At 44.3% G+C, this 57,671-nt stretch carries 49 protein-coding genes (2 of these 49 running past the window's edge); 40 read left to right on the forward strand and 9 right to left on the reverse strand.

The genetic code is table 11. From position 1 onward, the window contains the following. Nucleotides 1-2,785: the 3' portion of a hypothetical protein gene (locus U5K35_RS10210; protein WP_322571354.1), read on the forward strand. Its footprint begins 593 nt before the window's first position; 2,785 of the gene's 3,378 nt are visible here — the last part of the coding sequence; its start codon lies beyond the left edge, outside the window; the stop codon is at nucleotides 2,783-2,785. Nucleotides 2,786-2,995: 210 nt separating this feature from the next. On the opposite strand, the gene U5K35_RS10215 is transcribed toward U5K35_RS10210, so the two are convergent. Continuing rightward, a complete protein-coding gene (locus U5K35_RS10215; RefSeq protein WP_322571355.1) occupies nucleotides 2,996-3,388 on the reverse strand; it encodes a hypothetical protein in 393 nt (130 codons plus the stop codon). A 1,338-nt stretch (nucleotides 3,389-4,726) separates the two neighbouring features. Between U5K35_RS10215 and U5K35_RS10220 the strand changes: the two genes are divergently transcribed. Genes U5K35_RS10220 through U5K35_RS10235 form a run of 4 tightly spaced genes read left to right on the forward strand, consistent with a single transcriptional unit; the run spans nucleotide 4,727 to nucleotide 11,673 of the window. Beyond that, entirely contained in the window at nucleotides 4,727-9,535 is a 4,809-nt protein-coding gene (locus U5K35_RS10220; RefSeq protein ID WP_322571356.1) for a hypothetical protein, read from the forward strand. A gap of 30 nt (nucleotides 9,536-9,565) precedes the next feature. Further along, nucleotides 9,566-10,480 (forward strand): hypothetical protein, encoded by a 915-nt coding sequence (locus tag U5K35_RS10225; RefSeq protein ID WP_322571357.1) that lies wholly within the window; start codon nucleotides 9,566-9,568, stop codon nucleotides 10,478-10,480. After that, on the forward strand, nucleotides 10,452-11,099 hold the full coding sequence (locus U5K35_RS10230) for a hypothetical protein (RefSeq protein WP_322571358.1): 648 nt from the start codon (nucleotides 10,452-10,454) through the stop codon (nucleotides 11,097-11,099). The genes U5K35_RS10225 and U5K35_RS10230 overlap by 29 nt, the downstream gene beginning before the upstream one ends. After that, nucleotides 11,071-11,673 (forward strand): fibronectin type III domain-containing protein, encoded by a 603-nt coding sequence (locus tag U5K35_RS10235; RefSeq protein ID WP_322571359.1) that lies wholly within the window; start codon nucleotides 11,071-11,073, stop codon nucleotides 11,671-11,673. Before U5K35_RS10230 ends, U5K35_RS10235 begins: the two co-directional genes overlap by 29 nt. A gap of 789 nt (nucleotides 11,674-12,462) precedes the next feature. Here the strand turns inward: U5K35_RS10235 and U5K35_RS10240 are convergent. Further along, nucleotides 12,463-13,209: a hypothetical protein gene (locus U5K35_RS10240; RefSeq protein ID WP_322571360.1), complete on the reverse strand. Its 747-nt coding sequence runs from the start codon at nucleotides 13,207-13,209 to the stop codon at nucleotides 12,463-12,465. Beyond that, the gene (locus U5K35_RS10245; RefSeq protein ID WP_322571361.1) at nucleotides 13,206-13,841 is read right to left on the reverse strand and encodes a SatD family protein; all 636 of its coding nucleotides are present in this window, start codon (nucleotides 13,839-13,841) and stop codon (nucleotides 13,206-13,208) included. The genes U5K35_RS10240 and U5K35_RS10245 overlap by 4 nt, the downstream gene beginning before the upstream one ends. Nucleotides 13,842-14,156: 315 nt before the next feature. On the opposite strand from U5K35_RS10245, the gene U5K35_RS10250 reads away from it, so the two are divergent. The 8 genes from U5K35_RS10250 (at nucleotide 14,157) to U5K35_RS10285 (ending at nucleotide 22,955) form a co-directional block, all read left to right on the forward strand. Beyond that, nucleotides 14,157-15,434, forward strand: a complete 1,278-nt coding sequence (locus tag U5K35_RS10250; protein WP_322571362.1) for a mechanosensitive ion channel family protein — start codon at nucleotides 14,157-14,159, stop codon at nucleotides 15,432-15,434. 177 nt (nucleotides 15,435-15,611) lie between these two features. Further along, the gene (locus U5K35_RS10255) at nucleotides 15,612-16,424 is read left to right on the forward strand and encodes an arsenite methyltransferase (RefSeq protein ID WP_416221627.1); all 813 of its coding nucleotides are present in this window, start codon (nucleotides 15,612-15,614) and stop codon (nucleotides 16,422-16,424) included. A 264-nt stretch (nucleotides 16,425-16,688) separates the two neighbouring features. After that, on the forward strand, nucleotides 16,689-17,015 hold the full coding sequence (locus U5K35_RS10260) for a metalloregulator ArsR/SmtB family transcription factor (protein WP_322571364.1): 327 nt from the start codon (nucleotides 16,689-16,691) through the stop codon (nucleotides 17,013-17,015). Between the two features lie 790 nt (nucleotides 17,016-17,805). Further along, nucleotides 17,806-18,414, forward strand: coding sequence for a protein-tyrosine-phosphatase (locus tag U5K35_RS10265; RefSeq protein ID WP_322571365.1), 609 nt, complete (start codon nucleotides 17,806-17,808; stop codon nucleotides 18,412-18,414). A 586-nt stretch (nucleotides 18,415-19,000) separates the two neighbouring features. Beyond that, nucleotides 19,001-19,630 carry a metallophosphoesterase family protein gene (locus U5K35_RS10270; RefSeq protein ID WP_322571366.1) on the forward strand — a complete coding sequence of 210 codons (630 nt, stop codon included), beginning with the start codon at nucleotides 19,001-19,003 and terminating at the stop codon, nucleotides 19,628-19,630. A 475-nt stretch (nucleotides 19,631-20,105) separates the two neighbouring features. After that, a complete protein-coding gene (locus U5K35_RS10275) occupies nucleotides 20,106-20,555 on the forward strand; it encodes a DinB family protein (RefSeq protein ID WP_322571367.1) in 450 nt (149 codons plus the stop codon). A 127-nt stretch (nucleotides 20,556-20,682) separates the two neighbouring features. Next, on the forward strand, nucleotides 20,683-21,423 hold the full coding sequence (locus U5K35_RS10280; protein WP_322571368.1) for a sulfite exporter TauE/SafE family protein: 741 nt from the start codon (nucleotides 20,683-20,685) through the stop codon (nucleotides 21,421-21,423). Between the two features lie 368 nt (nucleotides 21,424-21,791). Next, entirely contained in the window at nucleotides 21,792-22,955 is a 1,164-nt protein-coding gene (locus tag U5K35_RS10285) for a molybdopterin molybdotransferase MoeA (RefSeq protein WP_322571369.1), read from the forward strand. A 1-nt stretch (nucleotide 22,956) separates the two neighbouring features. Here U5K35_RS10285 and mobA read toward each other — a convergent pair whose 3' ends face one another. Further along, complete coding sequence (mobA, locus tag U5K35_RS10290; RefSeq protein ID WP_322571370.1) at nucleotides 22,957-23,526, reverse strand: molybdenum cofactor guanylyltransferase; 570 nt, start codon at nucleotides 23,524-23,526, stop codon at nucleotides 22,957-22,959. Nucleotides 23,527-24,341: 815 nt separating this feature from the next. Between mobA and U5K35_RS10295 the strand changes: the two genes are divergently transcribed. The 18 genes from U5K35_RS10295 (at nucleotide 24,342) to phoU (ending at nucleotide 47,704) form a co-directional block, all read left to right on the forward strand. After that, the gene (locus U5K35_RS10295) at nucleotides 24,342-25,064 is read left to right on the forward strand and encodes a Crp/Fnr family transcriptional regulator (protein ID WP_322571371.1); all 723 of its coding nucleotides are present in this window, start codon (nucleotides 24,342-24,344) and stop codon (nucleotides 25,062-25,064) included. A gap of 579 nt (nucleotides 25,065-25,643) precedes the next feature. Then, entirely contained in the window at nucleotides 25,644-26,756 is a 1,113-nt protein-coding gene (locus tag U5K35_RS10300) for a hypothetical protein (RefSeq protein ID WP_322571372.1), read from the forward strand. Between the two features lie 133 nt (nucleotides 26,757-26,889). Further along, a complete protein-coding gene (locus U5K35_RS10305; RefSeq protein WP_416221628.1) occupies nucleotides 26,890-27,765 on the forward strand; it encodes a 4Fe-4S dicluster domain-containing protein in 876 nt (291 codons plus the stop codon). 30 nt (nucleotides 27,766-27,795) lie between these two features. Then, nucleotides 27,796-28,992, forward strand: a complete 1,197-nt coding sequence (gene nrfD, locus U5K35_RS10310; protein WP_322571374.1) for an NrfD/PsrC family molybdoenzyme membrane anchor subunit — start codon at nucleotides 27,796-27,798, stop codon at nucleotides 28,990-28,992. Between the two features lie 27 nt (nucleotides 28,993-29,019). Then, nucleotides 29,020-31,428 carry a molybdopterin-dependent oxidoreductase gene (locus tag U5K35_RS10315; protein ID WP_322571375.1) on the forward strand — a complete coding sequence of 803 codons (2,409 nt, stop codon included), beginning with the start codon at nucleotides 29,020-29,022 and terminating at the stop codon, nucleotides 31,426-31,428. Beyond that, the gene (locus tag U5K35_RS10320; RefSeq protein WP_322571376.1) at nucleotides 31,391-32,191 is read left to right on the forward strand and encodes a molybdopterin dinucleotide binding domain-containing protein; all 801 of its coding nucleotides are present in this window, start codon (nucleotides 31,391-31,393) and stop codon (nucleotides 32,189-32,191) included. The genes U5K35_RS10315 and U5K35_RS10320 overlap by 38 nt, the downstream gene beginning before the upstream one ends. A 37-nt stretch (nucleotides 32,192-32,228) precedes the next feature. Then, the gene (locus U5K35_RS10325; protein ID WP_322571377.1) at nucleotides 32,229-33,113 is read left to right on the forward strand and encodes a 4Fe-4S dicluster domain-containing protein; all 885 of its coding nucleotides are present in this window, start codon (nucleotides 32,229-32,231) and stop codon (nucleotides 33,111-33,113) included. 85 nt (nucleotides 33,114-33,198) lie between these two features. Further along, the gene (gene nrfD, locus U5K35_RS10330; protein ID WP_322571378.1) at nucleotides 33,199-34,281 is read left to right on the forward strand and encodes an NrfD/PsrC family molybdoenzyme membrane anchor subunit; all 1,083 of its coding nucleotides are present in this window, start codon (nucleotides 33,199-33,201) and stop codon (nucleotides 34,279-34,281) included. Then, nucleotides 34,278-37,496, forward strand: coding sequence for a molybdopterin-dependent oxidoreductase (locus U5K35_RS10335; protein WP_322571379.1), 3,219 nt, complete (start codon nucleotides 34,278-34,280; stop codon nucleotides 37,494-37,496). The genes nrfD (U5K35_RS10330) and U5K35_RS10335 overlap by 4 nt, the downstream gene beginning before the upstream one ends. 108 nt (nucleotides 37,497-37,604) lie before the next feature. Beyond that, nucleotides 37,605-37,943: a carboxymuconolactone decarboxylase family protein gene (locus U5K35_RS10340; protein WP_322571380.1), complete on the forward strand. Its 339-nt coding sequence runs from the start codon at nucleotides 37,605-37,607 to the stop codon at nucleotides 37,941-37,943. 651 nt (nucleotides 37,944-38,594) lie between these two features. Beyond that, nucleotides 38,595-38,831 (forward strand): thioredoxin family protein, encoded by a 237-nt coding sequence (locus U5K35_RS10345; protein ID WP_322571381.1) that lies wholly within the window; start codon nucleotides 38,595-38,597, stop codon nucleotides 38,829-38,831. 19 nt (nucleotides 38,832-38,850) lie between these two features. Beyond that, nucleotides 38,851-39,243: a rhodanese-like domain-containing protein gene (locus tag U5K35_RS10350; RefSeq protein ID WP_322571382.1), complete on the forward strand. Its 393-nt coding sequence runs from the start codon at nucleotides 38,851-38,853 to the stop codon at nucleotides 39,241-39,243. 24 nt (nucleotides 39,244-39,267) lie between these two features. Beyond that, complete coding sequence (locus tag U5K35_RS10355) at nucleotides 39,268-40,248, forward strand: permease (protein ID WP_322571383.1); 981 nt, start codon at nucleotides 39,268-39,270, stop codon at nucleotides 40,246-40,248. 2,793 nt (nucleotides 40,249-43,041) lie between these two features. Further along, nucleotides 43,042-44,163 carry a phosphate ABC transporter substrate-binding protein PstS gene (pstS, locus tag U5K35_RS10360; protein ID WP_322571384.1) on the forward strand — a complete coding sequence of 374 codons (1,122 nt, stop codon included), beginning with the start codon at nucleotides 43,042-43,044 and terminating at the stop codon, nucleotides 44,161-44,163. Between the two features lie 84 nt (nucleotides 44,164-44,247). Beyond that, nucleotides 44,248-45,237, forward strand: a complete 990-nt coding sequence (pstC, locus tag U5K35_RS10365; RefSeq protein ID WP_322571385.1) for a phosphate ABC transporter permease subunit PstC — start codon at nucleotides 44,248-44,250, stop codon at nucleotides 45,235-45,237. Continuing rightward, nucleotides 45,234-46,103: a phosphate ABC transporter permease PstA gene (gene pstA / locus U5K35_RS10370; RefSeq protein ID WP_322571386.1), complete on the forward strand. Its 870-nt coding sequence runs from the start codon at nucleotides 45,234-45,236 to the stop codon at nucleotides 46,101-46,103. Before pstC ends, pstA begins: the two co-directional genes overlap by 4 nt. A gap of 89 nt (nucleotides 46,104-46,192) precedes the next feature. Continuing rightward, nucleotides 46,193-46,951: a phosphate ABC transporter ATP-binding protein PstB gene (pstB, locus tag U5K35_RS10375; RefSeq protein WP_416221610.1), complete on the forward strand. Its 759-nt coding sequence runs from the start codon at nucleotides 46,193-46,195 to the stop codon at nucleotides 46,949-46,951. 102 nt (nucleotides 46,952-47,053) lie between these two features. Continuing rightward, nucleotides 47,054-47,704, forward strand: a complete 651-nt coding sequence (gene phoU / locus U5K35_RS10380; RefSeq protein WP_322571388.1) for a phosphate signaling complex protein PhoU — start codon at nucleotides 47,054-47,056, stop codon at nucleotides 47,702-47,704. Between the two features lie 59 nt (nucleotides 47,705-47,763). Here phoU and U5K35_RS10385 read toward each other — a convergent pair whose 3' ends face one another. The 3 genes from U5K35_RS10385 to U5K35_RS10395 are packed head-to-tail and all read right to left on the reverse strand — an operon-like array spanning nucleotide 47,764 to nucleotide 49,462. Beyond that, complete coding sequence (locus U5K35_RS10385; protein ID WP_322571389.1) at nucleotides 47,764-48,228, reverse strand: molybdenum cofactor biosynthesis protein MoaE; 465 nt, start codon at nucleotides 48,226-48,228, stop codon at nucleotides 47,764-47,766. Between the two features lie 6 nt (nucleotides 48,229-48,234). Next, on the reverse strand, nucleotides 48,235-49,209 hold the full coding sequence (gene moaA / locus U5K35_RS10390; protein WP_322571390.1) for a GTP 3',8-cyclase MoaA: 975 nt from the start codon (nucleotides 49,207-49,209) through the stop codon (nucleotides 48,235-48,237). Nucleotides 49,210-49,216: 7 nt separating this feature from the next. After that, the gene (locus U5K35_RS10395) at nucleotides 49,217-49,462 is read right to left on the reverse strand and encodes a MoaD/ThiS family protein (protein WP_322571391.1); all 246 of its coding nucleotides are present in this window, start codon (nucleotides 49,460-49,462) and stop codon (nucleotides 49,217-49,219) included. Nucleotides 49,463-49,598: 136 nt separating this feature from the next. On the opposite strand from U5K35_RS10395, the gene moaCB reads away from it, so the two are divergent. After that, a complete protein-coding gene (moaCB, locus tag U5K35_RS10400; protein ID WP_322571392.1) occupies nucleotides 49,599-50,519 on the forward strand; it encodes a bifunctional molybdenum cofactor biosynthesis protein MoaC/MoaB in 921 nt (306 codons plus the stop codon). A 122-nt stretch (nucleotides 50,520-50,641) separates the two neighbouring features. Then, on the forward strand, nucleotides 50,642-51,436 hold the full coding sequence (locus U5K35_RS10405) for an MOSC domain-containing protein (protein ID WP_322571393.1): 795 nt from the start codon (nucleotides 50,642-50,644) through the stop codon (nucleotides 51,434-51,436). Between the two features lie 1,311 nt (nucleotides 51,437-52,747). Here the strand turns inward: U5K35_RS10405 and mog are convergent. Next, nucleotides 52,748-53,296, reverse strand: coding sequence for a molybdopterin adenylyltransferase (gene mog / locus U5K35_RS10410; RefSeq protein ID WP_322571394.1), 549 nt, complete (start codon nucleotides 53,294-53,296; stop codon nucleotides 52,748-52,750). Nucleotides 53,297-53,320: 24 nt separating this feature from the next. Continuing rightward, nucleotides 53,321-54,463: a molybdopterin-synthase adenylyltransferase MoeB gene (gene moeB / locus U5K35_RS10415; protein ID WP_322571395.1), complete on the reverse strand. Its 1,143-nt coding sequence runs from the start codon at nucleotides 54,461-54,463 to the stop codon at nucleotides 53,321-53,323. Between the two features lie 232 nt (nucleotides 54,464-54,695). Between moeB and U5K35_RS10420 the strand changes: the two genes are divergently transcribed. From U5K35_RS10420 to arsA, 7 genes are all read left to right on the forward strand, one after another. Beyond that, entirely contained in the window at nucleotides 54,696-54,854 is a 159-nt protein-coding gene (locus tag U5K35_RS10420) for a hypothetical protein (RefSeq protein ID WP_322571396.1), read from the forward strand. 158 nt (nucleotides 54,855-55,012) lie between these two features. Then, complete coding sequence (locus U5K35_RS10425) at nucleotides 55,013-55,393, forward strand: hypothetical protein (RefSeq protein ID WP_322571397.1); 381 nt, start codon at nucleotides 55,013-55,015, stop codon at nucleotides 55,391-55,393. Nucleotides 55,394-55,399: 6 nt separating this feature from the next. Then, entirely contained in the window at nucleotides 55,400-55,843 is a 444-nt protein-coding gene (locus tag U5K35_RS10430; protein ID WP_322571398.1) for a DinB family protein, read from the forward strand. Nucleotides 55,844-56,031: 188 nt separating this feature from the next. Continuing rightward, nucleotides 56,032-56,238 carry an arsenic metallochaperone ArsD family protein gene (locus U5K35_RS10435; protein WP_322571399.1) on the forward strand — a complete coding sequence of 69 codons (207 nt, stop codon included), beginning with the start codon at nucleotides 56,032-56,034 and terminating at the stop codon, nucleotides 56,236-56,238. Beyond that, nucleotides 56,235-56,411 carry an arsenic metallochaperone ArsD family protein gene (locus tag U5K35_RS10440; protein WP_322571400.1) on the forward strand — a complete coding sequence of 59 codons (177 nt, stop codon included), beginning with the start codon at nucleotides 56,235-56,237 and terminating at the stop codon, nucleotides 56,409-56,411. The genes U5K35_RS10435 and U5K35_RS10440 overlap by 4 nt, the downstream gene beginning before the upstream one ends. A gap of 38 nt (nucleotides 56,412-56,449) precedes the next feature. Then, on the forward strand, nucleotides 56,450-56,671 hold the full coding sequence (locus tag U5K35_RS19690; RefSeq protein ID WP_416221629.1) for a carboxymuconolactone decarboxylase family protein: 222 nt from the start codon (nucleotides 56,450-56,452) through the stop codon (nucleotides 56,669-56,671). Nucleotides 56,672-56,865: 194 nt separating this feature from the next. Then, nucleotides 56,866-57,671, forward strand: partial view of an arsenical pump-driving ATPase gene (arsA, locus tag U5K35_RS10445; protein WP_322571401.1) — the 5' end (the start) only. The gene runs 979 nt beyond the window's last position; only the first 806 of its 1,785 coding nucleotides appear in the window; it begins with the start codon at nucleotides 56,866-56,868; its stop codon lies beyond the right edge, outside the window.

The following is a 57,671-nucleotide window of genomic DNA, read 5'->3' on the forward strand; positions in this document are numbered from 1 at the left end:
CAGTTTTAATGTAAAAACGGGGATTCAGCACCATCTGTCCGATCGGGAGATTACCTATACCGAACGGGATCTCTCGCGTGTGATGCAGGTAGACAGTCCATTTGAGATGCATCATCAGTTTGAGAATGCCCCGGTGGTTCAGCGAACGGAGAGTGCACCCAGAACCAATTTCTTCGCCAATGCCGGGATAAAGATCAGTTTTGGAGGATCCAGAGCACCGGCGCAGGATTACAATTCCGTCCGGTCTAATAAGCCGGGCTCCATTGCTGAGGACATCGGTGATGGTGATGCGGATAGTGACGGTGACGGTATAGATGATGCTATAGAAACAGCTCAGGATTATAACTCCAGCCGGTCCAATAAACCGAGTACAGAAACACGGGATGATGACGTGGTGGTTGTGAAAACGGAGGGACTTGAGGCAGCCGACAATTTCGTGGATGAGATTATTGAAGTTCTGGACCGATGTGAAGATACTGTTTGCGAACAGGTGCGACTGAACGCGGACGTCCGGAAAGACAAGATGCACAAAGTAAGAGAAGGAGAAATGTCTCAGGACGAGGGGATTGAGCAGGTCCACAGCATTGTAATGGAAGATGTGTCGTCGCTGGCTAAATGTGAGTCAGATGTATGCAGGGATGTTCTGACTAAAGAGGTTCAGCTTTTGGAACACATGAACGTGCTTATGAGTCTTGTTCAGTCGGGCCGGGCCGCTGAAGCTCAGGATTACAATGCGACACGGTCGAACAAGCCAACATCACGTGCTGAGGATATTGGTGATGGTGAAGGTTCCGGACTGCAAGTTGTGTATATCACGAAAGATGAAGATGGTAAATTATATGCCTGGGGCGGTGGACCTGAGGCCAGATCCCAGGATGGAAGCGGGAAATTATATAGTTGGGGAAGAGCTCCTGAAAGCCTGGCCAGTGATGAAAATGGCCAAGTCTATGCGTGGGGAGAAAATAGGAGAGCAAGCACCCAGAATGGTGAAGGTCAAGTTTATGCATGGGGAATTGCAGCCAGAGCCACTGCCGTAGATGATGAAGGTAAATTATATGCCTGGGGAAGACTCTCGCTTAACAGTAATCCCGTCTGCTGTTTCGATTATGATTCGGATAGGGAGCTGCCTAATAAAAGCGCAGCTGAAGCCGGTACCGATGATGAAAAAGGAAGATTGTATTCCTGGGGTATAGCACCAAGAGTCAACACTCAGGTGGATGATGGTTTAGTCTATGCCTGGGGTGTTGTCTCCAGAGCCAGCATTCAGAATGAGAATGGTAAAGTGTACTCCTGGGGACAAAATTTTAAAGTAAGTAATGAATCCTGTGAAGGGGGTATGTGCCCGGAGCCTGGTAATGCCTTGTATCTGGCTAAAGAGCTGGGACTGGCTTCAGCAGGTAACGACATTGAAAACATCAAACGGGCTTTGGACCGATGCGATGATGGAGTGTGCGAACAGGTGAGGCTGAATGCCGACATGCGTCATGAAGGGGTAAGGCGAGCCCTGGATAATCCCACCGGAATGGACAGTGACATTGAGGAGATCCGGAGCATTGTGATGGAGGACATTGAATCGCTTGGAAAATGTGAAACGGATGTATGCCGGGAAGTTCTGGCGATGGAGGAAGATCTGCTGGTGAAAATGAACCGGCTGAGCGATATGGAGCAGGTGGCTCCGGCGCAGGATTATAACTCAAGCCGATCCAATAAATACAGTTCAATCGCTGATGGTCGAGGAGGAAACGACGAAATTATTCGTGAGGCGAGTAGAATGGCCCGGCTTGTAAATCCATCAGGCCAGATTATTTCAGCCGGTTCGGTTATGATGACCTCACATCCTGACAGCCCGATTTACGAGGGTGATGCTGTCGGTGGAGAAAACATTTTGAATAGAGGTGAGATGAACGATGGAGATTCCGATAATAACAACAATGAAGATCCGGTACCGGTGAAGAGATTTGATTTACAACCCGCTTCCTATTGTGTGGAATTGGGATCGACCGTTCCGCAAGGTAAGAGCGCGGAAGCTCAGGACTATAATGCGGCCCGTTCCAATAAACCATCATCTCGTTCTGCTGATGCCGGTGAAGGCGATCTGGATAGTGATGACGATAGCATCGATGATGCTATTGAAACGGCACAGGACTATAATTCCAGCCGCTCAAATAAACCGAACACAGTTGCTGATATTGGTGATGTGGATGGAGATGGGTTCCCGGATATGTTGGAAAATGCTTCATTCAGCATCAGTAAGCGGAGTGCACGAACGGGTCGAAATGAGATGAATGATGGAGATCTGGATGGTGACGGTTATGGTGATGTGGACGGACTCCAATTTGAACTTGAGATCGATCCTTTAGATTTGGATGATGACGGTGATGGAGTGTCTGATGCCATCGAATCAGCAACCTACAGCATCAGTAAAAGGAGTGCGCGAACGGGACGTAATCCAAGAACCGGCCAAAATCAAAGTCCGATTTATGAAGGCGATACGACAACGGGTACAAGCCCATTATATGAATCAAGAGATAATCTTGCCAACAATGGCGGTGACTCGGGGGGCGACGACAATGGTGATGTATACCAATGGACCTACAATTTAAGTGAGCTGGAGGGTGCAAGTGATCTTCAGGCAGATGGCAAGCTTACCGTGCTGTTCACCGGAGGCAAATGGCATTTCGATGTTCAGATTGATCCTGCTGATATGGATGATGACGGGGACGGAATTATCGAATTAATACAGAATAGCTCGTTCAGTATCAGCAAGCGATCTGCCAGGATGTGAGTTGAGACCTGACAGCGTTCCGACACAAGGAGGATCCTGTCAGCGTCATCTTATGGGTTACGGCATACGGTTTGCGGATTACGCTATTGTTTAAAACAAGATCGGCGTATTTGCGCCTCTGATGATATTGAGCGTTGAACCACGCCCTCTCTTCGGCGGTTAAGATTGTCGTGATATTCTTACCCGGGGTTCGCTATGCCACACCCGAGGCTATGCACATTGCACCCCTATTATTGTGCCATATGGCATTAACTTCAGGGTGCGGTATTCAAATATCTCAACATTTAAGTTAAAACGTAAGTCACCTTGAGTTCCGTGGGTGATTTGATTTATAATATGCGGTTTACGGTTTTGTTTGGCGACCCGTTGTATAAGTTTGGCGGCTAACCTGCAACTTGAAGCCTGAAGGCAGCGGAGCTGCCGTGTTGTCGTCTCGGAGCGGAGCTCCGGACGAGGGAAAATGGCGTAGCCATGATGCACATCATAGCCCATCAATTCATTGATGGGATTCAATCGTGCATACAAAACAATCGCCGAATAGAGAGATTGGATTGAAATTCCGAACTTTGTTGAGGCGGTTATCTCCTGATTTTTTACAAACATCTTGGAGACTGAAGCTTGTACGCAGCGGAGCTCCAGACGAGGGGGGATTGCGAACTGTGATTGACCGATGGACGAACGATCGAATTGTGATTTTGCTCGGATAATCTAAAAACTGTCGCCTGAAAAACTAGCCTCTTGCCTCTGACATCTAGCCAATAAAACCAAACTCTTCGGGCGAGCCGCCGCAAATGCACGCCGGGATTTGACAGACGGAAAATCTATATGCAGCGGAGCTGCCGTGTTGTCGTCTCGGAGCGGAGCTCCGGACGAGGGAGTGTGAAAAAAATGGCGTAGCCATGCCATGTATTGTAACCCATCAATTCATTGATGGGTTCTATGGTGCAAACAAATCATCCGCCGAATAGAGAGATTGGATTGAAGTTCCGAACTTTGTTGAGGCGGTTATCTCCTGATTTTTTACAAACATCTTGGAGCCTGAAGCCTGAAGCTTGTACGCAGCGGAGCTGCAGGCTTGTCGTCGCCGGAGCAGAGCACCGGGACGAGGGGAGGAGAATTTTGAATGATGAATGATGAATGTCGAATATTGAATTTTGCTGCGCACTGTTCGCAGTCCCGATTTTTCGGGAAATGTTGAATTACGAATTGGGGGGAGCTTGGGTTTTGGCATTTGAGATTTGGGATTTAGTGTTTGGTGCTTGCAGCCTGTGGCCTGAGACCTGAGGCTTGAATCCTGCGACCTAAACAACTCACCTCTTGCCTCTGGCATCTAACCAATAAAACGAAACACGTCATTCCAACCGCCGCAAATGCACGCCGGGTTTGATAGACGAGGAATCTATATGCAGTAGAGCTGCGAGCTTGTCGTCGCCGAAGCGGAGCTCCGGGACGAGGCGAATTACCCCAGCGGGGTAAAATATCAATAGCCCCAGGTGAAACCTGGGGTATATATTTCAACGCAAATCACTCGCCGAATAGAGAGGTTGGATTGAAGTTCTGATCTGTGTTGAGGCGGTTCCACCACAGGGCGTTTTTTCAGAACGAATTAAACTCGTCAGGCGAATCGTCGCAAAAGCACATGGGTATTCGATAGACCAGGGGTCGCTTCACGCAAGCTGTTTCCCGTACAAAGTACATCGTAAATCGTATACCGTACTCCGTACACCAAACCCCGGTTAACCGATTCTAACATTGAACTGAATTAACATAAAAATACCCGCCTATCTTATTTATAGCACAAAAAATGATGATCGCTCACTTAATGCTTAAGAAAGCTTAAGATGTAAAAATTGGTTTTATGACCTGAATGTGCTTAATTCAAGTCGTTTTGCGCAAGAAGGTGATGCGCTGCTTTTTTTACGATCAAAAAAAAATCATTCTATGGATAAGCGCTACAGACCACAGCTAAAGCCGGTTCGTATTCTTGGAACCTTGCTGCTAACATTCTTTTTTGCCTTTCAACTCAACGCTCAACAAGCATCACCTCCTTTTTCGCTTGATCTTAATCTGGGCGGTGGACTGATTGGAAATCCGGATGTAAAGACGGCATTACAGCCGGAAATTGGATTTCGCTTTCAACCCGGCAGATGGGGTGTGGGTCTGGAATCCGGTTTCTTCTCGTTCGATCCGGCTTTTGATGCCGATCAATATCGAAGCGGGTTTGAAGAGTACACGGTGGTTCAGAAGTCTGCCGATAAATGGAATGCTTTTTATATCAATGCCGGCCCGAGATTTTCCTTTGGCAATCAGCTACCGGTACAGTTCAGTGCGGGACTGGATCTCGCACTCAGCTATAAAAACCCACCGTCTCAAAGTGTGGAATTTACCGATCCGGAAGGGAATTTTGATGATCTGGAGTTTAACCTCGCAAGTTTTGAACCGGATGAAGGTTATAGTAAATGGTCGGCAGCCATTCGTCCGCAAATTCAGATGGAGTTTAATCCTTTCCGAAGCAAACGTATTGGGTTTAATGTAAAAACCGGAATTCAGCATGAGCTCTCCGACCGGGAATTTACATACACCGAGCGGGATCTTTCAAGAGTTCGACTGGTTCCAAGTGCCGGTGAGATGCTTTTCCAGTTTGAAAGTGCACCTGAAGTGGTTCGAACAACAACCGCTCCTAAAACCAACTTTTTTGCCAATGTAGGCGTGAAGATAAGTTTTGGTGGCTCTAAAGCACCGTCAGTAAATCAGCCAATATTTACCGAAACTGAGGATCCGCCGGGAGGGGATGAGGAACCGCCTACGGGAGAAGAAGACCCACCTGAAGACGGAGACAAAGATGGCGATCAGGAAGAGGACGCCGGTGATGAGGAGAATGAAGAAGAGGGCGACGATGAAGAGGAAGAAGATCAGGAAGAGCCCGACCAGCTGTTTGTAGGAGAAAACGGCGAGTTTGAAGTGGAAAACCTGACTATTACCGGAAACGGGCCTTTTTCAGGGTCCGGTGAGGTCTTTATCGATTGGCTTCAATCGTACGTTTCTGTTGAGTTTACCGGCATCACGGTGAACCCTGCCAACAACCATCTCACGTCGGGCAAGGTCACATCGGTCATCGATGCAAATGCGCCTGCCTATCCGAAGGCATGGGCCTCACCTATAGCAACGAACGCTGTGGCCTACAATCACCCCGAGGTAGCGGACGTCTATAACTTTATGCTTCAGCAGCCTTTTTACGAATATAACGGCACACCCATCACCCCAACCGTTCTGGAGGCGCCGATTGGTGTGGAGCTGGATCCGGACAGCTGGTTTGCCATCATGGAAATGGTGTTTGAGTCGGATAAATCAAAGTTAAACGCATCCATTGCCTACGAAACACCGGCTGACTGGAATAATGCGGATCTCGTGGGTTTTTCCGTCGAGGACATCGAGTTTCACCCGCTGAATATCAGTTTTCAACAGGGTCGACTGGAGATTGTGGATGACCTGACGGTGGGCAACGCCAATAACGATATCAACTTTACTTTTATCGCGCCCGATGGGAATAACGTGGGCACGTTTATAGAATGGGACGAATACGGCTTTTCACTTTTCGGTATCGAGATGGAGAGTGAATTTACGCGAGACTGGCTGCTCCCGGTTCCCGACAACGGCACCGATAAAGTGACGGCTACACTGAGCGGAACCGGTTATTACTGGAATAATCATCTTTTGACAGGCGATCTTGAAAAGGCGGAGTTTGTTGACGGTGCGGGAATGACGATTGAGGCCAATTCTATAAACTTCGATATGTCCCATGATCTAAACCCGGCCGGAATAGAGTTTCCGGAGAACTATGCGGGGCAGGATACTACAGTGCTCTGGCGCGGATTTTACGCCAAGAATTTCACGATAGGGTTACCGGAATCGATCGAGACCAATGCAGGAGGTCCTCCCGAGGTTGGTGTGCAGGATATGATCATTGATCACCAGGGAGTAACTCTTACAGCATTTGCTAACAATGTGTACCAATATCCCGATGCGAGCGTTGCTGATCTGAATGCCAGCGTGGATACGGTAAACGTTAAGATCGAGACCAATACGTTTACCGAGGCATACATCACCGGACAGCTGGCGATACCGGCAACGCATCCCGATTCTTTACAGACCCCGCTGAATTATACCGGGCTTTTTGTGACAGGTTTTAACACCCCGAATGGAAGTACCTTCGAGCTGACCGTTGATCCGTCCGGACCGATCTACACCAACATGCTGAAGGGTACGCTTACACTGGAACCTACATCAAGTATTACTGCAGCTGTTGGTAATGGACAGAAGTCTTTTGTTATGGCTCTGAACGGTGATATAGACTGGGGTAATGTGGATCTGGATCCGATTACAAACGTTAATATGGGTCTCGAATTTGCGGGACTTGGATTTGACTATCAGAGTAATTTCGGACTGATTTTCACTATGGGCACGTGGAGCCTGGCCAGTCCGCAGAAGTTTATGCATAACTTTCCGGTGTCGATTCAGAATATTCAATATGTGTCGCAGAGTCCGGGCCCGGGTCAGCTGTTGAAGGGGAAGATTGGTTTTGACACGGTGTTTAACCTTGGGCAGAATCTTGGCGGGCAGACCACCATGGGCATTGGATTTGCTATCGATGACGATTCGGCCAACTTCAAGAAATTTGCTCCAAAGTATGATGGGCTTACCGTTGATGAAATTGTTGTAAACGCCAACCTGAATGCAGTAAACATCAACGGACTCCTCTATTTTGAGAATGATGATCCTATCTACGGTAAACGTGTCGGGGGTAGCGTTCAGGCAGAGTTTACAGGGGCAGGTCTCAACATTGAGGCAGATGCACAGTTTGGAAATACAACGTATCTGAACGGCGGACAGCTCTATCGCTATTGGCAGGTGGATGTTCAGGCTGATTTCCCGGATCCCGGCGTTCCATTTCTGACCGGAGTGGCGTTTCGCGGATTTGGCGGAGGAGCCTATAATAATATGGAGGTGGCTGTAAGCCAGACCGGGGAACGGAGTTTTACTCCTCTGAACAATATGTTTGGCTTTAACGCCGGGGCTACGATCGCCACTACGCCTGAGGAGCAAGGCTTTAATGCCGACGTAACGCTGATGGGTGAATTCAGTACCAACGGCGGAGGTATGACCTACGTTGGGTTTAATGGTGATTTCGGCACCGGTGCTACGATTGCAGATCGCCGTAACGGAAAAGGGAAAGTGTTTGGAAATCTATTGGTTGAATATGTTTTCCCGACCAAGAATTTTACGCTTGCGGCAAATGCAAACATCAATACAGATCCGGTAAAAACGATTCCGGGTGAGCCATTTAATCTCACCTTCAACATAGATGGAATGGCAAACGAATGGAGTTTTAAAGCCGGTGTTCCAACCAACACGAATGATGTGGAGGTGCTTGGCGTGCACCTCTATGAGTACCTTATGCTTGGAAATTCAATACCCAATCCAAACGGTTTCACCAACCGGTTTGCCAGCAACTATGCCCAGCACTTTGGTTACAGTCCAAACAACGCCCACATGCAGGGACAGGTTGATAACAACATGGCTGAGCTGGGTGCCGGATTTGCCATGGGACTCGGATTTGAATTTGAGGCTTCTGGAAGCAAGCAGGTTTATTCAGGCGCTTGGCGCGACTGGTCGATCGGTTACGAAGCGGCTGCCGGTGCAGAGCTTCATCTCTCCTTCCTCGAGTATGCAAGCTGTAGCGGTTATAACGAGTGGGGAATTAACGGATGGCGAGCCGGCGGTGGATTTGGATTTTATGCGGCCGTTAGTGCTTATGCTCAGGGTTATCACCGTAATAACGCGGAGGTTGATAAATTCCAAAATCTTGCGACACTTAAAGCAGGAGGCTATATCACCGGAAAATTCCCGAAACCGGTGTACGCATCGGGTGCGGTAACCGGAAGCGCAACAGTACTGAATGTTTTTGAAGTCGATTTTCATCAACAGTTCCAGTATGGAACCAACTGTTCCGGTGGCCCGGTTCAGCCGAACGTGTACGTAACTCCCGGTGATGCCGCGGCCGATTTTGACGGTGCACTGGTGAACTATGTTGTACCGCAGTCTTATTACAACTTTCCGTTGGAATCACCGCTCAGTGTGAAATATGGACTTGTTCCGGATGAACAGTTCAGCGTGCCGGAGACTCAGCCCAACGGTACCATTGAGATGAGAACGTTTAAGCTGGAGAAAACGGTAACGCTTGAGAAGAGTGATAACAGTGGAAACTATCAAGCAGAATCTCTAACCCACTCCATAAATAATCTGGGTGAGTACCAGTATGTTATACAGGGTCCTATCAGTGCTGCTCCGGTCGGTTTAGCGCCGGGTCTGGGAGGTGCGCAGAACGGTGGAAATCCGCCCGGCCAGCAACAAATGGCTCAGACGTGGAATCCAAATCCTGCAGGAGGCGGTGGAACTATACCACCGTATCAACAGGCACCGGCACAATTAGTTGGGGGTCCGGGTTCAAATAACAATCCTCCAAATTATGGAAACCTTCCACCGGAGTCACCGCCACCGGTCAATGATCTTGATATGGATACCTGGTATAAATTTACGGTTGATGCTGTGCTCATGGAGCTTGTGAACGGCAACTGGGTGACCGCTACAGATAACAGCGGCAACCCCATTACTCAAACAGAAGTCAAAAATTTCTACACCGGCGATCCGGGGCCATTACAACCCTCCAGCTCAAATACAGCAACCTTTTAATCCGGAGTGAATGTTATGAATCAAAGAATTATGGATTATAAAAAGATATCTATACTGATTGTTCTCCTCACCGGAATGGGCTGGTTGAATATTGCAGAAGCCCAACAGACAAACCAGGCTGAAATTCACCTTTTTGCAAGATATGTAGATGGAAACGGCATAGAGATGCGCTGGTTTTCTGATAACAACGAGGTGATGCGCAGAGGAACGGAAACGGGATTTGTTGTAGAGAGGCGCGTTGCAGGAACCGGCTCTTTTCAGGTGATTGAAACCGTACAGCCGCTTGATGAAGCCCAAACTGAGCAGCTGATTCAAACCACGGTCGGTGAGGGAAATCGAGCTGATCGGCTAAGAGTTGTAACTGAGCTAAGAGCGTCAGATACCGAACATCTGTCCGGTTCAATAGATTTTCAAAACCGCATCGAAGACCTGGTCAATCGGAAAAGTGCAGAAGATTTCCGTACGATGACCTTTATGCTGAGCTCGTTCGAGGATTCCCTTGCGGCCCGGGTTCTGGGACTTTCTGCTACTGATGGGAACGTGATGCCGGGTCAGACCTATGAGTATCGTGCCAGGCTGGCGAATCCCGGCGGACTGAATGCCGTCTCAGTTGTAACGGAAGTAACTGCAACTGAGGAAACCGTGGACTATGAAGTGCCTATTTTAATGAATGAGGGCGATGGCGAACTGTCGTTTATCTGGGAACAGCCGGAAAATTCGGTTGGAATGTATGTACAGCGTTCATTCAGTGAAAATGGTCCTTTTGAACCGCTGAATGAGGTTATTGAGCTGAATCTGAGAGGCAATCAGTATGAGGGTCCACAACGGGCAACATTTGCTGATAAAGAGTTAAATAATTACCGGACGTACCACTACCGGTTTTATGGGCAAAATGTGTTTGGTGAACGTGTTTTGTTTGGAGAAGCTTCCGGTACTGCCTCGTGATTTAACACCTCCCAGGGAGCCGCTGTTGCTTCAGCCAAAACATGAAAGCGAGGATACCGTCCGCGTAACCTGGGAGATGCCGGAAACCGTGGATGACGACCTTGCCGGGTTTGCCGTGCTCCGCGGTGACGGCAGCAGTGAAGAATTTGTGCGGCTTCATCCCGACCTGACCGATCCCGGACTTCGCGAGTGGATCGATCTGGATTTTAATCGCGATCTTGATACATACTACGCAATCCAAGCGGTGGATACAGCCGGCAATGTGAGTAATTCTGCAGTGCTGCCGGTGTCGTACATTCGCTTTAATCCTCCTGTGAAACCTGAAATTGGTCAGGCAACCATTGGTGATGACGGCTCGGTTGAGATCATCATCAGTCCGGATCCTGAAGATGCCGTTGATGGCTACAAGATTTTTATGGCAAACGATCCGGAACATGAATTTTCTGTGGTGAAAGAGATGTTTGGCGATTCGCTGATCACTCCAGGAAGCAGGACCGTTGTTCGCGATACGGTGATGCTGAATACGCTCACCCGAAATGTCTATTACAAAATTCGAGCCTACGACGTGCATTTTAATGAATCGGAGGAGAGTGACGTCATTGCTCTTGGAGCGGCCTGATATTGTACCGCCACCGCGTCCGGTTTTCAAAAATGTAGAGACCGGTGCTACAGAAGTGAATTTTGAGATTGCATTGCCGTCAGTAAATGACTTTCAAACCGCAACGTTGTACCGCAGATCCGGTCCGGATGGCGATTGGCAACCGGTGCAGGTCTTCAGGAGAAAATCTGAAATAGTGCGTTATACCGACTCAAGGCTTGAGCCCGGAGGTACCTATTTCTACAGGTTACAGGCAGAAGATCAAAGCGGATTGCTGTCGGAATACTCAAATCCTATTCAGATAACTACAGTGAACAGACGATCGGTCAGTGTAGCTGAAAATCTTTCTGCACAATATGGTGATCGCGGTGCTGTGCTTCGATGGGCATACGGCGGCAATGATAGCGATGAGGTATTTTTCGTGATCTATCGCCGCAGCGGTGATCGTGGTTTTCAGCAGGTTGGGCGAAGTGAATCGACTACGTTTACGGATCGCCGTGTTCGTTCCGGCCGCCATGAATACCAGGTGAGAGTGTTTAGGAAAGATGGAAATCAAAGCGCGATGAGTGAGCCGGTTTCTGTACAGGTTCGGTAGTAATTAAAGCTCGTCGGACGGATAATGGCGTAACCATTCTCCATATTGTAGCCCATTAATTCATGGATTGGGTTGTATGGTTGCTTAACTAACCGGCTCAAATGCATTGCGGGATTTAACAGAGGAGGGTTCCACATGCAGCAGAGCTGCTGGCTGACGTCAAGGAGCGGAGCTCCGGACGAGGGAAGGGTTCAAATGGCGTAGCCATGCCACATATTGTAGCCCATCAATTCATTGATGGGTTCTATGGTGCAAACAAATCACCCGCCGAACGGAGAGTGTGGTTTGGAGGTCTGTGCAGCTTAGAGGCGGTTATCTCCAAATCGTTTTTCATTTAAAGTCCAACGGATCAGGCGACCCTTTGCAGGCTACCTGCAACATGAAGCTTGCGGCCTGTAAGGAGCGGAGCTGCAGGCTTGTCGCCGCCGGAGCGGAGCTCCGTGACGAGGAAGGTAGGCTGGTTTGAACTGCTATTGACCGATGGGCGAACGACCGAATTGCGAATTGGTATACACCCCGGCGGGGTGGCCTGTTTGTAGAATTGTGAACGAATAGAATGTATTCCAACGAACAGTGGGAATAGTTTGGAGTGCCAAACATGGTTGAGGCGGTAGTAATTTGAATTTGATTACAGACACAACATAATATGATCTGGTAGCCTGAGGCCTGGGTCATGCAGCAGAGCTGCGAGCTTGTCGTCGCCGGAGCGGAGCTCCGGAACGAGGGGGATATATGCATACGAGGCGCGTAAACCGTACGCCATAAACCGTACACCGAGCCTGCATCTTTTTAAATAAACAGTTTTACAATAAACGCAACGCCCATGGCCATCAGGACGGAGAGAAGGGTTCCGATGAGAATGTACTCGGCGAAATTCCGGTTGCCGAACTCCGGGTAGCGAACAACGCCTTTGGCAGCCAGTACAAATCCAATAGCCGTATACTGTCCCATCAGAATAAAGAGAAAAACAAAGATCCGTTCCAGGAATCCAATCACCCGACCCGTTCGGAACTGCTTTTCATCAATCTGCTGCTGGTGCAATTCGCTAAGAGGAGCCAGTTGTAGTCTCTCCAGAATGTATCGGATCAGAAGATTGATCTCGTTGAGAATCATTAAAAACCCGAAAAGGACTGCAAAACAGATCTGCCAATTGATCGTGCCCTCGCTGCCTTCGGGATGGAAAAGGTCGATCAGTATTTGCTCAAATCCGCCAATCCAATGAGCGGGTTGCAGTGCAAAAAGTGGACTGGCTAAAATTCCAACGGCAAGGATGTCTATCAGCAGGGCATCCATCCGGTTTCGATTCAGGTTGGTGGAGCTCAGCTCGAACAGACGATTGATTACCGGCCTCAGGAGTAGATAAATAATCAAAACGACCCATCCTGCCGAAACCGATAGAAAAGGAATAATAAGGAGAGGAAATAGGGTCAGCCGAATAAAATCTCCGGTTTCGGAGAGTGGTTTGTCTCGCAACGTAAAACGCAGTCTGGAGAACAGAATCAGGTTGAGTATGGCAAAGAGTATCGTGTAGTTCATGGGGTTACCATTTTGTTCACGTTTTGTGAGATGCACTCTGTCAGATCTACAACCGCATCAAGAGTTCCGGCATGGATGTTCTTGTAAACAGCCACTTCCGAAAGGTTCAGATCACGTGCGATCTTCTTCACTTCAATATTTTCATATCTCTTCTTTAAAATAGTAAAGCGGTTTTTATTCCACGTTCGCAAGTTTCCGCCCAGAATCCGGAAACTGCTGTTCACTAACCGGTCAAAGGATTTATCGTCTGTTGTCAGCGACAAAAGAGTATCATTTGACTTCATCTCTTCAATCCGGTCGCGTGCGGCGTGAAATGCAGGACCATCCATCCCAAGCGATTGCTCACGGTTAATTTCCGTAGTGATTTCACCCACACTGATCACAACCCGTACCTTCACAGGGTGAATCTCTGCAGTAAAAGCCCAGATATCATGGAACAGCTGATCGGCTGAACGATATACGGCCTGGAATTCATCTCCCAGCGTAATGGTGTAGGGCGAAAGCAGCTGCCGGGATTGCCGGTTCAACTGATGAAATACATCTTCCAATTGATTCTGCGTGTTCTTTCGCTGAGCCGGTTTCAAATCCTTCGATTCGACAATGTCACCAATAACGACGATATAAGTACTCATAATTAACCGTAATAGTTAAGACTTATAGTAATTAACTAAAATGGTTTAAAAAGTCAATTATTAACTAAAATGGTTTACTTTCAAGTCTCAGGCTACATCTTGGCTTGATATACTTTCGATACAAAATCTCCAATATTTTGAACTGTTGATCCATCGAAGGACAATGACCGGGTCGTTTTGATCATCAATCACATTAACAATAAAATTCCACTGAATCCCGCATCAGAATTCTTCTGTATCATTTGGCTGATCTTATTACCTTTTGGATTAATTGAGACGGGTGGGAAACCATAATTTTTCAGAAATAAAAATGATATGCTTGTAACGACTTTTTTACAGTCGAATTTGATTGAAATTCTATCAAAGATACTGCCGGAAAATATGCGGAGTGAAAGTTCTGAGGCGGCTATTGGTTTGGCTCTCATATTTTTAATCTCGGCGATTGTACACATCTTTATCCGTGTGTGGATTATCCGATTGCTAACCAAATTTGATGAGAAGACAGAATCAGACTGGTACGCAATTCTGCTGAGGCAACAACTTCCCCAGCGGGCACTGTTTATGATCCCGCTGTTGATTATTTACAACGGTCTGGAGCTGGTACCCGAATTCCATGAGGACCTTACCAGCTTTATTCTCAGGATCACAGCTGCAATGATGATTCTGGTGGGTGCACGCGTCTTTGATGCATTTTTATCATCCATTCACTCACTCTATCAGAAACGGCCGGATGCACATCTGACCCCGATCAAAAGCTATATTCAACTGGGTAAAGTGCTTGTATATGTACTGGCAGGATTCTTTATTATATCAAGCCTGGCTGATAAATCGCCCTGGTACTTCCTGAGTGGGATTGGTGCCATCATGGCGATTATCCTGCTGCTCTTCCGCGACACTCTTCTATCCCTGGTAGCGAGCGTTCAGCTGACCAGCAATGATCTCATTCGAGTGGGAGACTGGATCGATATGCCTCAGTTTGATGCGAATGGTGATGTAATCGACATCGCGCTGAATACGGTTCGAGTTCAAAACTGGGATAAAACTATTTCAGTGATTCCAACTCATAAATTTCTGGAGCACAGTTTCCGCAACTGGCGCGGAATGCAGGAGTCGGGTGGCCGCCGAGTGATGCGATCAATCAAAATCGACATTTCTACGGTTCGGTTTCTCACATTCAATGAGATACAAAAACTGAAAAAATCGCATCTTCTTTCGAAATACATGGAGGAGAAGATGATGGAGATTGGGGAGTACAACGAGAAGCATCTGAAAGGGTACACGTCTACGCTCACGAATGGTCGCTGGCTCACCAATATCGGTACATTCCGGCGCTATGTGATTGAGTATCTGAAAAATCATCCGAATGCCCGACAGGATATGACCATGATTGTCCGGCAGCTTGAAGCAACTGAAACAGGATTGCCGCTACAGATCTACTTCTTTACAAACACAACGGCATGGGTTGAATACGAGGGAATTCAATCAGATGTTTTTGATCACCTTCTGGCAATAGCTCCTGAATTCGGACTCAAAATTTACCAGCAGCCTACCGGGTATGATTTGAGGGAATTGAAGGTTAAAGAGGAATTATAAACCTAAACCTCCAGGGTTTTCAAAACCTTGGAGGTTTTATGCCAAATATAATTTTGTAATCAGTCAGAGTGGTCTTATATTCATCGTAAATATACGATCAATCGAGCAGGTTCATTTTTACCTGTTCAATATCTCTAAACCTATTTCAAAAGATTTAACATGAGTACCAAAATTCAGATAAAAACATCAGATGAAATCAAGCAGTCCGTAAAGGATAAATATGCAGAGATCAGTCGCAGTTCGGATCAGGCAGGTTGCTGTGGGCCCAGCGGATGCTGTTCAACTGACAGCAATGTAGACTACACCATATTTTCAGACGACTATAGTAAGCTGGAAGGATATAATCCGGATGCGGATCTCGGTCTGGGTTGCGGCCTTCCAACAGAGTTTGCAAAAATGAAGCCGGGTGATACCGTTGTAGATCTGGGATCCGGTGCCGGTAATGATGCGTTTGTGGCCCGTCAGGTTGTAGGAGAGTCAGGCAGGGTGATTGGCCTGGATATGACCGAGGCTATGATTCAGAAGTCAACGTTAAATGCCATTAAGCTGGGGTTTGACAATGTGGATTTTGTGTTGGGCGACATCGAAGAGATGCCATTGGATGATTCCATCGCCGATGTGGTTGTAAGCAATTGTGTACTGAATCTGGTGCCGGATAAGGAGAAAGCCTTTGCCGAAACCTATCGGATTTTAAAGAACGGTGGTCATTTTAGTATCTCAGATGTGGTAATTGCAGGTGATCTGCCTGATGCCATCAAAGAGGATGCCGAGATGTATGCGGGTTGCGTGGCCGGAGCAATCGACAAAGATGAATATCTGGATATTGTGAAAAATACCGGTTTCGAGAATATCACGGTCCAAAAAATGAAAGAGATTCAGCTTCCGGATGAGATGCTTTTGAATTATCTCTCTGAAGAGGAACTGAAGTCATTTAAAAACTCAGACACCGGAATTTACAGTATTACTGTTTACGCGGAAAAAAGTGAATAAGATAAGTTTGCCAGACCTGTCAGTTTCCAAAACCTGACATTTTGAGAATGATTATTGAATGCTGATTATTGTTTCCCCTCCTGTGTAAGGAGGGGCGAGGGGTGGTAGCCTTGGGATTTATGTCTTTAATGTACTTAATCCACCAATTGAACCTCCCCTAAATCCCCTCCTTGGAAATGAGGGGACTTTCATGACATCTATATCTACTTTAAAAATCGAACTCAAAGTGACAGGTCTCAATGACATAAATTAAATGGATAAGCCATGATACAAGCCAACCCTATAAAACTGGACGATCCCGCTATCAAGCGGTCGGCGGCCATAGCGAAAGCACTGGGGCATCCGGCAAGGATTGCCATCCTGAAAATTTTAACACAGAAGAACACCTGCTTTTGCGGAGATATTACTGAAATTATTCCGCTGGCACAGTCTACGGTCTCACAGCATTTAAAAGCATTGAAAAATGCCGGTTTGATCAAGGGTGAGGTGGAAGGTGTGCGAACCTGCTACTGTCTGAATCCGGAGGGAGTTCGGGAGCTGAAAAGTTTACTCTCTGAACTGTCGGATGAGTTAGTTCAGACATGCTGCTGATATCCAACTCCCGTCAGACCTGGTCAGTAGTTACTCGTAGCTGACAAGTGCATCATTTTTTGAACCCGCCTGCACAAAGTTTCGGAGGGCAGGCACGCAGTGAAAATCCTGACAGCGTCGGATTAGGCAGTAAATACTCAACGCTGACAGGAATCCATGAAATTCATTAGGTTTCGTTGACAGGTTGGATTGGTCATCCCCCCGCCCCCCTTCGAAGGGGGAAGTTGAGAAATAAGATGTTCGCTTGAAGAATAGTATAAATTGAAATAGTAGACAGTGTCGTGCAGGTACAAGTTTCAACGCTGACAGATCAGCGTAGGTGGCAGACGGACACGGTCTTTTTGGTGCTGTCAGGTTGAATTTGTCATCTGATTCCAACAGAGCTCCATCGGAGCGGGAAACATAATAGCCCGGGGTTTCAACCCCGGGATGAAGAAAGCAGAAGAAATTAGAAGCTCCGTAGGAGCGACCCACAGTTTGTTTCCGGTTGGTGAGATTAAATAAGAATCACCCAACTCAACGCTGTCAGGTCGGATTTGTCATCCCCTCTTGAGAGGGGACAGACGGGTGAGCGTTAAGCGAAACCGGCAGGGGTGTGTTCCAAGCGTGAAAGTACAAATAAAAATAGGATTGAATCTGTAGCCGCATTCGAACAACACACCCCTCGCTTGATGAATCGCGCTTTGCGCTTTCATCTTTACATTTCCCCTCCTGTCTGCCGAAGCTTTAGCACAGGCAGGCTCTAGAGGGGAGCATCAATAAATATTTAAAAGCTAACTATTAAAACCACATGTACTCAAAACTGAAAAAAACCATCTCGGAACTGACTCAGGATTTTGAATCTATTCCGGAAGAACGAAAGCAGACTTTGCAGGAAGTCGCTAAGTATATCTCCAAAGAACTGGATGAGAACGACACTGTTAAACTCAACTTCATCTGCACGCACAACAGCCGGCGGAGTCACCTGGCGCAGATCTGGACACAGACAGCCGCTCACTACTACGATATTGAAGGAGTTGAAACCTACTCCGGCGGAACGGAGGCGACCGCATTTAATCCCAGAGCGGTTGCTGCAGTTGAGCGTGCAGGATTTCATGTTAATAGTCCGGTTGGTGAGAACCCCAGGTATGAAATAAAATTCTCAGAAGAGGCAGAGCCAATGATCTGCTTCTCCAAAAAATTTGATGATTCGGAAAATCCGGAAAAAAACTTCGCCGCCATTATGACCTGCTCCGATGCGGATGAAAACTGCCCGTTTGTTCCGGGGACATCATTCCGCAAAGCTGTTACCTATCGCGATCCAAAAGAGTCGGATGGCACAGATCACGAAAAAGAGACCTACGATGAGCGCTGCCGGCAAATCGGAACCGAGATGTTTTATATGATGAGCCAGGTGTAGTTTTTTACGCTCCGTCAGACCGCTTCCCGCGGTCAGACGGATATGATTTAATCATAGACCTGTCAGCGTTTGTAGCGAAGCGCTCATTTTTTGAACCCGCCTGCACAAAGTTTCGGAGGGCAGGCACGAAGTGAAAATCCTGACAACGTCGGATTAGGAAGTAAACATTAAACGCTGACAGATCAGCCGGCAGGCGGACGCGGTCCTTTTGGTGCTGTCAGGTTGAATTTGTCATCTGATTCCAACAGAGCTCCATCGGAGCGTGCAACACAATAGCCCGGGGTTCAACCCGGGATGAAGAAAGCAGAAGAATTGGCAAGCTCCGTAGGAGCTGACCCACGTTGATGCAGGATCCTTACCTAAATAGGATGATCAAGTCTCTACTGAACAATCCCGCTGATTAGTGCAGATACATCGCAGATAGGCTGACCTCACTTTAGACTTACCTATGAACGTCATGTTTATGAAAACGACGATTTAGCGTTACAGCGAATATTCGACAGGCACTGTGGTCCGCTTTGAGAGTATCCGCATCCGTTGAATCGGATCTTGTAGCTGGTTAGTAGCTTATCCCTATCCGAACGAAGTGATTGAAACAATACGATCAAAAGGAATTCCGGTCATTGCCGGAAATTATGACCAAGGTGTGGGATTGAAAAGCGATGACTGTGGATGTGCCTACAAAACAGACGAAGATAAAGCGCTGGGTGCAGAGTCTATTGCATTTACGAACAAAATGATATCTGATGACAACCGCTCTTACCTGCGTTCCCTGCCTGCTCATCTAAGAATAGAATTCGGAGTCAATACCGATCCTTACCATCTGCTTTTGGTTCATGGGAGTCCCCGAAAAATCAATGAATACCTTTATGAAGACCGCACAGATAAAAGCATCAATCGAATGATGGAAAATGCCGGTGCCGATATCATGGCATTTGGTCATACTCATAAGCCATGGCATAAAGTATTGGAAAATGATGATGGTACTTTACGGCACGCGATAAATATCGGGTCGGTTGGCAAACCAAAAGATGGCGACCCACGGGCTTGCTATGTGATGCTGGAGTGGGAAGACGATCTGGACCTGAACGATCCGGATGGACTGGATGTGACATTTGTCCGGGTTGAATATGATGTTGAAAAAGCGGCAAAGGCTGTTGAGGAAAGTCCATTACCGGATGCTTTTGCGGATATGCTAAGAAAGGGGGAGAGCTGATAAATAATGTGCAAAAAAATGTTTCAGACCGCTTTACGTAGTCAGATATATATTTTGCATTAAAAGAAGAAGACCTGTCAGCGTTTAGCGAAGCGCTCATTTTTTGAACACGAAGTGAAAATCCTGACAGCGTCGGATTAGGAAGTAAATATTCAACGCTGACAGATCAGCCGGCAGGCGGACACGGTCCTGATGGTGTTGTCAGGTTGAATTTGTCATCTGATTCCAACTGAGCTCCATCGGAGCGTGCAACATAATAGCCCGGGGTTTCAACCCCGGGATGAAGAAAGCAGAAGAAATGGGAAGCTCCGTAGGAGCGACCCACTGACAGGAACCCTCCGAATACGATGTCAGGTTGGATTGGTCATCCTGGTCATCCCCCTGGCCCCCTTCGAAGGGGGAAAGTAATAAACCAGTTTCGCGGTTGAATAAGAGATATCAATAAACTTTTAAAAACAACAAATTGGAGATTAAAATGAGCAAGCAATCATATTTTGACATGTGGAAAATGGGGCGAACACGTCTCACAAATCAACTGGACAACATTGAGGAGAGCAGCTTGCTGAATCGGCTACATCCTGAATCAAACAGTGCGGGTTGGCTTTTACGTCACATTGCCGAGGTAGAGCTGCTGTTTGCAAAAAATGTATTCGGACGGGATCTGAATGTAAAAGCTCAGACGATTGGCTCGATCGCCAAAGACCGGGGACAGTTTAACGAACTTGAGCCGCTCTTGGAACTGATTGAAAAAGCAGGTGAGGAACTTGGAGCAGCTATTCAAAAGATCGAGGATTGGGAAGGAGAGGTAACCACAGCCGAATTTGGAACCGTAAGCCGTGCGGAAGCCCTGGGCAGAATCACCACGCATACAGCCTATCATGCCGGACAAGTGAGCCTGGCTGTGAAGTATGGCAAAAAAGATTGATTCGGCTAGGTCGGATAAAGCTAAACTTGATCAGGACAGAATCAGAGTTAAACCATGTATCTAAATCAATAAAATCATATTTTGATTATCTATTCATCAAAAAAAATAGATACAAATAAGTTTATTCATGCTGGAACTGCCGATTTACCTCTACTTTCTCTTTTTTATAATCGCGTTTATATACAGTTCAGTGGGTCATGGTGGAGCCTCCGGCTATCTGGCCATTCTGGCGCTGACAGGATTTCTGACTCCCCAGCTCGTGCCTGTCGTTCTCATCTTAAATATTATCGTCTCTTCAACGGCATTTTTCAACTACAGCCGGGAGGGGTATTTTAGATGGAGTCTTTTCTGGCCGTTTGCACTGGGTTCAATTCCGGCCGCTTTTCTAGGAGGTTGGCTGCAGATAAAGGCTGAAATCTTCTATATCATGGTGGGTATTGTGCTATTGACGATGGCCGGAGTTATTGTATTCAGGGTTATCTACAACATCACTTTCGATGAAGTTAAAAAAGTAAATATTTCAGGAGCACTCTTTTCCGGTGGGGGAATCGGATTTCTTTCCGGATTGATTGGCGTTGGCGGAGGTATTTTTTTAACTCCATTTATGCTTTTTATGAAATGGGGAAAAATCCGGGAAATTGCCGCTGTAAGTGCTCTTTTTATATTGGTTAATTCAGCGAGCGGACTTTTGGGGCATGCCTTCACTACAACTATATTATGGGGCGGGGCACTGCAACTTTCAATACCGGTCCTGTTGGGAGGTGTGATCGGCTCACTTTTAGGAGTGAAAACAAAAAGACCGGATTTGATTAAAGTGATGCTTGCCATTGTACTAACCGTAGCCGGTATTAAAATGTTAATTCTATAAATTAATCAAAACCTAAGTTCGATTTTGAAATTATGATAAATTACGTTCCCCTCCTTCATAAGGAGGTGTTGGGGGTGGTTGCGGTACTTTTGTTTATGCAAAAAAAACAAAAAAGCTAAGTGGCGGCCTTTTTCAACCACCCCTGAGTGAGGTTGTCCAAAAAGTGAATCAACACAAGACCAAGCTTAAATAATTTAGACTTTGTATCCCTCTCTATTAGTTAGAGAGGGAAATAGGGTGAGTCTGAAAAGAAAACCTAAATTATTTAAGCGCTATTTAAACTAATATGTCTTTTGGGACAGCCTCACTTTTGGGATATTTCATTAAAAATTAAGAATCGAACTCAGGTTCAAAAAAAATTTAAGTCTATGACGGATGTTCAAACGGCACTCAATATTATCGACCGGGCTACAGAAGGTATTCGGAAAACGGAGAAGATTCCGGTTACTGAAGTTAACGGCAGAATCCTGGCTGAACAGATAAAAGCAGAATCAGATTTCCCGGCCTATGACAACTCTGCGATGGATGGTTATGCTTTTCAAAAATCTGATCTGGATAGTGGAAAAAGAGAATTTAGCACGGACTTTGAAATTCGTCCGGAAGATGAAGACGGCGGCAAATTAAAGCCCGGCATGTGCGCATATATTACAACCGGCAGCAGAATACCGGAAGGGGCTGATTTTGTGATACCGATTGAGCTGATCCGAAAAAAAGATCATCAAACCATTGTCGTTGAAAAGATCCCCTCGAAAAATCCTATCCGAAAAAAAGGGGAGGGCTATAAAAAAGGAGAAATACTTCTGAAGGAGGGGAAACAGATGGTTCCGGGAGATATAGGGGTGCTGAAAAGTAACGGGTATTCTGAGGTTTCAGTTTTGCGGAAAACCCGGATTGCAATTCAGGTTACCGGCAATGAGCTGGATGAAAAACGAAATACGAACGGGCCGGTGCTGCAGAGCTGGCTGCAAAGCTTCCCGTCAGTTACAGTAGAGAGCTTTCCACCGTTAGCTGATGATAAGGAAGCGATGACGGTACGTTTCAAACATCTTATTGAAGATTATGACATCGTTGTTACCACAGGTGGTGTTTCAGCAGGGGCATACGATTTTGTGGTTCCCGTTTTTGAATCGCTGGGTGCTGAATTTAAAGTCCGAAAAGTGCGCCAGAAACCGGGAAAACCTTTTTCATATGGAAAAATTGATGACACAGCTATTCTGGCTCTTCCGGGGAATCCGATTTCAGCTTTCTTTTGTGCTGTATTTTATCTGACACGAATCATCCGGCTCAGAGATCATCAAACGGTAAATGAGGAGACTGCAATATTGCTGAATGATTATTCTGCTAAAGAGACCCGGGACGAATTTGTTCCGGCGCATTTGAGTTTCAGCAAAGCGGAAAGGCAGGTAACCACTCTGCCGGGAATACAGTCGCATTTGCTGCATCATCTCTCATCGGCAGACTGTTTTGTCCATTTTGAGGCCGGCTGTGAATATGCAAAAGGTGATGTGGTTCCTGTAGTTCGGATTTTGTAAATCAAGGATCCAGCTTATCAAGCTGATCTTTCGTATTGATATTTCGGAAAGGAAGGGACGATTTAAAATCGATCAGCAGATGATTACGGCTGCGGATAAATCCTTTGAGTGAATAGATTTCTTTCTGGTTCTCTACAATTGACGGACCCAGAGATTTGTGATAAAGAGCGGCCATGGGCTCAATGCCCTGTTCTGTTTTCGGGGCTATGATTTCAAGATCGGTTTTGTCTTTGGGTATGGCTTCAATTAACGTCAGTAGGTTTTCTGAACTAAAAAAAGGCATATCACAGGCAATGAAAAAATTCCACTCCGTACTGCTGTTCATGAGCCCGGTGTAAATTCCTGCCAGCGGAGTTTGGTAGGGAAGCAGATCTTCTATTACCGGATAGCCAAAGGTTTCATACAGTTTCTCGTTTTTGCCTATGATAACCACGTTTTGGGATACACCTGAAATCTGTTCAATTACGTGTGAAATCATAGGCTTATCTTTAAAAAGATAAAGTGCCTTATTTTCGCCAAATCTTCGGCTTTCACCGCCGGCCAGGATGTATACAGTAATTGAATGATTCATTTACAGAGTCCTACATGTATCTTATGTTTTAAAAAACGGCATCTTTTAAAGTAAGAACTTTTCCATTGTAATATTAGAGACCTCGGACAAGATGGCTTTTGAAAAGACCTTTTACATAACTCTTGTTAAGTTTACGTGAGCTCAAGATAAGAATTTAGAAAAAGTGTCTGAGGCTGTCTAAATAGTATTTATGATCGAAGCTCGGCTTAAATTATTTAATTTAAATTTTTTGAAACATGCCCGTCGTACTGCTTCGTGTCCTCGCCACTTCGTGGCAAAAACCGTGATTTATTGCCACGAAGTCTCAAAGTCACAAAGGTTCACGAAGAAAACTTAAATAATTAAACCATCCATATTTCAAATACACCTTTTTGGACAGTCTCCTGGGGGTTGTTTTCAGATTTTAAGATGGATTTATAATTGAGAAATTAACTCATAAACCTAAGTCAACCACCCTTAAGTCCCGCTAGCTATTACCCATACTGTTTATAATTTTAGCTGTTGTAAATGCCTTGAAGGCAAACCACGCCCGGAAGCAATCACCGCCCGGGTCCCGACACCTCGGGATGATTCCTTTTGGCGGCCCAAAAGGAATAAGGGAAACAGTTTAATCTGTGGATGTACTTTATATATCATTTTTAATAAATCCAAGATTACATGAGTAATGTCAGCCTAAATCTCCTCTTTGGGAAAGGAGGGGACTTTTTATATTGCTAAATTCAATGGCTTTATATCGAATATACTTTAAGTTATTTTAGCTTAAGGAATAAATTTACATAAAACTGCTCAATTCGAACTCTATTCTTCTGACTTTTATGAGTCAATCCTATTCAAAATCAAACAAAACCGGTGATGATTGCAATGTGCTTGATCACACCTACTTTGATGAAATTGATATTTCAAACCCCGAAGTGATTCGTGAGAACAAAGTATGTAATGCTTACAAAAAGGGTCAAACCATTTTTCAAGAAGGAAACCGGCCAATGGGATTATTTTCTATTGAAAAAGGGAAAGTGATTTTAACTAAAAGAGGAATAGAGGGAAGAGAACAGATTACGCGATTTGCAAAAGAAGGGGATATTTTGGGCTATCGGTCATTGATTTCCGGGGATAATTACGCTGCTTCCGCAGTTGCATTGGATGAGTGCGTTATTTGCATGATTCCCAAGGACAATTTTATTCAACTTCTAGAGCAGAATGGAAAGTTAGCATTAAAAATTATGCGGCATTTAGCCAAAGATCTAGAAGTGGCAGAGTTAAATTTAACGGATATGGCGCACAGGTCGGTACGCGAACGAACGGCAAAAGTTCTGTTGTTGCTCGAAGAATTTTTCGGATATAAGGAGGACGGGATATCATTAAATGTATCTTTAAAAAGGGAAGATATTGCAAACATTGTCGGCACGGCCACGGAATCTCTTATCCGATACTTTTCAGAGTTCAAAAAGAATGAAGTTATATCCCTAAACGGTAAAGAGATTAGGATTTTAAATCGAACCAAACTCGAAGAGCTGGCCAATAATGGCGTAGAGTCATGAAATATTTAAATAAACGGGTTTACCGGTTGGGGTTGTATTAGAGAGTGTTTCACTTTTGGGGGCAATGGGGGATGATAATTACTTGATTTGAACCAAACACTAAAAATTTGGGTGAAATCAATACTCATCTGGTCATCCCCCTGCTCTCCTCCCGAAAGCTTTCGGGATCGGGATCGCTTTCCCTCCGTCAGCCGACGGAGGGACTATTCCGATATTAAATCCAACCGGTACCCGCGTTTAAATAAGCTTTTATTCAAATAGATTTTACCGAAACATGACAAATGTCATGTTAGTAACTGACTGATATCATACCCTTTTTCTCGGGCATTCTTTACGTTGTCTATATCTAAAAAAGCTTTTCAAAGATATTATCGTTCTGTATTTAAAGAATTTAGGGATGTCTACCAATCCATTGCAGAACACCTGATAATTTCTTAATTAAATACAGAAAAAATTTTCAGATTTATTTGGAATGCCTTAAATTGGATAAAAGCATCTAAATATCAGAAATAGATAGTACAGAGTCGAGTTGAAACATATAGCCGTGAAATTTTACACAAAAATAGAGGAACAGTTACAATGAAATTAATACAGTTATTTGCTTGGTCCATTTTGTTAGTTATTGCATTTGGTTTTGCAACAGTTGAAGCCCAAGACAGCTCTGAAGATGATCCCAAATTAGAAGTTTGGGGATACGTTTTTGGAGACATGTTCTGGAAGGCTGATGGGGATGAGGATCTTTGGGGGCGTGGAGAATTTATGAGTACTGAGAAAAATGCCATCGGAGGTAACCTGCGAAGGATTTATGTGGGCTTCGACCATGATATATCCAGTAACTTAACCACTCGTGTTCTATTTGAAACAAATTCGGGTACGATAGATCCAAGCGGGAAATTTTCGCCGATTGTTAAACTTGGGTACATTCGATGGGACGTTCCCGTTGATTTTCTACACAATAATGTTGTAAGCGTCGGGCTTATTCCAACACCCATTTTTTCCTTTCCGGAAAAATCATTCGGATACCGTTCCGTAGAAAAAGAAGCATTGGATGCCCGGGGTATTGGACGGTCTGCCGATCAGGGTATCTCTTACAGTGCAACATTTGATGAGGATTCGAACTTTGGTTTTACTGCTTTGTTAGGAAACGGAACCGGAAACAGGCCAACGGAAACCAAACGGCTTGAATATACCGGATCTGTGTTTGCAAAATTCCTGGACAGCCGCCTAACAGTTGAAACTATGTATAACTACAAGTCGCTTGGAAATGATAGAGAAAACTCTATTCTTCGAGGTTTTGTAGGCTTTGAGACAGATCAATTTCGTTTTGGGGGGGAAGTTGCCCGGATTTTAAATAGTGTTGGAACTGCACAGGGATTCAATGACGTAGAGCCAATTTTATACTCTGTATTTTATGCCTTTAAAATTCCAAGCTTTAGTGACGACGTTGAATTTTTTGGCCGCTACGACCGGTACAATCCGGACACAGACTACGAAACCGGCAAAGTTTATCCGAATGATCCTCAATTCTTTTCTAATCAATCCCTTGCAATATTGGGTTTGAAATACCAACCTATTGATCGGGTAAATATCATGCCTAATCTCTATTTTAATATTTATGATGAAAAAAGAGATGAAATTGAAGACCGCAAAACAGATATTGTTCTGAGAACAACCATTTACTACTCATTTTAGCCGATACTAAAATCCAAAGATTATGAATCCATTCAGTAACAAAAATAAGGAAGCTAGTGATCTGTCAGTTGTAGAGGATCAAAATCAACTAAAAGAGATCTTTGGACTGGAGCCGGAAGACTCGGTGGAGGAAATGCCGGAAAACAATCGTAAACGATTTCTGAAACAGGCAATGGCACTGCTCGGAACCGGAATGGTATCCATGTCAGTTCTTGTGAAACAGGGGCTCGCTGCTGTTGAACAAAATCCTGAGGATCCCGGAGACAACTTCCTTGAAGGGTCTGTCTCTTTTTCTGAAGATGAGCTTGAAAATGTCATCGTGCGAATGCAGAATGAACTGCAGCAGGCGATGCAAAAGCCCATGAAGGAAAGAAGCTGGGTAATGGTGATAGATCTGCGTAAGTGCACAGGTTGTGGTGCCTGTACAGTGTCATGTATTGCAGAGAATCATCTTCCGCCTGCAGTTGTTTATCGTCCGGTAATCGATGAAGAGATCGGTACCTATCCCAATGTTTCGAGTCGTTCAATACCAAGACCGTGCATGCAGTGCGAAACGGCCCCATGTGTTCCGGTTTGCCCCGTTAAAGCTACCTGGATACGGGAAGATGGAATCGTGGATATGGATTACGACCAGTGTATTGGCTGTAAGTACTGCATGACCGCCTGCCCCTACCACGCACGAATGTTTGATTTTGGATATAACTACACCGATGGCACTCCCAATGAAAATCAACCTTATGAAACACTTGCCAACTTTGAGTATGGTAAGCGATGGGATCGGGAAGAAAAATCTTCGCCGGTTGGCAATGTTCGTAAGTGTCACTTCTGCACGCATAAACTGGATGCCGGAATGCTTCCATCCTGTGTTACAACCTGTATAGGATATGCCACCTATTTTGGTGATTCAAATGATCCAAACAGCCTTGTATCGGAGCTAATAAGTAAACCAAATACGATGCGCTTGAAAGAAGAGATGGGAACCAAGCCAAGAGTATGGTACCTGGTATAACAGACAACGATAATTTCTAAGTAAAAGACTATGAATTTAAAAGATGCAAAACCACGGCTGAACCGAAAGAAAGAGTTTTTCTTCTTTAGTGTCATCGCCATCGTCGCAATGGTTGCAGGTTCGATAGGCGTGTATCAGGTACTTGTAGATGGCAATCACGGTGCATTGACGAACTTCGTACCCTGGGGACTCTGGGTAAGTGCTTATGTATTTCTTGTCTGGCTTGAGGTAGGCATGATTTTAAGTTTCTTCGTAGTACGCCGCTATTTCAAAATAGAGGGGCTGGATATCATGGCGCCTGTCGTGTACCTGGCAGCTATAGCCGCATTGATCGCCGCTCTTTTTACCATCGGTATGGACCTTGGACACCCTTTCAGATTCTATAAAGCCTACACCAGTCCGCAGTTTGGCTCCATGATGACCTGGATGATCTGGCTACATACCATTTACCTCTTTATTCTTGGAGGAGAATTGTTCTTCTATTGGAAAGGCAAAGATTCGGTTAAACGAAATAAAAAATGGCTTGATCGACTGGCCTATATCAGTATCCCGTTCGGTATTATCCTGATCGGTAACATTGGGGGCCTTTTTGGAGTCATTGCCGCCCGGCCATTCTGGAATGCATCTGTGCTTCCTTTAATGTTCTTTATAGCGTCGGTTGTGGCCGGATTGGGACTGTTAACACTGCTCCACATCCTTTTTTCTCCAATTACAGGCACTCAGCAGTATAAAGACGTCGCTTATGATTTAGCCAGAATATTTTTTGGGGGCATCATATTGGGAATCATTGCGGTTATGGCAAATGCAGTGGTCATCGCCTACCCCAGTATCCCTGCTCATTCCGAGGCTTTGAGGCTGATATTGTTTGGCCCTTACTGGTGGTCTATTTGGATTATTCACATAGCCATTGGAATTATTGTGCCTCTTGCACTTTTATATTTTGCCCGGAAAAATCTGTTTGCAATCGGAAGCGCCTGCTTTCTGTATATCGTTGGATTTACTATGGTTCCTGTAAATATCATCATTCCGGGACTTGCCTATCCATCGGTAGGACTTGAAGGGTTACAACAATCATTTCATCACTACAAATTGACATTTGAGTACGGCCCTTCCGGAGTAGAGTGGCTGGTGGTTACATTCGCTTTTGGTTTAGCTCTGCTCATATTTACAGTTGGATATCGCTATCTCGTAGAGCCCTACATCAAAGAATACTTCCCAAGAGTCTAAAAAATTTCAACACCCAATATTTCTGTTATGAAATCAAACGAAAAAAAGAATAACAACATCTCCCGTAAGGATTTTTTGAAAACATCCGCTCTTTTGGGTGGCACAGGCCTGCTTGCAGGTACTGCCGCATCCGGCTGCTCTGTTTTTGAACGGGCTGAAAACAATGATTTGACTCCGGAAGAGTTTTATGAAATTTCCAAACCGGAAAATATCCTCTATACAACATGCCTGAACTGTAATACCGGCTGCGGTATTAAAACGAAATTTGTAGATGGTGTTTTGGCCAAGGTTGACGGGAATCCGTACAGCCCTTGGACAATGACTCCTCATATCGATTACGACCACGATCCCACAAAGAAAGATATTGCTAAACTGGATGGGGCGATTTGTCCGAAAGGCCAGGCGGGTATCCAGATTTTATACGATCCCTATCGAATCCGTAAAGTTCTGAAGAGAACCGGAAAAAGGGGAGAAGGTAAATTCAAATCCATTCCGTTTAATCAGGCTGTAGAAGAAATCGTAGAAGGCGGACAGATCTTTTCTGATGTTGAGGGTGAAGAGAATAGAAATGTGGAAGGGTTGAAGGATATCTACAAACTGCGCGATAGAGGTTTAGCCAAAAGAATGGCTGCCGATGTAGATAATATTAAATCCGGAGGCATGACGGTTGCTCAATTTAAACGAAAATACCGTGATAACCTGGATGTTTTAATCGATCCTGACCATCCCGATTTAGGCCCTAAGAATAATCAACTCTGTTATTATTGGGGTCGGATGAAAGCCGGACGAAGTGAAATGGTAAAACGATTTTTTAATCAATCTTTTGGAACAACTAATCGTCACGGGCACACTACCGTGTGTCAGGGCTCACTCTATTTTGCCTGTAAAGCCATGAACACCCAGTATATTGATGGAAAATGGACCGGAGGTAAAAAATTCTACTGGCAGGCGGATACCGGAAATAGTGAGTTTATTATTTTTGTAGGTTCCAATGCGTTTGAAGCCGGTTATGGGCCTCCAATCCGAACACCAAAAATCACAAATGGTTATGCAGACGGATCATTGAGGTTTGCCGTTGTGGATCCTCGTATGGGTAAACTGGGTGGTAAAGCATGGAAATGGGTTCCTGCCAAGCCGGGATCTGAAGCCGGATTGGCTCTCGCCATGTCGCAATGGATTATTGACAATGAGCGCTATGACTCCACATATCTTTCTGCCGCGAACAAACCGGCATCCGATCAGGTTGGAGAACCCAACTGGAGTAATTCTTCCTGGCTGGTAAAGATAGACGACGAAGGCAAACCCGGTGATTTCTTACGGGCGTCTGAAGTTGGACTTGGCGGAGACCGATTTGTTGCCATGCAGAATGGACAAGCAACCGCTGTTTCTCCGAAAGATGGATCTGCTGTTTTTGGAGATCTTCTGGTAGATACAACGGTAGGCGGCATCCGTGTAAAAAGCAGTATGCAGTTATTAAAAGATTCCGCGGATGAACATACTCTTAAAGGGTGGGCTGAAGTCTGTGGTATTCAGGAAAAAGATATCGTTGAGCTCGCTCGTGAATTTACCAGCCACGGGAAGAAAGCTGCCGTAGATATTCACCGTGGAGTTTCTCAGCATACGAACGGTTACTACGGTGTAACCGCCTGGATGAGCGTAAACTTACTCATCGGTAATTTTGGCTGGAAAGGTGGTATGTCTCAACCGGCAGTTTATGATGCCAACTCAGGAGCGTATTCTGTTATGTCTATGCACGAGGATGAATTTGAGCCTTTCGGAACAAGTATTATCCGGCACGGTGAAAAATATGAGGATTCCACCCTTTTTGACGGTTATCCTGCAAAAAGACCGTGGTATCCGCTTGCTTCCGATGTGTACCAGGATGTAATTCCATCCATCGGAGATCAGTATCCCTACCCGTTAAAGGCATTGATTCTGTACATGGGGGCACCGAATTACGCACTGCCGGCAGGTGATAAGTTGAATGCAATTCTATCGGATACCGAAAAACTACCACTGTTTATCTCCAATGATATTAACATTGGAGCTACATCCATGTTTGCAGATTATATCTTCCCGGACGGCACCTATTTTGAGCGCTGGGAGTTTCATAAAACACATCCGAATGTAACTTCTAAGGTAGGGCCGACACGTGCGCCCGTCATTACTCCATTGGTTGACACTTGCGAAGTATACGGTGAAGAGATGCCGATGACACTTGAAGCCATGCTGATGGGATTTGCCGAAAAACTTGATCTGCCCGGTTTTGGTCCAAATGGTTTTGGCCCCAATCAGAAATTTACTCACTTCGATCACTTCTATGTGAAAATGGCTGCTAATATTGCGTCACACGAAGGTGGGCTGCCGGATGCCAGTGATGAGGAAATCCGGGTATTTAATGAGGCCAGACGTCATATTGCGGCTCACTACCTATAGTGAAGAACGATGGAGAGAAGCTGCCGGTGAACAGTGGTGGAAAAAAGTTGTCTACCTGATGAACCGCGGAGGCCGATTCCAAAGATATAACGATTCGTATGATGGTGAAAAACTCGCCAATGCTTACGATAAACAGATCAATCTCTATCAGGAAAAAACAGCTCGCACTAAAGACAGCATGACGGGAATTCCATTTTCCGGGATTTCGATACACGAGCTTCCAAAAGATTCGCTTGACAGGCCGTTACAGGATGTGGAGAAAGGATACAATCTGAGGTTGAATACGTTTAAACGAAGTACGATGACTAAATCCAGGACCAATCCTGCTTACTGGCTGTTGGCTATTCATCCTCAAAATTATATTCTGATTAACAGAATTACAGCCAATGAGCTGGGATATAAAGAAGGCGATATGGTGAAAATCACCAGTCTTTCTAATCCCGAAGGAATATGGGATCTTGGAGAAATGGGCAAAAAACCGGTTGCCGGACAACTGAAAGTAATCGAAGGCGTCCGACCCGGTGGAATCATGTTTACTCTTGGATATGGCCAATGGGGTAACGGAGCCACAGATATGATGGTGGATGGCCAGGTTATAAAGGGTGACGAGCGGAGAGGCAGAGGTATTCATGCCAATGCCGTGATGGGCGTAGATCCACATCTCAAAAACACCTGTTTATCCGATAAAGTGGGTGGTAGTGCCGTATTTTATGATACGCATGTAAAACTGGAACCATTTGATGGAGATACGGCGCTTGTATAATTAAATGTTCTATCTGTAAATCTAAAAATGTAATTCTATGTATGATAAAAAAGAATTAACAAGAAAAGATTTCATTAAAGCAGGGGCATCGGTTGTAACTGGAGTCGCTATATCAGCGGGTGCCGTTACAGCCGCAAAGCTTAGCCCTGCACCGGAAGATCCTACCGGTCCCGAAACCATTCGAAATTATGATGATTTCGAAACCGTACCGGTTAATGATGAATCTGATCTGCTGATTAGAATGCAGAATGATTTGAAAAGAGCGCTTTCCAAACCGATGGAAGAGCGTAAATGGAAAATGAGTATTGATACTACGAAATGCGTAGGTTGTCACGCTTGTACCGTTGCCTGTAATGCCGAAAATAAACTACCGCCTGGAGTGGTATATCGTCCGGTTTTAGAAGAAGAAATTGGTGAATATCCTAATACACAGCTTCGATATTTTCCGCGTCCGTGTATGCAGTGTGATAAGCCCTCATGTGTAAGTGTTTGTCCGGTTAATGCAACTTGGAAACGTCCGGATGGTATTGTTTCTATTGATTACGACAAATGTATTGGTTGCCGGTACTGTCTATCTGCCTGTCCGTATGGCGCCCGCACCAGTGATTTTGGCCACTATTATACTGAAGGGACTCCTGAACTTCAGCCTTACGAGCAAAGGCCAAATAATGAGTATGGTAAATCGTGGCTGCGTGAAGATCATGAATCACCGATCGGCAATGCGCGTAAATGTCACTTCTGCCTGCATCGTTTGGATGAGGGACAACTGCCTCAGTGCGTTACAACCTGTATTGGGCGTGCAACTATATTTGGTGATGCCAACGATCCTGATTCATTGGTTTCGGAAATGGAGCAAAAATCTAATCAAATTAAGTTGCTTGAAGAGAAAGGAACCAAACCGCAAGTAACCTACTTTATTTAAGGAGTTTAAAATGGATAAACGATTAAAAAGATTTCTATTTGGACTTTGGACGGTCATATTCGTGGTTGGTTCGGTGGCACTGGTTATGAAATTTATGACCGGAGAGCGATTGGCCGGTTATGGAAGCTATGTGATTTGGGGTTTATGGGTTGCGCTATATTTCCACTTTGTGGGGATTGCAGGCGGCTTATTTACCGTCGGATCGATTGGGTATGTTTTAAACATAGAAGGATTCAGAAAGGCATATAGAGTAATACTCTTGGTCTCCGTTGTTGCTGTAATTACGGGATTATTTTCGATTTGGCTCGATCTTGGCAAGCCTTTCCGTGCTACAAATGTTATGCTTAAACCTAACTTTGGGTCAATGATGACTTTTAATGCCTGGATGTATAACATTTTTTTATTGGTGGCGGTAGTTTTATTTTTCCTAACCTTTAAAAAACGAAAACAGACAGATCTAAATGATCCTAAGCGTTGGATATTTCCATTAATTGCTCTGGGATTATTTTTTTCAATAGCATTTCCCAGCCAAAGCGGTGCCTTTTTTGGAGTAGTTGATGCCAAACCTTTCTGGAACTCAGCTATTCTGCCGATCATGTTTTTGATATCTGCAATTACTGCAGGAGCAGCCGTGTTGTTGGTGGTATTTACGTTTATTTATCAAAACACCTATAAAGTTGGTGAGCAGCCTTTTAAAATGTTGCGATATACCGTAATAGGCGGTGTATTATTCTATTTCTTAGCAGTATTTGCCGAATTTAGTATCGTAATGTGGTCGCCAAGTTCTCATGTTAGAGAAGCTGTTGAGCTTGTTCTCATTGGCCCCTATTGGTGGGTATTTTGGATTGTTCATTTTCTGGGTGGATTCATTGCTTTATGGTTTCTCTATTTTGGAAAAACTTATCAAAGCGTGGGAACAGGTGGTTTCTTAATTGCAGTAACGTTTGTGGCTGCCAGATTAAACGTGTTAATACCCGGGCAGGCCATTCCCGAACTGAAAGGATTAGAAGGAGCCTATGCTCATCAGCGGCTGAGTTTTGAATATCACGCTTCTCTTAATGAATACCTTGTAGCACTGTTTATCGGTGCCTTCGGAGTGGCTTTGGTCTATATCGGCATAAAGCTTTTATCAAAATACACTCAAAAGAAATTGGGAACATCATTATGAAAGACGAAAAAAAAGTTTCGATTTCGAGAAAAAACTTTTTGAAAAAGGGAGCCTTGATTGGAGGTACTTCCTTAACGGGCGTGCTCTTTGGTAAAAATGCAGCGGCTCAGGCCCAGAATAAAATTCTGAAAAGTAACCGGCCGGATGCTGAGTATCAGCTCAATAAACCTGAAAATATCATTCATTCTGTTTGCTTGAATTGTAATACAGGTTGTGGTATTAAAGCAAAAATTCAGGATGGCGTACTTGTCAAAATTGACGGCAGCCCGTATAACCCTTGGACTATGGTACCGCATATTCCGTATGAAACAAGCTTAAAAGAAGCTTCAAAAATAGACGGCGGATTATGTCCGAAAGGCCAGGCAGGGGTTCAAATTGCCTATGATCCCTATCGGATTAAAAAAGTACTGAAACGAACCGGTAAACGCGGAGAAGATAAATGGGAGACCATACCGTTTGATCAGGCTATTGAAGAGATTGTAGAAGGCGGTAAACTATTCAGCCACGTAGAAGGAGAAGAAAATCGCGAAGTGGAAGGATTGCGGTCCATCATGGCCTTGAAAGATCCTGAAGTCTCCAAAAAAATGAAGGCGGAGGTAGAAAAGATTTGGGCCAGTAAAGATGAGGCGGAAAAGGCACAAAGGGTATCAGAGTTTAAAAGCAATTTTGCCGACCATCTTGATACGTTGATTGATCCCGACCATCCCGATCTCGGCCCCAAAAATAACCAGATGGTCGTTACCTGGGGACGTTTAAAAGGTGGGCGAAAAGAATTTTTTCAAAGATTTGGAAAAGGTTTTGGTACAACAAATTTACATGGCCACACCACCGTTTGCCAGGGCTCGCTATATTTTGCCTGTAAAGCTATAAACGAAAAATATCAGCAGGGCGAATTTTCGGGCAGTAAAAAAATGTATTGGCAAACCGAGCTGGAACACGCACGGTATGTACTGTTTGTTGGAGCTAATCTATTTGAGGGAAATTACGGGCCTACAAACAGAACCGTACGTTTGACAAAAAATCTGTCAAGCGGCTATACCAAAATTGGTGTGGTTGATCCCCGATTCTCAAAACTGGCAAGTAAAGCCGATACGTGGTTGCCCATCAAACCGGGTATGGATGCAGCACTGGCAATGGCCATCATTCAATGGATGATTCAAAACGAACGCTATGATGAATCGTTTCTGAAAAATGCCAACCGGGCGGCAGCCGATTCGAAAGATGAACCGAGTTTCAGCAATGCGACACATTTGGTTGAAATTTTGGATGACGGTCCCGGCGCATTTGTACGTGCGGCTGATTTTGGGATCAGAAATCCGGAAACCAGGACCAAAGACGGTGAAACTTACACCGAGAAATTCCTGACTGTTTTGGTTGATGGCAAACCCGTGGCCATTGATCCGGATGATAAAAACAGTGTAGTGTACGGTGATTTGTTCGTGGATACCGAATTGACAAAACCCAATGGGGAAAAAGTTCGTGTTAAATCAGCGCTTCAATTACTTAAAGAATCTGCCGAAGAGCACACTATTGAGGAATGGTGTGATATGGCAGGCTTGCAGTCGGATAAAGTGAAAAAAGTTGCCAAGGAATTAACCAGCTACGGAAAACAAGCTTCCGTTGATATTCACAGAGGCGTAGCGCAGCATACCAACGGATTCTATAATGTATTTGCGTGGATGTCCATCAATATGCTGCTGGGTAATTACGACTATGCCGGTGGCATGTCTCTCTACTCAAAATATAAATATGACGGCGGTGACGGTGGAGCGTTTGATCTTAGTTACATGCAAGAAAGCCTGACACCGTTTGGAATAAGTTCCATTCGTCATGATATCGATTATGAAAAAACGACAATATTTGATGGATATCCCGCAAAACGAAATTGGTATCCTTTGTCATCAGATGTGTATGAAGAGGTAATACCGAGTGCCGGAGATCAATATCCCTATCCTGTCAAGGCGTTACTTATGTATATGGGCTCGCCGGTTTATGCATTACCGGGCGGCCATACCAATATCGATGTATTGGCAGATGTTGAAAAGCTGCCGTTAGTAATTTGCAGTGATATTCTTGTAGGTACCTCATCCATGTACTCCGATTATATCTTTCCCGACCTTACCTATATGGAGCGATGGGAATTTCAGGGCTCTCATCCAAATATGCCAAATAAAGTTGAGAATGTTCGTCAACCGGTAATGTCGCCAATTCCTGAAACGGTTACCGTTTATGGGGAAGAGATGCCGATCAGTATAGAGGCTCTTTATATGGCTATCGCTGAACGGCTTGAATTGAAGACATTCGGAAAAGATGCGCTGGGACCGGGTAAAGATTTTAACCGGCCTGAAGATTTCTATCTGCGGGCGGTAGCCAATCTCGGTACTACCGATAACGGCGTACCTGATGCCAACGATTTCGAGCTGGAAGTATTCACACAGGCCCGAAGGCATCTTGATAAATCTGTTTTTGATGAACAGGTTTGGAAGAATATCGTTGGAGAAGACTATTGGCGGAAAATGGTGTATGTGCTCAACCGTGGCGGAAGATTTGAAAATCACAGTGAAACCTTTAAAGATGGCAAACTGGCACATCCCTATGGCCGAATGCTTAATCTTTATCAAGAGAAAACTGCGCTAAATAAATATTCAGGAACCGGAAAACGATATTCCGGTATTGCCGGGTACATTCCGCAATCCAACTACGAAGGGCAATTACTTGACTCAATGGGTGACGGTTACGAACTAAATCTAATTACCCATCGCACCATCACTCAAACCAAATCCAGAACGATTGCTGCCTACTGGCTACAGCCTATGAAACCGGAAAACGGTATTAGTATCAATCCTAAAGATGCTGAACGGATGGGGCTTAAAAAAGATGATCGTGTGAAAGTCGTCAGTTCTACTAATAAAGAGGGGGTTTGGGACCTTAAAAATGGCCGCAAGAAAGAAATGATCGGAAAAGTAATACCGACTCAAACGATGCGTCCGGGTGTGATCTCTTTTGAACTTGGATTTGGACACTGGGCGACCGGTTCAACCGATATAAATGTAGATGGCAAGGTAGTAAAGGGAGACCCAAGACGATCCAGGGGTATCCATGCCAACGCTGCTATGTGGACCGATCCAACACTTAGAAATAACACTTGTCTGATTGATCCGGTGGGTGGCAGCGTATCATTCTACGATACAAAAGTGAATCTGGTTAAAGTGTGATGATTTTTAAATCGCAGCATGATAAAATCTGTCCTCGTTTTTGAGAGTTATGGGTTACTTATATTACTTTACACATGGTAAATTTTACTTTCAAACCAATTTATATTCATGAAAAATCACAAAGATAAGATTCCAAAACCTTTTATCGACTTTACTTTAGAATACCCCGATGTGGGCCAGGCGTATGCCCAGCTGGGCCATGCCGTTCATAATGCGGGTCCCATCGATCAGAAAACAAGAGAACTTGTGAAACTGGCCATGTCTTGCGGAGCTCAAAAAGAGGGTGCTGTTCACTCCCATACACGTAAAGCACTGGAGGCCGGATGTACCAAGGAAGAAATTCACCATGTGGTTTTGCTTCTGCTCCCAACGTTGGGAATGCCGTCGATGATGGCCGCCATGACCTGGGTAAACGACATTATTGACGAGAAGGCTGAGAACGAATAATTCGTTACCCTATAATAAATAACGTGAGTTCGGGATAAGAATTTGAACAAGGGGTCAGGGGGTAGTTCTTTCAAAGCTTTGATCAAGTTTTAAATTGCAAAATAATCTTAAAGCCTCTTATAACCTCCCCTAAATCCCCTCCTTGAAAAAGAGGGGACTTCTCATGTTACCAAATTCAATGACTCTATTTCCAGTTTGGATGAAAAGATATTTTAGTAACCTCAGTTCGATTTTAAGATATTGAAAAAAGAGTCTGAGGTTGTCCAAAAAGTGAATCAACACAGAAATAAGCTTAAATAATTTAGACTTTATATCCCTCTCTATTAGTTAGAGAGGGATATAGGGTGAGTCTGAAGGAGAAAACTAAATTATTTAAGCGCTATTCGAACTTCAATACATTATTAATCGAACTTAGGCTAAAACATTTTCTAACCTTCGATCTACTTTACAATAATTCGATTTACAATTTTGCTCCGAACTTGTAATAAGCCCAAATCGTCTTAAAGCAGTTGTGGCATTTCTTAAAGATTTGATTTACTGATGAACTTAATAGAAAATAACAATAAAGGTATTCATCGTAAAATTACGATAAATAGAGTAATTATTCGTATATTTGCGATGAAATAAAAACACAAACATACTTAAACAGACATGAAGAAAATAAAAATTCTCGGCCCCGGTTGCCCGAAATGTAAAACCACCTATCAAAATGTTTTGACAGCCTTAGAGGGTACAGATATTCAGGCGGATGTAGAAAAAGTAGAAGACATGGAAGAGATGTTAAAATACAACGTATTAACGACTCCGGTACTGCTGATTGACGACAAAATTCACATTAAGGGACGAGTGGCCCAGGTGAGTGAAATCAAAAAATTATTGGAACAGTAAACAAATCAAGAGAAGCACAATGGAACAAGATCAAATAAAAGAAATATGTCCCGGAACGACTCAAACGTGGATTAAAGACGGGGCATTACTGGTTGATGTACGTGAACAGAATGAAGTTGATCAACTGGCGTTTGATGCGCCGAAAATCAAGCACATTCCACTATCTGAGTTTGAAAATCGTTATAACGATATTCCAAAAAATGAGCAGGTAGTGGTTGTGTGTCGAATGGGTGAAAGAAGCCTGAGAGCTGTTAATTTTCTCATTCACAATGGGTTCGATAGTAACCGAGTGGTGAATATGAAATTTGGTTTGAATCGCTGGGTTTCAAAGGGTTTTCCAACTATCGGTGATCCCCAGTTCATTCTTGATGGCAGCGTGGGTGATTCTTGCTGCAGTACGTCATCAAATTAAAAAATTAGAGAAGTAGGTTATATTATGTTTGAATGGATTCAATCATTTGCAGACTGGCTCATCTTTTCAACGATACAATTAAGTCCGGATTCACAGCTTGGAACAGCCCTGAACTTTTTTGTATACGATACCATAAAGATACTCATTCTGCTTTTCATCATCGTTTTCCTGATGGGAATCGTAAACGCCTATTTTCCGGTTGACCGGCTTCGTTCGTTTCTGCACCGGAAAAAACTATATGGTTTGGAGTATTTTATTTCGGCGCTTTTTGGAGCGGTTACACCTTTTTGCTCCTGTTCGTCCGTACCTCTGTTTATCGGTTTTGTGCAGGGTGGAATACCGCTAGGCGTAACATTTGCGTTTTTGATAACCTCACCGCTTGTAAATGAGATCGCGATTGCGATGTTTATTGGGCTGTTTGGTGTAAAAACCACACTAATATACGCCGGTTCTGGAATTCTGCTGGGCACATTTGGCGGATGGCTCTTAGGAAAGTTCAATTTAGAACCCCTGCTTTCTGACTGGGCCAAGAAAATCATTGAGAACTCCAACCAGTCAAATACAGAATATCATGAGGAAGAGAATCCCTCGTTTCGGGATCGCCTGCCCGGAATATCCCGGGAAGCGTGGGGTATTGTCAGCGGTGTTTTGGTTTACATCATTATAGGTATTGGTATAGGCGCCGCCATGCACGGATATGTTCCTGAAAACTTTTTTGCCACCTATTTGGGCGGTGGCGGATGGTGGACTGTACCGGCTGCAGTAATACTCGCTGTTCCTATGTACGCTAACGCAGCGGCAATCGTGCCGGTTATTGAAGTGTTTGTCACAAAAGGGATACCGCTCGGAACCGCCCTGGCTTTTATGATGGCTACGGTTGGCCTATCTCTGCCCGAAGGTACTCTGTTGAAAAAAGTGATGACATTTAAATTAATTGCCATCTTTTTCGGAATCGTTACCCTCTTCATTATTCTTTCCGGGTACCTGTTTAATATGCTGTTGTAGTGCACTGAATATAGAGCGAGCAAGATTGACCGAATAAGTTAAAATATTCGGTCAATTTTTTTGTCTCTATTTGAAAGAGACAAAAATAGTTCATGTCATACCTTTTTAGATGCAAACCTTCTTTTTGCCGGTCATTCCTGCTTTAGTATGTTTGAAGCAGTAATTCGTACACAAAATGAATGGCGTTCACCTTTTAAGGGATGAAACCAGCCCCGTTTCGGGGCGGCATATCCGTAGCCCCACAGGTTCACAACGTGAATCTGTGGGGTAGAGAAAGAGGCCGATATTCACAGGAGCACCGTAGGTGCGGCATGTTTCGAATTCTGAATTCAATCTCAATTGTAACATCGACCCATATATTCCGCACCTACGGTGCTTCCATGTTCGGGTTCGCCTTTTGCCCCATGGCCAACGCTTTGCGCTGACCATGGGCTACGGACATGACGCACCTCTGGTGCTTTTTTTGCGCTGGATTATTTTTTCGTGATCACAGCTTTGCGCTGATCCAGGGAGAGTTTGTAACAGCTACGATGCTTCCTGTATTATTACAATCTGATGACAGATTCTATATTAAATAATTATAGATATCAATCTTTCGACAAGATGTTTACTTCGGATTGTGAGATAAAACGGACGAATCAGATTTCAGCAAAGCTTGAAACCAGCCCCGTTTCGGGGCGGCATATCCGTAGCCCCACAGGTTCACAAGGTGAATCTGTGGGGTAGAGAAAGAGGCCGATATTCACAGGAGCACCGTAGGTGCGGCATGTTTCGAATTCTGAATTCAATCTCAATTGTAACATCGACCCATATATTCCGCACCTACGGTGCTTCCATGTTCGGGTTCGCCTTTTGCCCCATGGCCAACGCTTTGCGCTGACCATGGGCTACGGACATGACGCACCTCTGGTGCTTTTTTTGCGCTGGATTATTTTTTCGTGATCACAGCTTTGCGCTGATCCAGGGAGAGTTTGTAACAGCTACGATGCTTCCTGTATTATTACAATCTGATGACAGATTCTATATTAAATAATTATAGATATCAATCTTTCGACAAGATGTTTACTTCGGATTGTGAGATAAAACGGACGAATCAGATTTCAGCAAAGCTTGAAACCAGCCCCGTTTCGGGGCGGCATATCCGTAGCCCCACAGGTTCACAAGGTGAATCTGTGGGGTAGAGAAAGAGGCCGATATTCACAGGAGCACCGTAGGTGCGGCATGTTTCGAAATCTGAATTCAATCTCAATTGTAACATCGACCCATGTATTCCGCACCTACGGTGCTTCCATGTTCGGGTTCGCCTTTTGCCCCATGGCCAACGCTTTGCGCTGACCATGGGCTACGGACATGACGCACCTCTGGTGCTTGGTTTTTGTCAGGTGCATATCTCAACTCCTGATGGTGTGATCGTCTTGCAAGGGTACGGATATACCGCACCTGCGGCGCTCCCATTGTTCATGCTCGCTTAACCCAAGGCCACCGCTGCGCAGTGACCTTGGGCTACGGATATGGCGTCCCGTAGCGGGACTTTCATTGCCTGAGTCATTTGGTGTAAAACCTTTTACGTATTCTTAAGGATCGAAAATACAATTCACAAGGGCAGTAATAGAAGGCAGATCAAACTTATACAGCTGTAAAATTAATGGTTGTAGCACTACAGAGCTCAGTTTAAAGAGTTTTGAGGCTGAATTTTAATATTTTGCGGTAGTTGAATTATTTAAGCGGTCTCCAAGAGCGAAATACTTTTAGACACCCTCCCGGTGTGGTTCACTTCACTATTCTTATGGCTACAGATTGAAAGTTGATTCATAGTCCTTTTCAACCACCCATGATATTACCCATATATTTATAAGTTTAGTGTTATAAATGAAATGATATCAATATTTTGTAGCGTTCCATTTTAATGGGAAAATCAGGGTCAACCCATTCACTCATACTTTTTTTTAAAAGAGCGGTAGATCCCACCGGCCTTGATTGATGGAGGATTAGCATGGTTTGCATCAAAGCGCGGGAGACATCACAATATCGGCTCCCCTGGGAGCAATCGATGTTGTGTAACCGCGCGGGCAAACCAGGCCCGGAAGCAATCACCGCCCGGGTCCCGACACCTCGGGATGATTCCTTTTGGCGGCCCAAAAGGAATAAGGGAAACAGTTTAATCTGTGGATGTACTTTATATCATTACATGGGAATCGCTGCGCTCGGAGCCCCTCCTTGGAAAGGAAGGGACTTTTTAAGCAGCTAAATCAACGCATTATTAATCAAACTCAGGTTGAAAAGTTTGCTTCGTTGACTCGCATTCCATTAACCTTGCCTATCAGAAAAAAGAAATTGTAGATCATCTCCCTTTGATCTATTCGAAAAGGACGCTTCTTGAACAACTGCACATCTTATCAAATCTAACTGGGCTTTGTTCTGTGATGTTTTATTCCAAATAGCCTAAGTCTCAAATTTTTAATTCAAAAAAGTGAATTAAGGAAATAGAGATTTTACAAAATCTGATGTGAGATTACATGGGAAGTTTAAGACAGGCGGGTCATAAAATGTCTCAAAAAAATAAATGACACTTTGTTTTAATCAGTCAAGAGGACTTTAATTTACTAAAAAATCGTAAGCATATTGATATCAATTAGTTGTGGAATAATAATCTTGAAAATATTTTGATCATTAAACAGTTTCATAACGCTTAGTTAACAATTTCATAATACAGTGAGTGTACTTTTCTTGAAGTAAGAATAGAGAATCGATTCGTTTTAATTGAATCGAAAAAAACTAACAAAATAAACTATTATGAAAAAAATTTCCATCTATTCATCACTTTTGATTCTTGCACTATTTTTAGTCTCTTGTGGAGGCGAAAATCCAGATCGGACACCTTCCGAAGAGAGGGTAAATATACTTGGAGCGGGCGCTACTTTTCCGGCTCCTCTCATTACTGCTATGGCTGATGAGTACAGAGATCTCACAAATCGAAGAGTGACGGTAAACTACCAGTCTATCGGTTCCGGTGGTGGTATTCGTCAGTTTATGGAGCAAACGGTTATGTTCGGAATGAGTGAAGCGTTTCTTTCTGACGAGGTAATGGCAAACATTGAAACAGCAACCGGAGGGCGTGCATTTAATATGCCGATTACCCTTGCAGATGTAGTTCCGACCTACAATCTACCGGGCATCGAAAAAGGGGTTGTATTCAGCGGAGAGCTGCTGGTAGACATTTTTCTTGGAAAGATAACAAGATGGGATAGCCCCGAAATTAGAGAGCTTAATCCGGATATCGACTTTCCTGACAGAGAAATTACTGTGGTTCACCGTTCTGACGGTTCCGGTACTACAAACGTCTGGACAAGCTATCTTACACGTGTGTCTGATGAATGGAGAGAAGAAGTGGGATACGCCACAAGTGTAAACTGGCCAACAGGTATTGGAGGGAACGGTAACGAAGGTGTTGCAGGTGCAGTGATCAATACACCGGGAGCAATCGGCTACAACAGTCTCTCTTATGCATTTCTTAATGACATGTCCTACGGTTATGTTATCAATAGTTCAGGTAATGTGATTGAGCCTTCGTTTGAAGCTACAACAGAGGCTGCAAACATTGAACTTCCCGATGATACAAGAATACTGTTTACAAATACACCCGCTGAAAATGGTTATCCCATTGCAGGTTTTGCCTGGATGCTGGTCTATGAAAACCTGGATCAAAACAACGCAATTGAAAACAAAATGCAGGCAGAAGAGCTTGTTGAATTTCTGATCTGGAGTATTACCGACGGACAAGAACTCTCTGAAACTCTCGGTTTTGCCCGAATCCCAGAAGCTGCCTTGGAAAAAAATATTGGGATGATCAAGCAGATTAAATGGAATGGAGAAGAAATAGGCATGGAGCTACTCCAAAAAAACGAGTTGATCTAAACTGTTGAAATATTGATTTTTCATCGTATTTAAAGACGGTTCCACAGGATTAGATATAAAGTTATTTTAATAAAATAGTAACATATGAAGTCTGAGAATCAGCAATTTAGCAGTGGTAAAAAACTGCCTCACATCATCTATCTATGGCTGGGAGACAAAATATTTAAGGTAGTTACCGTTGCGTTAGGGGCTACCATTATTTTGATTACGCTGGGAATGGCCTGGGTTCTATTTGAGGAAGGAAGCCTTGCATTTTATGAATTCGGATTTTTTGAATTCTTAACAGAAACAACCTGGGATCCGGCAGTTCAGCTGGTTTTTGGGGCTTGGCCTTTTCTCTTCGGTACGTTAGTTACAAGTACAGCTGCACTGCTTATCTCGTTTTTCCCGGCATTGGCAGTAGCCATATTTTCTGCTGAGTACGCTCCCAAGTGGCTGGCCGAAATCATTGACAATCTCATAAAGCTAATCGCTTCTATTCCGAGTGTAGTTGTCGGAATTTGGGGTATTTTCATTTTAGCTCCATGGCTAAGGGATGCCGTGTATACACCAATCACTGTTTGGGCAGAAAACAACTATCCGGGCCTGTCGCCGCTGCTTGGAAACCCTATGGGATATGGTATTGCAACGGCAACCATTGTTTTAGCGCTGATGATTGTGCCCTACACAACAGCACTCGCAAAAGATGCAATTAAAGCCGTACCAAAAGATCAGCGGGAAGCTTCGTACGCTTTGGGTTCTACCCGCTGGGAGGTGATTCGCATGGCGGTTTTGCCCAACGCGCGAGCCGGAATAATAGCCGGCGCTATTTTATCGCTTGGACGAGCAATCGGCGAAACAATGGCCGTAGCTATGTTGATTGGTAATAAGAACACGTTGCCGTTTTCTGTATTCGGTGCCGGCGCTACCATACCATCCGTTATTGTAAATGAGTTTCGGGAAGCTGTAGAGAGCCTTCACCTTTCAAGTCTGATGGCTATTGGATTTATACTCTTTCTTATTGCCCTTATTGTGAATCTTACAGCAGCCTACATTCAGCGCAAACTTTCAATCGGTGGAGGGCAGGTAATATGAAAAGTCTGAAGCGACGAAGAATTCACGACCGGATTATGGTGGGGTTACTGTGTGTTTCAACAATAGCAGTACTGCTACCTCTTGTGATTATCATGGTACATGTATTTATTGAGGGATTCAGTGCCCTTAGTTATGAATTCTTTACCGAAGAACTTGGGTCACCTTCAAGAGCTATTCAGAATCGGCCAACAGGTTTGGTTCACACGATAATCGGAACAATCGTGGTAGATTCTCTTGCACTTATTATTGCTGTTCCTTTTGGAATTGGTGCAGGTATGATGTTGTCGGAATATCCGGAACACGCGTTGAATCCCACGCTGCGCATTATGAACGATACGCTGAACGGAATCCCGGCTATTTTAAAAGGCTTGTTTGTGTTTGTGTTGATCGTTAAGCCAATGGGTACATTTTCGGGCGTGGCAGGTAGTGTAGCATTATCTGTCGTGATGTTGCCCATTATTGCCAGAACAACCGAAAGCGCACTTCAATCCATTCCCTGGACGATCAGAGAAGCAGGTCTGGCTCTGGGGCTGCCCCGATGGAGGGTTGTACTTTCCACGGTCATTCCGGCGGCTAAAACCGGATTAATTACCGGTGTGCTGCTAGCATTTGCGCGAGCAGTTGGCGAGGCGGCACCCTTGCTATTTACATCATTTGGAAACAACTATCTGCCAAATAATTGGTGGGGCTTTATATTCAATCCTACCGATACTCTTCCTCAACGGCTTTACAGTCTGGCGATTAGTCCCTACGAACAGTGGCATGGAATGGGATGGGCGGCTGCAATCGTCTTGTTTGGCATTGTGATCATAACGTTTATAATTGCACGATTTTTAACAAGAGATACGCTGCAATACAAACAGTAGACCAACCAAAAGAAATTATGAGCGAACAGGATATATCTTTAAAGTCTCCTAAATCAAAAAACCTTACTACAAATTCTAACCATTCCCCTATGAACTTAAGAATGGAAACAAAAAATTTAACGGTAAAATATGGATCTGTTGTTGGTGTGAAAGACATTTCCATAGCCTTTCCGAATAAAACGGTGACAGCGCTTATCGGCCCTTCAGGCTGTGGTAAAACCACATATTTACGAGCTCTGAACCGCATGCACGATCTTACAAGAGAGGCCAATGTTGAAGGTGAGGTGTTTCTTGATAACAAAAATATCTATGATGAGGATGTAAATCCTGTCATTATCCGAAGGAAGGTTGGAATGGTATTTCAAAAACCGACTCCATTCCCAACCATGTCTATTTACGATAATGTGGTAGCCGGACTAAAACTTGTCGGGGTGCGGGATAAATCAATCCTCAATGAGACATGTGAAAGAGCCCTGAAGCAGGCCGCACTTTTCGAAGAAGTAAAAGACAGATTAAAAACCGCTGCGGTGAGTCTTTCCGGCGGACAGCAGCAGCGGCTCAGTATCGCCAGAGCACTTGCTGTAGAACCCGGAGTGCTATTAATGGATGAGCCTACAAGCTCATTGGATCCACAGGCCACTCTTCGAATTGAAGAGTTGATACATGAACTGAAAAAAAATATTACTATTATTATCATTACGCATAATATGCAGCAAGCTGCACGTGTTTCTGATAAAACAGCTTTCTTCTATATGGGGGATCTGATAGAAGTTGGAGACACCAATACACTGTTTACAAATCCTTCCAAAAAACAAACGGAAGACTATATTACCGGACGGTTTGGATAAGAAGAGATCTTAGGAGGCTTTTAAAAGAGAAATAAGTCGTTATAAAAGCATACTTTTATGCCGGTCAAGAATTGAGACAGATATAAATAAACATTCAAAGAAATGAACACAATAACACAATATAATATCGACAAGATCAACGATAAGCTTTTAAAAATGGCGGATCTTGTTACTAATGCCGTTAATGAGTCGGTAGATTCTTTGATACACAAAGATTTTGAAACGGCAAAGCGCATCAGACGTGAAGATAAGGTCATTAATGATCTGCGCTGGGAGATAGAGGATGACTGTATAAACCTGATTGCAACCCAACAGCCGGTTGCCTCTGATTTACGTGAATTAGTCGCACTTTTGACCATCAATACAGAGCTTGAAAGAATCGGTGACTATGCCGCGGGGATATCCAAGATTGTAAAATTGATTGGCGATGAAAAGCACGTAAAGCCATTGATTGATATCCCAAGAATGAGAGATATTGCCGTGGATATGATTGAAAACGCCATAAAGGCCTATGTGAATCATAATGAAAAATCTGCACGCATGATTCACAGTCAGGATGATGATATTGACGATCTCTACGACCAGGTTTATCGGGAACTGATGTCCTTTATGATTGAAAAACCCGAAAATATTACCCAGTGCACATATCTTCTGTGGGCCACACATAATTTAGAGCGGATTGGAGATCGGGTAACCAATATTTGTGAGAGAATTATCTATTTGGTTTCAGGAGAGCTTGCCGAGGATCTTTAATCTCTGCCCGCTACTGTAAATCATTTTTTAATCAATCTGAAGATAGGAGGGTAGGCTGTTTAATTTGCAGTCTTACTCTCTTTTCTGATAATTTGCTCCTCTTTCCAAAGAGTTTCGTCCTCAAACTCCTCTCTTTTCCAGATGGGGAGTTCTTCCTTAAGGCGGTTGATCAGCTCATCAGTAGCATCTAAAACCGGTTTACGGTGAGGGGCACTCAGCGCGGTAATCAGGGAAATCTCACCCACGGGCGCATCACCTGTTTTATGGAACAGTACTGCTTTTGACAGCTTATACTTCTGGGTGATCTCATCCAATAATTTTTGCGCTTCTTTGAGAGCCATCTCTTCATAACAGTCGTAATACAGGCCGGTTACGGTTTTGCCATCATGGTGATTTCGGGTAAGTCCCGTAAAGATATTGACTGCCCCGCATTCGGGGTGTTCAACAAAGGTACCCGCCTCTGATACATCCGGAAGATGATCAGAAATCAGTATCCACAACGTTTCCGTTTTTAGCTCCTGCATGATCGATTACCCTCCAATAGCTATCATGCTTCGGTTGGGCAGCTTATCAAAAATATCCAGTCCGCCGTGTCCCTCTTTTTTATCTCTGACGCAATTTAAAATATAAGGCCGGATGTCCTCGCCGGCTCTGAGCGGTGTTAACAGATCTGTATCCTTGGTTGAAAAAAGACAGTTCCGCATCTTTCCATCGGCGGTTAAACGCAACCGGTTACAGCTGCTGCAAAAGGGTGCTGTCATTGAACTGATAACGGAAAAGGTTCCGGCTGCACCTTTTACCTTAAAGCTTTTTGTTGTGTCGTGAGGCCCGTCTTTAAGTTTTTCAGTTGAGAATTCTTCATTCACTTTTTCAAGAATCTCAAAGTAAGGTACCAGTTTAGAATTATCCCAATCGTTACCCTGGAATGGCATGAACTCTATAAAGCGAACATGCACAGGTGTATCCTCGGTCCAGCGGATAAAATCAATAATCTCATCATCGTTCTGGCCTTTCAGCAGAACAACGTTAATTTTTACATGGAAATCCCGGGATATGGCTGTTCGGATATTCCCCATGATTTTATCAAAGCGATCTCTCCGGGTTATAAACTGAAATCTTTCAGGATCCAGTGTATCCAAGCTGATATTCAGAGACGTGAGCCCAATTTTCTCAAACAGATCGAAATATTTATGAATAAGAATTCCGTTGGTAGTAATAGCCGTTTCGGGCACTTTTTTGGAAGCTTCTTCAATCAGATAACCGGCATCGTTTCGAACTAAAGGCTCCCCACCGGTAAATCGTATTTTTTTAACACCCATTTCGGTAAATATAGAAATGATCTCAAGAAGTTCTTCCGTGTTGGGAAGATGAGCTTTGGGCGTTAATGGGATTCCATCAGCCGGCATACAGTATTTGCAACGCAAATTGCATTTTTCGGTCAGTGATACACGTAAATAATCGTGTTTTCTTTCAAATCGGTCGTAAAGTTCATTTTCTCTTTTCATAAAATAACTATCCTCCTGAAACAGGGGTTATAAAGACAACTTCATCATTCGGTTTAAGCTCGGTAGTGAATGGAAGGTATTGCTGATTAACGGACAGACGCATGTAGGTCTTGTATTTTTCCATTTCAGGATATTCTTGTGCTAAAATGCCAAACAGATCCTCAGCATTGCCGGATTTTTCCATGTGAATCGTCTCCTGACTCTTGCCGGTAATTTTCTTCAACACACTAAAGTAGATGACGGAAATATTCATGTAGCTAGGAAAATTTTTAAAAGATTTCTGCTATAAAAATATGGATACAGATGTCCATTTCATATTTTAATTAAATTACTGTAAAAAAGTGAAGACTGTTTGAACTAACTGATATTTAATTAATTATTTACGATTTATGATTGATGTAAGCCATAAGCACAATACGCTTCGATACGCAAGGGCTGAGGGTGTTTTAACAACTACACCTAAAGCAATTCAAATGATAAGAAACAAGGATATTCCAAAAGGGGACATGCTTCAGGTTGCCCGGGCGGCTGGAATTCAGGCCGCTAAAAGAACGTCGGAATGGATTGTATTCTGCCACAGCCTGCCACTGGATTGGGTAGATCTGTCTTTTAAGATGGTTGATTCTGAAGCGAAGATCTATGTGACTGCTGAAACCCGGACCGTATGGAAAACCGGCCTTGAGATGGAAGCCATTACTGCGGTAAGTGCTGCGCTTCTAAATATGTATGATATGCTGAAACCACTTGACGAAAAAGCGGAAATTGGCATGATAAGATTAGTGGAAAAAAGCGGAGGTAAGAGCGATTATACCGATTCGTTCAGTGAAAAACCGAAAGCGATGCTTTTGCATGTTTCAGATGCTGTTGCTAATGGAGACAAAAAAGACAAGGTTTCGAAGATAGTCGGGTCATTTTTGGAAGAACGGGGTTTGGAAATAATCTCCTCCGATGTGATTCCGGAAGACGCAGAGAAATTGGAGAGTAAACTATTGGATGTGGCTGACAATCAGCAGGCGCATTTTATTTTTACGATGGGCAGTACCGGTCCTGCAGCAAAAGATATCACACCGGAAGCAACCCGAAATGTTATCGATAGGGAGATTCCCGGCCTGGCTGAAGGTATGAGGGAACATGGCCGCCAGAGAACTCCTTACGCTATGATTTCGCGGGGTGTTTGTGGAGTTCGAAATAATACGGTGATTATCAATCTGCCGGGCAGTCGCAGAGGGGCGGAAGAGAGCCTGAATGCACTCTTCCCCGGATTGGAACACATTTTGAAATCCATTGGCAAAGGAAAACTGCCAACTTAAAAATCAACCTGTCAGGTTTTGATATTTATAAACCGGTATATAAAATCCTGGAAAACCTGACAGTTTTTTTACAAAAAAACTATAACAAGCTTGGCTAAAAATTTAAAAATGAAATCTCCGGTATGTATTTGCAAAATATCTATACGTATCCTATAAAATCACTTGGTGGAATTCGGCTGGATGAGGCAGTTGTTGAGGAACGTGGATTGCAGTACGATCGCCGGTGGATGCTTGTGGATGAGAAAGGCCGGTTTATGTCACAAAGAAAACACCCTGAAATGGCACTGCTTCAGGTTGAGATTCGCAATGATGGACTGTTTGTTTTCCATAAGCAAAAACCGGATATAGAGATTCTGATTCCATTCGAACCCGGAACCGATAAGCTGATTCCCGTTGAAATATGGGATGATAGAGTAGAGGCGCAGCTGGTGGACCCGGAGGTAAGCCGCTGGTTCACAGATCAATTGGGTATGGATTGCAATCTTGTATTTATGCCATCAGCTATTCAGCGAAAAGTGGATCCCGCTTATGCGGTAAATGAAGAAACGGTCAGTTTTGCCGACGGAATGCCGTATCTGCTCATTGGTCAGGCGTCGCTTGATGACTTGAACACTCGGCTTGAGAGTCCGGTACCAATGAACCGTTTTCGGCCAAACCTGGTAATTGCCGGCGCCCAACCGTATGAGGAAGACGATTGGAGAGAAGTTGTAGTGGGTGAGTCGGTTTTCAGGCTTGTTAAACCGTGTGCCCGTTGTGTAATCACAACAACCGACCAAGAGAAGGGTGTAAGCGGAAAAGAGCCATTAAAAACATTAGCCTCTTATCGCACCGTTGACAATAAAGTGCTGTTCGGACAGAATATGGTATTGATAAAGGGAGAAAAGATAAGAACCGGAGAATCTGTAAGTTTCCGATAACTAACTGGATACTAGTGTTATATCAAGTGTAAGTTGACAGGTGATACGTTGGGACAAGGTTTCTCCCCTCCTTATGAAGGAGGGGCCAGGGGTGGTTGGACCGGTTTTTTTCATGCACAAAAGTGTGAAAAATGTAGAAAAACGATTTGAACCACCCCTTGTCGTAGGCATCCCTTCGGGGAAATCACTCCGTAGAAATTGTTTCGCTTCGCGGTATAAAAAAGGACAGCCTCACTTTTCTACATCACCAGACAATTTACACTGCCAGTGACAGATTGTAAGCAAAAACATTTTAGAGGCTTCGAAATCCCCTCTCGAGAGGGGATAGAATTACAAAACAGCGCGAAGCGTAGGTTTTGTGATTCAGGGGTGTGTTCGAATAAGGCCGTGAAACGGAAAATCTGTTCTTCTCCAGATCAACGTATGTAACACACCCCTCGCTAAACTCACCCGGCTTCGCCGTTTCGTTTACGCTTTTCCCCTCTCGAGAGGGGACTTTTTGACCTGTCACCTTTGAAATAGTGTTGCCCTGCTCTACTACGTTATCTTCTGCGCTAAAGCTTCGAAGATCAAGAAAACTTCGAAGAGCAGGCTTTTGGGCAAGATTAGTTGCTTGAAATGACAGCGAAAGCTGTTGTGGTAGCGGCGTATCAGAATTTGAGCTTATTGATAATTTGGTGCTATGCCGCTTTTGTAAATCTAAGCAGGAAACTTGCCCTGTAGGGGCAGAATATTGGTAGCCTCAGGTGCAGCAAAGCGAAGCCTGGGGTATATAAGGCAACACCTATCATCCGCCGAACAGAGAGATTGGTTTGAAGCACATTATTGGATAGAGGCGGTAATTCATCAATTTTGTTCTTTACATTCAAACCAACGGATCAAACTAACGAAAACGATTAATATTTTTGACGCTTAATGGATCTTTAGACTCGCTGCTACCGGTGACAGATTAGGAAAAGTCTCTAATTGCGCATCAAACACCCCTCCTCCCGACAAAATAATGTCGGGATACTCCCCTCCCCGATAAATGCACTCGGGGCCAGAAAAACACTGGCAGGGGAGATTTATTCTGTCTCTTCCGAAATAGTGTTGCCCCGTTTTTGGGCAAGATTAGGAGCTACCGACGACAGATTTTTATAAATGGTGTTTTTTGGGCTAAAATCAACGATTTTCCTATCACAAACACACCCCTCAATCCCCTCTCGAGAGGGGACTTTTTGACCTGTCACCGTATTCCGCTAAACTACGTAGCTTGCCAAACTTCGAAGCAGCTTTTGGGCAAAATTAGTTGCTTGACATGACACTAGAGGTCTACTTCTCTTTTGGCCTGAACACATGAATAGCTTCGGGATTATGTTCCAGGAAGGGCCCGCCAATCAGATCAATACAGTAGGGGATGGCGGGGAATACGGCTTCGAGGCACTCCCGAATCGCTTTGGGTTTTCCGGGAAGGTTTACAATCAGGGTTTTACCTCTTGTTCCCGCGGTTTGCCGCGATAAAATTGCAGTGGGTACGTACTGCAGCGACACCGATCTCATCTGCTCCCCAAATCCGGGCAGCATTTTTTCGCAGACGGCTTCGGTAGCTTCAGGCATTACATCTCTTGGGGCCGGACCGGTTCCACCCGTAGTAACAATCATACAGCACTGTTCGTCATCGCTCATCTCTTTCAAGGTGCTCTCGATCGTTTCACGGTCATCCGGAATAACTTTATACACCGGTTCCCAATCCGATTTCAAATACTCATTTAAAACCTCTTTGATTGCCGGGCCGGAACGGTCTTCATAAATACCCTTTGAGGCCCGGTCGGATGAGGTGAGGATTCCAATCTTTATTCGTGCTGATTCGGCAGTTCCCATAAACTTCAATTTTTTAAATAGTTTTTAAGAGATGTCTGTTTCTTTATCCTGAAGGGCAGCCAGAATTCCACCCTTTAGATTGTAGAGATTTTCGTAGCCGTGTTCTTTTTTTAAAAATCGAATGGCATCCGCGCTTCTCTGTCCGGTTTGGCAGTATACGATAACCTTGCCGTTTTTGTCGATTTCATCGATTCGATCAGATAGCTGCCCCAAGGGGATAAGAGTTCCCCCAAGATTCATGCTGTTGTGTTCATTTTCTTCTCTCACATCAATCCATTGCACAGGTGTTTCATCGTTTGAGAGCGATATTGCATCCGGGTAGGAGATTTCATCGATATCCGGATCAAAAGATTCTTCCGTTAAGGATGATGGGTAGCCGCAAAATTGATCATAATCAATCAGCTTTTCAGGAATTTTTGTTTCGGTTGATGTTGGGATTGATATCAATTGTGTTTTAAGACTCAGTGCATCAAACAGGAGGAGTTTGCCGTTTAGCGATTCACCGATTCCGGTAATCAGCTTAATTGCTTCATTAGCCTGTAAACTGCCAATAATGCCCGGCAGTACGCCAAGAACACCGGCTTCGGCGCAATTTGGGATCAGATCCGGCGGGGGAGGATCGGGATATAAATCCCTGTAATTAGGTCCTCGATTTCCATCTTGATTAACGGCGTTAAAGAGAGCTATCTGTCCTTCAAATTTAAAAATGGATCCATATATGAACGGAAGACCGGTTATCAGGCAGGCGTCGTTTATCAGATAACGTGCGGGAAAGTTATCGGTACAGTCCACGATCAGATCGTACTCTTTAAAAATTCCCAGGGCATTTGCTGAGGTTAGCTTTTCCGTAATCGCAAAAATCTGAATATGAGGATTTTGAGATTCTAGTTTTTCTTTAGCAGTTTCAGCTTTCAGGTGGCCAACATCAGCCATTCCAAATAGTACCTGTCGATGCAGGTTATGAATTTCTACCCGGTCGTAATCTACAATCCCAATAGTCCCGACTCCGGCGGCTGCAAGATACTGTAAAACCGGAACGCCTAGCCCTCCGGCGCCAACCACAAGAACCCGGGCTTTTTTAAGGTTCTGTTGACCGGATTCTCCGATTTCGGGCAGTGTCAGATGCCTGCTGTAGTAGATTTTTTCGGAATTCGTTAAGCGGTTCATTGGATGTTTTGTATTAAAATCACTCCTCCAAACTAAATGATTCATCTATTCAAAACAATGACAGGAATCCTATTTCCGCACATTCTATCATTATTGGATATAGTTCAAAATCAAACTTCCGTTTTGGATTATGTTTAAATCATCGTATTTTTACGATTAAATAAAAGGCTTGGCTATCCGAATAAAAAAATAACAGGAGATCCGAAAGGATGGCGATCCGCGTGCCTGTTATGTGACGCTGGAGTGGGAAGATGACCTGGATTTGTCCCGCCCTAATGGACTAAACGTTGAATTTATTCGTGTGGAATATGATGTTGAAAAAGCAGCAAAAGCAGTTGAAGAGAGTCCGCTCCCCAATCCGTTCGCTGACATGCTCCGTAATGGAGGTTGATTTTTATTGAAACATGCGGAAAAAGGTGCACTCGTTTTATCAATTAAATTTAAGAAGCTGAATTTGAAACCAAAGATCATACGGAGTAAAACTACACGATTACACACCAGCGCGTAATACCTTCATTAAAACTTTCAAAGATCAATAAAAACAGTTCTATGAGTAATATCAAACCTTTTTCGACAAAAAACCTTAACGCTTACTCAGCGGTATTTATCTCGATGACCATCTTAAGTCTCCTGCTTTGGAGCCTCTATCTGATGATGAAGTACGGCGGATTTGAACTTCAATACTTCTCCACATATAGCATGGAACTTGTCTTCAGCTTTATAATGGTGATGAGCGGAATGATGATCATGTTTGTTGCTTCTCTGTTGAATTTGAGAAAAATGAGATCGGGTTGGGAGAAAATGGCGAAAGGAGAACAGGATGTAGATATCCCGAATGTTTGGTGCCCGGTTTTGACAACCGCCAAGCAGGCTGCAGAAGAGTTCACAAAAAACAAGATAGACCCAACAAGAATAGAAACTAAAAAATAAAAGATTATGAACAATCAACTATTTTACGACATGTGGAAGATGGGACGAACCCGTTTAACCAATCAGCTGGAAAGCATGAAAAAAGAGGACTTAATGAAACGAGTTCACAGCGATAGCAACAGCGTTGGCTGGCTGATGCGCCACATTGCGGAAGTAGAATTGTTGTTTGCCAAGAATGTCTTTGAACGTGAGCTGAATGTAAAGGCCCAAACCATCGGCTCCATCGCTAAAGACCACGGACAGTTTGATGAGCTTGAACCTCTGCTGGAGCTCATAGAAAGAGCGGGAGATGAGCTGGGTGCAGCCATTCAGGAGATTGATGACTGGGATGGCGATGTCACAACGGCCGAGTTTGGCACAGTTACCCGGGCGGAAGCTCTTGGCAGAATAACAACACATACCGCCTATCACGCTGGACAGGTTGCGCTGGCAAAGAAATACGGAGAATAATTAAATTCCAGAATTCCCCGAGTCCAGCATTATGCTAGTCAGATGTATATAAAAACATTAACTAATCTGAAAAAGGCTTGGCCATCCGAATAATAAAATAGCAGGAGATCCGAAATTAAGATTGGATGTTCAAAACAATAATCGTAAATTTACGATGAATAAAATAACCACTCACAAATAGTTTAGATATGACCACTCAGACAGACACGAAAACAGTTTTAGAAGTTTATGATCCGGCAATGTGCTGCAGTACCGGCGTCTGCGGCCCGGATGTAGACGACGAAATTGTCGATTTTGCAAATGATGTAAAATGGTTGAAGACGCAGGGAGTTGAGGTCAAACGTTATAATTTAGGCCAGGAGCCGGAACAGTTTAAGATGTCGTGCCGGTTTTGACACGGTTAAAGAAAGAGGGATCGGACGTGCTACCCATTATATTGGTGAACGGTGAGGTGGTTTCAGAAGGAGGATATCCCGACCGAACGACTCTCTTAAAATTTGCAGGCTTAGATATGTCAAAAGAAGCACAAAATAATATTCCGATGGAAAACCATGCTGAGGAGTTATAGACTATCAGTGACAGAACAAGTACGAGATTCTAGTTGCAATAGGCTCATCTGTTGCAGCCGGTTGTGAAACCTGCTTGAAATCACATTTTGCTAGAGGCAAAAAGGCCGGGCTGACAAAAGAAGAAATGTCAAAAGCCATGCAAACCGGGTTAAACACAAGACAGGTTCCTATTTCACAAATTGTGGAACTATCAAATAAACTTTTAGGAGTGCCAGCTCAGCCTGATAACGGATGCGCACCGGGCAGCGGATGTTGTTAGTGGAATTCCCCTCTTGAGAGGGGAAAAGTGCAGACGAGCATGCGAAGCATATCGAGTCAAGCGAGGGGTGTGTCCCTTTGATTAGCTCATTGCCCTGCTAAACACACCCCTGATGAAATCGCTAAACGCGTTTTCATCTGTCCCCTCTCGAGAGGGGATTGACTACCAAGAAATTTCAAGATATCACCACTACCATGAAGAACTTACCGCAAATCACACCATATATCTTTTTCACCGGCAAAGGCGGAGTGGGTAAAACCTCACTTGCCAGCGCAACGGCCGTTAAACTTGCCGATGAAGGCAAAAGTGTGCTGTTGATCAGTACCGATCCGGCCTCAAATTTAAAGGAGGTTCTTGAAACGGATGTGACGGAAAAGATCACCCCGATAAAGGGAATTGAAAATCTGCATGCGGTTAATATTGATCCGGAACTGTCGGCAGAGGAGTATCGAAATCGCGTAATTTCTCCTATGGAAGATATCTTGCCGGCAAAAGATATTGAGAAGATGCGCGAAGAGTTGTCAGGAGCATGTACTACGGAAATTGCAGCATTTGATGAGTTTGCACGATATGTAGCAGGCGATGAGGATGATCAGCCGTATGATGTGATTATTTTTGATACGGCGCCAACGGGTCACACGCTACGATTGCTGGAACTGCCCGCAGCGTGGAGCGATTTTATTGAATCGAACCCGGATGGAGCTTCCTGTATTGGACCGTCATCGGCGTTGAAAACCAGCCAGGAGCGCTATCAAAAAGTGGTGGAGCGCCTGCAGGATGAAGGATCAACGACCATCTATCTTGTGAGCCGCCCGGATGGATCCGCACTTCGTGAGGCCAACCGGTCGGGTATGGAGCTGGATGAAATGGGGCTCTCAAATCAGGTACTGTTGATCAACGGATATTTTGAGCCGATTGACGAAACCGATTCATTTGCCATCAAGATGAAAGAGAGAGCGGATGAGACATTGGAAAATATGCCCGAACGCCTCAAAAAAAT

Origin of the sequence: Rhodohalobacter sp., assembly GCF_034521535.1 — a bacterium.
In the GTDB taxonomy this organism is placed as follows: Bacteria; Bacteroidota; Rhodothermia; order Balneolales; family Balneolaceae; genus Rhodohalobacter.

What these genes read in the sequence shown, in the direction of transcription:
- pstA (WP_322571386.1), top strand. Translation starts at nt 45,234, where the DNA reads ATGAAAAGTCTGAAGCGACGAAGAATTCACGACCGGATTATGGTGGGG.
- mog (WP_322571394.1), bottom strand. Translation starts at nt 53,296, where the DNA reads ATGGGAACTGCCGAATCAGCACGAATAAAGATTGGAATCCTCACCTCA.
- U5K35_RS10345 (WP_322571381.1), top strand. Translation starts at nt 38,595, where the DNA reads ATGAAGAAAATAAAAATTCTCGGCCCCGGTTGCCCGAAATGTAAAACC.
- pstS (WP_322571384.1), top strand. Translation starts at nt 43,042, where the DNA reads ATGAAAAAAATTTCCATCTATTCATCACTTTTGATTCTTGCACTATTT.
- pstC (WP_322571385.1), top strand. Translation starts at nt 44,248, where the DNA reads ATGAAGTCTGAGAATCAGCAATTTAGCAGTGGTAAAAAACTGCCTCAC.
- moaCB (WP_322571392.1), top strand. Translation starts at nt 49,599, where the DNA reads ATGATTGATGTAAGCCATAAGCACAATACGCTTCGATACGCAAGGGCT.
- U5K35_RS10245 (WP_322571361.1), bottom strand. Translation starts at nt 13,841, where the DNA reads ATGAGTACTTATATCGTCGTTATTGGTGACATTGTCGAATCGAAGGAT.
- U5K35_RS10355 (WP_322571383.1), top strand. Translation starts at nt 39,268, where the DNA reads ATGTTTGAATGGATTCAATCATTTGCAGACTGGCTCATCTTTTCAACG.
- U5K35_RS10385 (WP_322571389.1), bottom strand. Translation starts at nt 48,228, where the DNA reads ATGCAGGAGCTAAAAACGGAAACGTTGTGGATACTGATTTCTGATCAT.
- U5K35_RS10260 (WP_322571364.1), top strand. Translation starts at nt 16,689, where the DNA reads ATGATACAAGCCAACCCTATAAAACTGGACGATCCCGCTATCAAGCGG.
- moeB (WP_322571395.1), bottom strand. Translation starts at nt 54,463, where the DNA reads ATGAACCGCTTAACGAATTCCGAAAAAATCTACTACAGCAGGCATCTG.
- U5K35_RS10335 (WP_322571379.1), top strand. Translation starts at nt 34,278, where the DNA reads ATGAAAGACGAAAAAAAAGTTTCGATTTCGAGAAAAAACTTTTTGAAA.
- U5K35_RS10325 (WP_322571377.1), top strand. Translation starts at nt 32,229, where the DNA reads ATGTATGATAAAAAAGAATTAACAAGAAAAGATTTCATTAAAGCAGGG.
- U5K35_RS10285 (WP_322571369.1), top strand. Translation starts at nt 21,792, where the DNA reads ATGACGGATGTTCAAACGGCACTCAATATTATCGACCGGGCTACAGAA.
- U5K35_RS10350 (WP_322571382.1), top strand. Translation starts at nt 38,851, where the DNA reads ATGGAACAAGATCAAATAAAAGAAATATGTCCCGGAACGACTCAAACG.
- U5K35_RS10265 (WP_322571365.1), top strand. Translation starts at nt 17,806, where the DNA reads ATGTACTCAAAACTGAAAAAAACCATCTCGGAACTGACTCAGGATTTT.
- U5K35_RS10295 (WP_322571371.1), top strand. Translation starts at nt 24,342, where the DNA reads ATGAGTCAATCCTATTCAAAATCAAACAAAACCGGTGATGATTGCAAT.
- U5K35_RS10215 (WP_322571355.1), bottom strand. Translation starts at nt 3,388, where the DNA reads ATGTTTGTAAAAAATCAGGAGATAACCGCCTCAACAAAGTTCGGAATT.
- phoU (WP_322571388.1), top strand. Translation starts at nt 47,054, where the DNA reads ATGAACACAATAACACAATATAATATCGACAAGATCAACGATAAGCTT.
- nrfD (WP_322571378.1), top strand. Translation starts at nt 33,199, where the DNA reads ATGAAATTTATGACCGGAGAGCGATTGGCCGGTTATGGAAGCTATGTG.
- U5K35_RS10280 (WP_322571368.1), top strand. Translation starts at nt 20,683, where the DNA reads ATGCTGGAACTGCCGATTTACCTCTACTTTCTCTTTTTTATAATCGCG.
- mobA (WP_322571370.1), bottom strand. Translation starts at nt 23,526, where the DNA reads ATGAATCATTCAATTACTGTATACATCCTGGCCGGCGGTGAAAGCCGA.
- U5K35_RS10220 (WP_322571356.1), top strand. Translation starts at nt 4,727, where the DNA reads ATGGATAAGCGCTACAGACCACAGCTAAAGCCGGTTCGTATTCTTGGA.
- U5K35_RS10435 (WP_322571399.1), top strand. Translation starts at nt 56,032, where the DNA reads ATGACCACTCAGACAGACACGAAAACAGTTTTAGAAGTTTATGATCCG.
- U5K35_RS10275 (WP_322571367.1), top strand. Translation starts at nt 20,106, where the DNA reads ATGAGCAAGCAATCATATTTTGACATGTGGAAAATGGGGCGAACACGT.
- nrfD (WP_322571374.1), top strand. Translation starts at nt 27,796, where the DNA reads ATGAATTTAAAAGATGCAAAACCACGGCTGAACCGAAAGAAAGAGTTT.
- U5K35_RS10225 (WP_322571357.1), top strand. Translation starts at nt 9,566, where the DNA reads ATGGATTATAAAAAGATATCTATACTGATTGTTCTCCTCACCGGAATG.
- U5K35_RS10305 (WP_416221628.1), top strand. Translation starts at nt 26,890, where the DNA reads ATGCCGGAAAACAATCGTAAACGATTTCTGAAACAGGCAATGGCACTG.
- U5K35_RS10250 (WP_322571362.1), top strand. Translation starts at nt 14,157, where the DNA reads ATGCTTGTAACGACTTTTTTACAGTCGAATTTGATTGAAATTCTATCA.
- U5K35_RS10315 (WP_322571375.1), top strand. Translation starts at nt 29,020, where the DNA reads ATGAAATCAAACGAAAAAAAGAATAACAACATCTCCCGTAAGGATTTT.
- U5K35_RS10425 (WP_322571397.1), top strand. Translation starts at nt 55,013, where the DNA reads ATGAGTAATATCAAACCTTTTTCGACAAAAAACCTTAACGCTTACTCA.
- U5K35_RS10430 (WP_322571398.1), top strand. Translation starts at nt 55,400, where the DNA reads ATGAACAATCAACTATTTTACGACATGTGGAAGATGGGACGAACCCGT.
- U5K35_RS10240 (WP_322571360.1), bottom strand. Translation starts at nt 13,209, where the DNA reads ATGAACTACACGATACTCTTTGCCATACTCAACCTGATTCTGTTCTCC.
- U5K35_RS10395 (WP_322571391.1), bottom strand. Translation starts at nt 49,462, where the DNA reads ATGAATATTTCCGTCATCTACTTTAGTGTGTTGAAGAAAATTACCGGC.
- U5K35_RS10405 (WP_322571393.1), top strand. Translation starts at nt 50,642, where the DNA reads ATGTATTTGCAAAATATCTATACGTATCCTATAAAATCACTTGGTGGA.
- pstB (WP_416221610.1), top strand. Translation starts at nt 46,193, where the DNA reads ATGAACTTAAGAATGGAAACAAAAAATTTAACGGTAAAATATGGATCT.
- moaA (WP_322571390.1), bottom strand. Translation starts at nt 49,209, where the DNA reads ATGAAAAGAGAAAATGAACTTTACGACCGATTTGAAAGAAAACACGAT.
- U5K35_RS10340 (WP_322571380.1), top strand. Translation starts at nt 37,605, where the DNA reads ATGAAAAATCACAAAGATAAGATTCCAAAACCTTTTATCGACTTTACT.
- U5K35_RS10320 (WP_322571376.1), top strand. Translation starts at nt 31,391, where the DNA reads ATGAGGCCAGACGTCATATTGCGGCTCACTACCTATAGTGAAGAACGA.
- U5K35_RS10300 (WP_322571372.1), top strand. Translation starts at nt 25,644, where the DNA reads ATGAAATTAATACAGTTATTTGCTTGGTCCATTTTGTTAGTTATTGCA.